The organism is Streptomyces sp. NPDC005761 (genome assembly GCF_040630635.1).
In the GTDB taxonomy this organism is placed as follows: domain Bacteria; phylum Actinomycetota; class Actinomycetes; order Streptomycetales; family Streptomycetaceae; genus Streptomyces.
In genome coordinates this window covers 1-52,367 of the sequence record NZ_JBEXXX010000054.1, presented here as the reverse complement: position 1 = coordinate 52,367, position 52,367 = coordinate 1, and the positions used below count along the sequence as shown (strand labels likewise).

The following is a 52,367-nucleotide window of genomic DNA, read 5'->3' as shown; positions in this document are numbered from 1 at the left end:
CACAAGCCCCCACCTAACCAGCTACGTGGCGGGGGCGAAGTCGGTCACCCCGCACCAGCCCGACCCCGCGCTTCCGGTTCGTCGTCAGCCCGCCGTCGACGGTCTCCTGCCCAGGGCGGGAGACCGTCAGCAGCCGACCGGAGAGGAGCCGACGACCACGTCGTCGAACCAGAGGGTGTCGTCGCCGGTTCCGTAACTCTCCCAGCCCAGCCGCAGGGCGGTGGGCCGCGGCGGAGTCGTCCGGGAGAGCCACTGCGCGTCGACGTCCTGGGTCGGTACGCCGTCGGCGTGCAGCCCCGGCACCTGCTCGTCGTCGAGCCAGGTGTCGAGTCCCGGCGCCGAGGTGTCGACCGCGAACCGCAGGCATTGCCAGGTGTCAGTCGGCAGGGGCCTGCTCAGGCCCACCCCGACCGGGCTCTGCGCCGGAAGCGTGGCGTCGTCGCTTTCGCGGTTCCACTGCAGGGCGCCGTTCTGTCCGCCGATCCGCAGCGCCCGGCCGCCCTGGGAGCTGTCCGGCATCGACACGAAGGTGACGTGTGCGGCCGGGAGGGCGGTGGTGTGCCGCACCCACATGCGGACGTGCATCACCGGGCCGATCGACGACAGGTCAGCGGTGGCGGCGACGAAGGCGTGATTGCAGTACCCGGCCCGTCCGTCCAACCGCAGCGATCGCGTTCCGCTGTGCGCGACCGCCGTATCGACGGCGGCCGTGCCCGTGCCCTGGCAGTCGGGCGCGGTGAACCGCCAGTTCCCGGACGGGGTCGGGCCGGCCTGGTCCTCGAAGTCCTCACAGACGGCAGCGTCACCGCACTCCGCGGAGGGCGGTGTGGTGGGGGGTGGTGTCGTGGGGGGCGTGGTCGGCGGTGAGGTGCCGTCACCGCCGCAGGACACACCGTTGAGGGTGAAGTCGGTGGGCACCGAGTCGACAGACTGTCCGGTCCCCTGCAGACCGAAGCCGACGGCACCGCCGCCGGGCAGCGCCCCGTTCCAGGCTGTGTTCACGGCGGTCACGGAGTGGCCGGTCTGCGTGACGGTCGCGTTCCAGGCGGAGGTGACGTGCTGGTCGCCGCCGTACGTCCAGGCCAGTCGCCAACCGCTGAGCGCTTCACCGGTATTGGTGATGCGCACCTCGGCGGTGTAGCCGCCGCTCCACGCGTTCAGGGTGTAGTCGACGCGGCATCCGGACGCCATGCCGGAGCCGCTGGCGGGCACCACGGCAAAGAGGGACAGGGCCAGCGCGAGAGCGGCCACGGCGGCTGTCCAGGGTCTGCGCAGTAATCGCACGGGAAGATTCGGCATGTGCGCCTCCTCGGGGTGGGGAACCGTAGGAAAGTTCAGGAGTGGGAGCGCTCCCATACATCACATCGACATGACGGCGTACTGTCAATACGGCAGCCCGGGTCGGCGTCGGCCACTGCCGGCCGAACCACCCTCCTCGACATCTCGTGGAGGCGGCTCAGCTGCATGTCGGTGAGCCGCCAGGGTCTCCGCATCCGTACGCGAAGCCCTCGGCGCTCAACCTGATGCGCACCCGCCTCGAGGGAATTGCCCGCGGCCCGTGGCGGAGCCTTCCCCGCCCCGGCAGGGGCAGGCAGCGCATTTCACCGCGCGCGGTACGTCCTCATCGACGGTGGACGCTGACGGCATAGCCACCGCCGTCGTAAGGCTCGGCATCCCAGGTGGCGAAGCGGTCGACGAGGGCAAGGCCGGACGCTGCGCAGCCGTCGTCGTATTCCGGCAGTGTGAGACCGGGCGGCACAGGCAGGTGGGCCTCGTCCAGGCCGAACCCGGAGACCAGCAGGCCGCCCGGGCACAGGGCCGCGGACAAGCGCTTGATCACCTCGGTTTCGGTGCCGGGGGCGAGCAGCGGGAAAATATTGCCCGCAGCAACGACAAGGTCGAAGCCCACCGCGATGCCGAGCCGTTCCGGCTCGAACTCCGCCAGGTCGTGCTGGAACCACGGCAGCTCCGGCGCCTGCTTCCGCGCCACCGCAAGCATCGACGCGTCGAGGTCCACCCCGACGCAGTCGTACCCGAGTTCAGCAAGCCGGATCATGACCCGCCCCGTGCCGCACCCGGCGTCCAGCACCCGCGCTCCGGGAGGCACAAGAGCTGCGCAGAACCGCGCCTCACCGTGCATGTCCTTGCCACTACGGGCCAGCGTCGCGAATCGTGCGGCGTAGTCCTCCCCGGATGCCTTCCCGGTCAACTCCGTCCAGCGATTCATGAGGTCAACTATAGGCCGCCGGTGTTGCCGCGCCCGGAATCGGGCGGACTCGCACCCGGGGGCCGAGGCGAGGCGGGGCAGCACGGACCCCCGGAGCGCAGGGACGCCGGCCCTCCGAGGTGTCCCGTGATCGCACGTTGCCGTCCCGCGTCCGCGCGATGCGCGGAGGGAAACCCCAGCCGACGCGCGGCTGGGGTTTCTCCGTACAACGGGTGCTGGTCAGCGGCCGGCGCTGCCACCGCCCTGAACCACTCGTCCACGCACCGGCGGACCGCACCGCATCGCGATCGCGTGAAGCGGCAGGATCACCGCTGCAGGGTGAGAACGCCCGGCCGCCACGGCAGTTGGTCGTAGCTGCCGCCCGCGGTGGGGGACTTCCCCTGGTAGAGGAACTGCAGGTTGCAGGGGTCGATGGTCATGGTCTGGTCGGGGTTGTTGCGGACCAGGTCACCATGGCTGATGTCGTTGGTCCAGGTCGCACCGCTGTTGGCCTTGCCCGCGAAGGGGCTGCTCTCGCTGCCGGCCTGCGGTGTCCAGGAACCGCCCAGGCTGGATGCCGTGAAGGAGCGGAAGTAGCGCCCATTCGCACCCATCGCCTCAACGATCATGAGGTACTGGCTCTGGCCCTGAACCTTGTAGACCTGCACCCCCTCGAACAGGTTGTTCGTCGAGTCGCTCATGACCGTCGTGTACGACGAGCCGAAGTTTCCCGGGAAGTTGCCGATCGGCATGCTCGCCCGGTAGATCTTGCCGTTGTCGCCCGCGAAGAACAGGTACATGTTCTGGCCGTCACCGATCAGGGTCTGGTCGATCGGGCCGGTGCCGGAGCCGGAGATGCTGCCGGTGAACAGCGACTGCGGCGAGGACCAGCCGTTGGGGTTGGTGGGGTCGCTCGACGTGCGGTAGACGAAGGGCGACGCACCCCACTGGTACGCCAGCACCCAGATGTTCTTGGGCGCGAAGTAGAAGAGCGTGGGCGCCACTGCGGCCTGGCTCATCCCGGTCTGGCCGGCCGACGCCATGTCCGACCAGTTCGTGAAGGGGCTGAACGCCATCGAGCCGTACGACGATCCCGACACGTTCGACGCGTAGACGAGGTGCTTGCCGTTGTACACCACGTCGGTGAAGTCCTTCAGCGCGACCCACCCGTTCGCGGGCTGCGCCAGGACGCCCGTCGACGACCACCGGTACGTCGACGGAAGCGCACACGTACCGCCCGTCGGCGGGGTCGTCCCGGACAGACCGGTCCACTTCTGGTTACCGCCGCCGTTGCACGTCCAGATCTCCACCGCCGTGCCGTTGGCCGTACCGGTGCCCGTCACCTCCAGACACAGTCCGGACTCCACTCCCACAACCGTCCCGTCGGAGTTCACCTTCCACTGCTGGTTCGCACCGCCGGAGCAGGTCCAGATCTGCACCCTGGTACCCGCCGCGGTGGCATGGCCCGGAACGTCCAGGCACTTGTTGCCGTACACGGTCAGCTGGTTGCTGTCCGTCGACGTCCACTGCTGATTGGCCCCGCCCGAGCAGTCCCAGATCTGCAGGTAGGAACCATCGGCCTGACTGGCGTTCGGCACATCAAGACACCGGCCGGAACCGACACCGCGCAAGGCGCCGCTGGTGGCCGCCTGAGCCGGGCCGGCAACGAGCATCGCCGCTATCGTGACCAGGGCCGCAACCGCGGCCGCGAGCATCGCAGACAGGTGTCTGCGGCTGAGACTTCCTTTGCGCATCGAGGCTTCCTCATCCTTGAGTAGGTGGTTCTGGTGGGGTGACCGGAGACCGTCCGGACGGCGGGCGCCGGGTGTCGTGTTGCGCCCCCGCCGCTCGGTGCCCCTGCGCACTCCGCGGGCCGTCACCGTGTCCCGCACCGGCCTCGGGGGCGCCCGTCGGCGGGCGGATGCCACCGGCGGCTGCCGACGCGCGACGGCAGGTGATTGACGAAGCCATGACACATACATGCGTGGCGCACTCCTTGATATTCGGCTGTTCCGATGGGCGGGCCCCGGGGGTGTCCTGCCGTACGAGCGAGCTTTGTTCGTGATATCGAACGAAGGTCGAGATGTCGAGCACCCTGGATCATAGGGACCTGGCGAACAGCGTCAATACCTTGCGCATGATTCGCCCGACTGACCGAAACATTCGAAGAGTTCTGGAATGAAAGACCGCAGGTCAAGGCCACCACATAGCCGGAATGGGCCGAGGCCATCCACTTTGACCGCACAGTGAGGATGAAGTCCGGGAGGGCGCCGCCCCTACGGCCGCCTCTGCCCTATCAGCGAGACATCAAATTTACGAACCATGGCCGAAATTTCGGACCTCCTCCGCAGGCACGCGTCGCCGCGCCCCGCCCCGTCCCACGGCCGCCCGAGAACGCGCATTCTCTTGCGGCGGAGCTGCACGGGGGGCTCGCGCACCGCATAGGCTCACGGCGCGCGTCGACCAGCCCGCGCGTGTCGGGCCCTGTGCCCGAGCAATCGGATGAAGGAGACTCCCCTGTGACGGATGCACATGACGAAGAAGTGCTCGCCCGGATCGCCGAGGGGCTTGTCTACACCGAGTCGGAAGCGGCCTTCCTGGCTCCCCGGCGCCGCACAGAGCAGATCTTCGAGTACAACCACACGCCGCCGAGCGAGGCGGAAAGGCGTCGGTCGCTGCTCGTCGCGATCCTCGGCTCCGTCGGTGAACGCACGGTGCTGCTGCCGCCGTTCCACGCCGCGTTCGGCAGCAATGTCCACATCGGCGACGACTTCTTCGGAAACGTGAACCTGACGTTGGTCGATGACGTGGACATCCGCATAGGCAATGACGTCATGATCGCTCCCAGCGTGACGCTGACCACGACGGGGCACCCTGTGCACCCAGCGCGCCGAGACGACTTCGGGCGCTTCTCCGAGCCGATAGTGATCGAGGACAAGGTCTGGATCGGCAGCAATGTGGTGATCCTGCCCGGCGTCCGCATCGGGTACGGCTCGGTGATCGGCGCCGGCAGTGTCGTCAGCCGCACCATTCCTCCGATGACCGTGGCTCTCGGAACACCTTGCCGAGTGGTCCGCCGCATCACGGACGAGGACCTCACCACGCGCACTGCCGGACACTAGGGCGACGGTCCGCCGGCGGCGAGGTCCCCCGCAGTCACCGGTCCCGTCCGGTACGTGTGGCACCCAGGCGGTGAACACTCCGAGTGCCGTTGCCGACCCCATCCGTATCCGCCGTTGTTGACGTCGTGTGTCCTTGGCTTGTTGCATGATCGGGCGGCCGTTCGGCGACAGGACCACCGAGCGGCAGTGGCACCACACCATTCAGCGGCTGGAACAGGGGCGTCGTGACCGGGATCGAGCAGGAGGAGAGGCGGATCTCGGACGGTCTGTCCATCATGCACGCGCTGGCCCGCACTCTCGGTCACACATTCTCCGAGAAGACTCCGCGGTGGGCAGATCTCGGCTTTCCCGTCATCGACCGGGGCACGTATGCGATCTTCCCCCTCATGGTGGCCCGTGCGCAGGAGGACGGCGACTCCGGCAGGGCCGGGCGCCTGTCGGACACGAGGCACAGCCTGCAGCGCAGCTGTGTCCACTTCTTCGGAGGTGACGACTTCCATGCGGAGATGGAGCTCGACGCCGAGGAGGGGTACGGCCGGAGGCTCGCTGCCGCCGGAGCCGTCGTCACCGGACCGCCCTGGCAGTGCTTGTGGTGTATCCAGCGCTTCGCCGTAGTGCTCGCGCACTCGGTCGATCAGCCACGGGCGTCGGAAACCCTCGCCCTCCACGTCGTCCCGATGGACTGGGTACGGTACCGCCCGCTCAACCCGGGAACGAAACGCGAGGCATCGCGCCACCGACGGATCATCAAGGAACGGGACGCCGCCGATGTGGTCTGGTCGTGGCCGCTTCCGGTTCCGGTTCCGGTTCCGGAGGAATGAGACATCACGGATGCGGGTCGGTAGCCCTCCGTCCTGAGCGGCGGGGCCGCGCTCGACCGGGCGGGGGGCGCAGTGCCCGCGGACCCACTGCCGCCTCGTCACCGCCCGCCGGACCCAGCTCGCCGTTCTCGTCCGTGGGGGCTTCGCCGCACACCCTCACGCCGGCCAGGGGCCTCCTCCGGTGCCCTCCCGGGCACCGTCCCCGCCGGCAGCAGGACCGACGGTGAAACGGAACGGCAACCGGACCCGCCGCTCGACGAGGTCGAAGCCGATCCGCAGGAGGTGGACCATGTCAGGGGCACCCTCGTGGTCGGTGGTGTGCAAGGTCTCGACGCGCGGGACGCAGCCTGCCGGCAGGCCGAGGCGGGCACGTGCCGCGGTTCCGTTCCACACCACAGCGTCCGCGCCGAGTTCCGGCCGCAGCCGGCTGACGAACACCTCCTCCAGCGGCACGGGGTGGTCTGTCTCCACCTCGTCGACCAGCAGCAGTTCCCCGGTGTCGCGGTCCCAGGAGAAGGCGCGACGCAGTGCCGTCAGGCCGTCCACCGCGTAGGCGTCCGTGAGGTCGAGAGTCAGGTCCGCGCCGTGCGTGTGAAGGTGCAGCTTCAGGACCTGGGCCGCGCGGTCGCCACCCGCGGACTGCTCGTGTGTGTCGACGCGGGGCACGGAGTGCGCTCGGGAGGAGGCGTGCAGGAAGGTGTAGCGGGTGGCCTCGTCGAAGTACCCCTTGCGGTACTCGCCGGCGCCCAGGTCGGCGAGGAGCACCTCGCCCCTGGCCGCCAGTACGAACTGGCCGAGGTCGTTGTGGTTGTGGGGCTCCGCGTTGTGGCCGCCCTTGGCCGCGAAGGCCACGTCCTGTCCACGGTCGACCAGCCAGGCGAGGTCGGGGAGATACGCCGTGGCCGGCACGGGTTCCGGCGCGGGGGCGGGGTCCGGGGCGCCCCAGCGCAGGGTCCGGGAAAGATCGGACCAGTCCCGTGGGAGGGCCGTCCCCCTGTCCGTGGTCTCCACCGCCTCGACGGGGAACCGGACCCCGAGTCTCCGCTCCAGTTGCCGGGCGAGACCGGCGGGCACGCGAGGCCGTTCCTCCCCGTCCGAGAAGGCGGGGAAGAGCCCGCCGCCCAGATGCACCGCGCCCGGGAACCGGGCAATGGCCGGCACCTTCGGGTGCGTGAGCAGATCCTCCCCCGTGCACTCGCGCAGCCCCTCGGCGAAGTAGACGAAGTGCGCGAACCCGAACACCCAGTAGCCCACGCCTTCCGCACAGCCCCCGTCGTCGCCGAAGCCACTGAGGTACGTGAGCTGGGCACGTCGGCACCGGTCGAGGACGCGGGTCAGGCGCGGCCCGGGATCCCACAGGGCCAGTGCCGCGAGACCAGCGCAACCACCGCACACGGCTGCCCAGTTGTGCGCCCAGCCCTCCCATGGAAGAGGGCGTTCGTCGTCGGCGAGGAGGGACAGCACCCGGTGCTCCACCTGGTCGCGCACGCGGGCGGCGACCCGGGGATCGAGCCGGCCGCCGCAGACCTGGACCGTCTCGGCGAGCAGTTGCGCGGTGAGGGCGGCAAACAGGTCGAGGCACTGGTCCATGCCCCGGCCCAGGCTGGTCGCATGCATCTCGTGGGCGGGCAGCGCCCACGTGTACTCGTCGCATACCGACCACAGCGCATCGGCAAGGGCATCGAGTCGTACACCCGGGTCCATCAGCGCCTCGGCCGCGAGGGCCGTCACGAGCGCTCGACGCCGGAAGTACAGCTCCTCGTACGCCAGACGGTCGCCGTCGTCGTCGAAGCGGCGGTAGGCGGAGAACGGAAGGTCCGGCATGTGCGTGCTCCGCGCGGAGTCCGCCGCCGACCGGATGCGGGCGTGCAGCCTGCCCGGCCAGTCAGTGTCCGGCCATTGCCGGGGATTCCCCGCCCCCTCGGATGCCGTCGGTGCCATCACACCTCCCCTCTCGTACGACAGGATCGTCCGCCGCGACCGGATCGCCGAGGGCCACCATGACGCGGCAGTTGCGCCACACCACGAACAGCGCGCACCCGGGCAACACCGCGAGCCCCAACAAAGGCGCCTGATTGACGAGCAGCAGGACCACGAATCCCAGCACGAGGTTCATCAGGGCCAGCCGCCCGTGCCGGACCACGGCGTACGGTGCCATCAGGAAGATCCGGCGCCCGACGCTCCCGCCCCCGGCCACGTGCGCGAGCGCGACCGGCCACGCGGCGGCAGCCACCAGGACGACCACCAGTGTCATCGGCACGACCGCAGCCCCCAGCGCGCGTGTCCGCAGGGTCACGACATCCACGGCCGCCGCGATCACGAGCAGCACGAAGGGCGCCGAGACCAGCACCGCTCGCCGGAACACCTGCCGGTACGCCCGGACGAACAGCCTCACCGACGCCTGCTCGTCGCCGGTCGTCGCGCCGAGACAGACGAACGCGGCGGCGAGGGAAGGCCCCGGCAGCGTCAACAGCAACACGCCGAAGAACACGGGGTGCCGCCAGGGCTGATGGGTCACTTGCAGCGCGACGAGCAGGGGCAGATTCGAGACGGCGATCCCGAGGTTGACGACCAGGACACGGTGCACGTGTGCCCAGATCAACTCCCATGAGTCATGAGTGACGTTGAGGCGCGAACGCCGGCTCGCCTCCGTACTCTCCACCCCTCAGCCCTTCACACCGGTCGTCGCGATGCCGCGCACGAAGTAGCGCTGGCCGAGCAGGAACACCGCCAGGACCGGTACCATGGAGAGCACCGAACCCGTCATGATCATGGCTGACTCCGCGTCGTACTGCCCGATGAAGGCCCGCAGCCCCAGCTGAACGGTCCACAGGCGGTTGTCGGTGAGGTAGATGAAGGGGCCCATGTAGTCGTTCCAGGTGTTCACGAAGGTCAGCAGCGCGAGGCTGGCGAGGGCCGGCTTGGACAGCGGAAGCACGATCCGCGCCCAGATGCCGTACTCGGTCAGGCCGTCGAGCCGGGCCGCCTCGCTGATCTCGTCCGGGATCGTCAGATAGAACTGCCGCATCAGGAAGACGCCGAACGCGCCGAACGCCTGCAGCAGGATGAGTGACGTGTACGAGTTCACCAGGCCGAGCTTCTGCATGATCACGTACTGCGGCACCATGTACGCCTGCCACGGCACTGCGATCGTCGCGATGTAGCCGGTGAACAGCACGTCCCGGCCCGGGAAGCGCATCTTGGCGAAGCCGTACGCCGCGAAGCTGCCGGTGAGCACCTGCAGAAACGTGATCACGATGCTCAGGAAGAACGAGTTGCCCAGGTAGGCGGCGAAGGGCACCCGCGTCCAGATGCTGGTGAAGTTGTCCCACTTGAACTCTTCGGGGATCCACTGGATCGGCACCGTGAACACGTCGCGGTCGCTCTTGACCGACGAGATCAGCATCCAGATGAACGGCAGCAGGACCGCCAGGGCGACCGCGGCGAGCAGCACGTACAGGGCGACCTGCCCGGCGGCGGCCGGCGCGCCCCTGCGCACGCGGGGCTCCGTCTGACGGCCTGCGGGAACTCGGTCCGCGGGCGCGCGGGTGTCCTTGCGCAGGACGGTGGTGTTCATCGCTCGCTCCTTCGCTGCATCCGGAACTGGATCACCGTGATCACCAGGCAGATCAGGAACAGCGCGAGGGAGACCGCCGAGGCGTAGCCGAAGCGGCCCTGCGTGATGCCCTCACGGAAGATCAGCTGGGACAGAACGAGGGTGGAACGGCCCGGCCCGCCCTCGGTCATGACCTGCACCAGGTCGAAGACCTTGAAGCTGGAGACCGTGATCATGACGGTGACGAAGAAGGTCGTGGGGCGCAGCCCAGGCAGGGTGACGTGCCAGAACCGCTGCCAGGGGCCCGCGCCGTCCATGCGCGCCGCCTCGTACAGCTCGGCCGGGACGGTCTGCAGCCCGGCCAGGAACAGCACCATGTAGTAGCCCATGTCCCGCCACACGCTCGTGATGATCAGCGCGGGCATCGCCCAGTCCTGGGAGCTGGTCCAGCCCGGCGGGTGGTCGACGCCGAGGAACGTCAGGAACTGGTTGACCGGCCCCGATTCGGGGCTCAGCAGCATGTTCCACACCACGGCGACGGCGACGAGCGAGGTGATGTACGGGAAGAAGAAGGCGGTCCGCAGGACGTGCACGCCGCGCAGTTTCTGGTTGAGCAGGACGGCGAGGCCGAGCGAGACCACGAGGGTGAGCGGGATGTGTCCTGCCGCGTAGTACAGGGTGTTCTGCAGCGCGGCCCAGAAGTTGGAGTCGTTCCACAGCCGCTGGAAGTTGTCCAGGCCCGCCCACTTCGGGGTGGAGTAGGAGTCCCAGTCGGTGAAGGAGATCGCGAGCGCGCCGATCACCGGTACGAGGGTCAGGGCGGCGAATCCGAGGAAGTTCGGCAGGATGAACGACCAGCCGACCAGGAGGTTGCGGCGCCGTCGGCGCTTCGCGGCGGCCCGGTGGGCCGGGGAAGCGCCGTCGGACGCGTGCGGGGTGGCGCGCGGTGCGAGGACACTCACTGGACTTCGTCCTTCACACGGCCGTCCATCTCCTTGATGCCCTCGGCGACGGACTTCTCACCGCTCATGATCATTTCGTGCTCCTCCTTGAGGATCTGGTCGATGTCGGAGGTCTTGTCGCTGACCGGCATCTCCAGCTGCACCGTGGTCGGCTGCATCGCCTTGCGGGACAGGGCGTCGCTCGGCATGCCCTCGACGGAGAAGAAGGTGTCGAGGATCTTGTCGCTGGTGTACGCGGGCGTGACACCGATCTTCGCGACAGCGGCGGCACCCTCCGGGCCCGAGGCCCAGGTGACGAACTTCTTCGCTGCGTCCGCGTGGTGAGCCTTCTTGTTGACGGCGAACGCGGTGGGCGAACCGAAGGTGACCGTCCTGCCGTCGTTCTTGACCTGCGGCATCGGTGCCATGCCCCAGTTGATGTCGTTCTTGCCCTGCGCCTTCTCGGCGAGCAGCGCGGCCGCCCACCACGAGCCCATCGGGACCATGGCGGCCTTGCCGGTGGTCAGCTGGGAGTCGTAGGTGATCTGGTTGCTGGAGGCTGTGGAGAAGGGCAGGGTGGCCTTCTCCTTCTGCAGGCCGAGGGCCATCTCGTACTGGTCCTTGAAGAACGCGTAGTCGCCGCCGAGCTGGTCGCCGCCGGTCTGTGCGGAGGAGATCGCCTGGACGACCGAGCGCCAGATGTGGAGGTAGGTGCCGTAGACCTTGTCGGAGCCGGAGCCCTTGGTGAACTTCTTCGCCAGCTCCGCGTAGTCATCCCAGGTCAGCTTGGACAGGTCTTCCTTGCCGGCCATGTCCTTGTTGTAGAAGAGGACCCAGAAGTCCGAGCGGTAGGGCAGCGCGTAGTACTTGCCCTTGAGGTCGTAGTCGTCGAGACCGGAATACGACGCCTTGTCCAGCGCGGTCGCCTCGCCGGTCAGTGGCAGGAGCTGGCCGCGGGTGGCGTAGCGGGCGTAGTCCGTCACGTTCTTCATGGTCAGGACGTCGGTGGTGTCACCGCCCGCAAGCATGGTGGTGACCTTCTCCGGGTAGTTGTCGGCGAGGATGTCGACCGGCTGGACGTCGATGCCGGGGTTCTTCGCCTCGAAGCCGTCGATCAGGGCCTTGAACTCGGGCGTGGTCTTGTAGTTCCACAACGCGATCTTCACGACGGTCCTGCCGTCGGACGACGAGGCGTTGTCCGTGCCGCTGGCGTCGCAGGCGGTGGCCGTGAGTGTCGCGGCGACGGCCAGAGGCGCGATGCGGGCGAGCTTCTTCGTCAACTTCATTGCGGCGGCTCTCCTTCGAGCGGTTGGGGACGGTGGAGCGAGCGGGTCGGGTCAGGCGCTCAGGCCCAGGGCCCAGCTCTCCGCGGTGATCTCGGTCTGCAGCGGTCTGCCGGCGACCAGGCGGGCGAGTTCGTCGAGTACGTGGTCGGTCAGCCGGCCGGTCTCGGTGCCCAGGGACCCGGCGATGTGCGGCGTGATCATCACGCGGGCCAGGCGGCGCAGGGGCGAGTCGGACGGCAGCGGTTCCGGATCGGTGACGTCGAGGATCGCGAAGAGCCTGCGGGCGGCGCACTCGGCGGCCAGCGCGTCGGGGTCGACGAGCGAGCCGCGCGCGGTGTTGATGACGGTCGCGAAGTCGGGGAGCAGGCGCAGCTGTTCCGCGCCGATGAGGTGGTGGGTCTCGGGCAGCTCGGGGGCGTGCACGGACAGCACGTGGACCCGCGGCAGCATCTCCTCCAGCGGGACGAGCCTCGCGCCGGCCCGCGCCACCTCCTCCGGGTCGGCGTAGGGGTCGGCCACCAGGCAGGTGGTGCCGCGCAGCACCTGCAGCAGCTCGACGACCTGACGACCGATCCTCGAGAAGCCGACGATGCCGACGGTCCTCCGGAAGTTCGACAGGTCGCCGTAGCCGGTGACCGAGCCCCAGCCCCCGTACGCGCGCTGCTCGTCGGCGGCGAGGAACGGGACCTTCTTCCCGGCGAAGATGACCGCGGCGAGGGTGTATTCCGCCACCGGCACGGCGTTGGCCCCGGCGGCGCTGGTCACCCGGATCCCTCGGCGCCACACCTCCTGCCCGACCAGCTCCCGCACGCTGCCCGCGCCGTGCAGCACGGCCCGCAGGCGGGGTGCCGCGGCGAGACGCTGCGGTGTGAGAGCGGGCGCTCCCCACGACGTGAGCAGCACTTCGGCGCGGGCCAGGCGTTCGCGCGACCGTGCGCTGTCGAGGTCGTCCGTCCAGCAGGGCTCGTCCAGGGTCACGAGGTCGGCGAGGCGGCGCAGCCGGTCCTGGTCGAAGTGCGCCTCGAAGCTGGACCTGCTCATCACGACCAGAGCGCGGGCCTTGGTCTGCATGCGGTGCGGGCTCCTCTTCGTAGGGGCGCCCGCTCAAACAGCAGGTGCCATCCGTGTTTCCGGCGAGTTCCAGCCAGAAGACGCTGAGTCAGAGATAGTGGTCAGCCACACAGAGCCACCAGAGCTCGATCACAGACGAAACGATCCGAACAGACTCGAACATCGCCCGGGATCAGCACCGGACGGGAGGGGATGCGCCATGACGTCGACACGGCCGACCGGGCCCCAGGGGCCCACGGATTCTTCCGCGAGGGCGGACCAGTTGTTCGCACTGCAACGCCGCGAACGGCTGATGGACCGGCTGAGGCTGCACGGCGCTGTTCGCGTACGCGATCTCGCGCAGGACCTCTCGGTCAGCGAGCTGACGATCCGGCGCGACATCGCGGCACTGGCCGAGCGCGGCCTGCTGACCCGGGTGCACGGCGGGGCCACGCTGCCCTCGCCGCTGGAGCAGGAGCCGGTGCGCCGGAGGCGGCTCGCGATGCCGGCGTTCACGATCGGGATGGTGGTCCCCTCGCTGGACTTCTACTGGCCGCACATCGTCAGTGGCGTCCGCAACGCCGCGGCGGCCCATGGCGTCAATGTTCAGCTACGGGGCTCCAGCTACGACCAGGCGGAGGACCGCAGGCAGATTGTCCGGCTGACCGAATCCGGGCAGGTGCAGGGGTTGCTCCTCGCGCCGAACCTGGAGGGCCCGGGCATGCACGAGATGATCGACTGGATCGGCAAGCTGCCGGTTCCCGTGGTCTTCGTGGAGCGCAACACGCCCGCCTGGACCCCGACGCCGCACCAGCTCGAATGGGTGCGCAGCGATCACGCGACCGGGCTGGAGATGGCGGTCCGGCATCTGCACACGCTCGGCCATCGCCACATCGGGCTCGTGCTGTCCAAGGGCAGCCCCACCTCGGCGCACCTCGCCGTGGGGTGGAACCGGGCCTGCGCCGAGCTCGGGCTGTCGGCCGACTTCCTGATACGCGAGAGCGTTGCCCTCGACGTTCCGGGACACCGCCGGATCATCGGCGACATCGTGGAGGGCTGCCGTCGCTCCCGCATCACCGCGCTGATCGTGCACAGCGACCCCGACGCACTCTCGGTGGTCCAGTACCTGACCGAGCAGGGCATCCGCGTCCCCGACGACCTGGCGATCGTCAGCTACGACGACGAGGTCGCCCATCTCGCCGACCCGGCCATCACAGCCGTACGGCCACCCAAGGCACTGGTGGGCCGTACGGCTGTCGAGGTCATGCTGGCCCGCCTGCTCGAAGGCGTTCGGCGTCCGGCCCAACGGGTGCTCGTTCTCCCGGAGTTGATGATCCGCGCCTCGTCGCTACCGGCCGCGCCGCAGTCCGTGCCGGCGCCCACGACGCGGCGCCGCGAGCCGGCCTGAGCGGTCCCGGTGAGACCTTCACCGGGACCGCCCGCCCTGTGGACGAGCGCTGTCTACCGACCGGCGTCCACGTGGGGCGCCAACTGGTCGTACGCCGTTCGCAGCCTGCTCGCGAGCTGCTCGACGCCGACGGTGTCGAGGCCGGCCTGCCCTGCCGCGGCGGACTTCGCGGCGGCGAGGGCGTGCGCGAACACGCGCCACGACGCCGCCGTGTACGCCCCCTGTTCCGGCGTCGCGAGCTCCGCGAGGGCCCGGCGGACCGGCGCCGTGTCGACCTTGCCGTCCGCCTCGTGAGAGGCGGAGAAGGTGTTGAGTGCGTCGAGCACGAGCGTTCCCGACTTCAGGACGAACCGCACCCGGTGCTTTCCGTCCGGCAGGCCCCGTAGCGCGTACGTCGCCAGGCGCTTGTCGGTGACCGCGGTCTTCGCGTTCCTGGCGACGAGTTCGCCGTCGGCATAGACGTCGAGGACGGCGCTGCCGTCGTTGCCGCCGATGACGTCGACCCCCGTTCCGCGGAACGGGACGGTGAAGGACGCGCCGGCCGTCGTGCCGGTCGACGTCGAGCGGTACCAGTCCATCGCGTCGCCGAGCGAGGCCTTCCGGCTCCAGGTGCCCTCGTACGTGACCGCACTGTCCATGTTGTCCAACTGTGCGTCGGCGTACGGCGTGTAGCCGTCGATCCTCTCGACCTTCAGGTTGTCGAAGCCCGTCCGCTGGAAGCCGCTCCCGAGTTTGACGCGGCCCTCCGTCTGCGGGGTCGGGTCGTCGTAGGCCGCGACCGCCCTGCCGTCGACGAAGGCGGTGACCTTCGCCCCCTTCGCCTCGACGGCGAGACGGTAACCGCCGGCCGCGGGGACCCTGCCCTGCGCGCGGACCGCGCCGTACTCGTAGAACGTCCAGGCGCCGTCGGAACCGATACGCAGGTTGTAGGCGGCGTCGCTGATCGCCATGCCCTTCTGCTGGCGCACACCCAGGGCCGCGAGACCGCCGTCCGGATCGGGGAAGGAGACGTCGACGGACGCCTTGTAGTTCTCCCAGCGGAAGTCCCCGACCGTGGTGTTGGGGGTGTTCCTGTTCCAGGCGGCGGTGTCCTTCATGGACTGGTCCATGTACTGGTACAGCACGCCGTCGCCGCCCACCTCCCATGCTCCGGTCTGGTCGACCATGTAGCGGGGCTGGTTACCGCGCGAGGCGAGGTACGGCTGGAACCTCCTGCCGACCTTGACCTTTCCCTCTTCGTCGTACGCGAAGTCGTCGGCGTACAGGTACCCGTCGTGGGTGTCGCCGCGCTTGCCGCTCTCGTCACTGTCGAGGACGGCTCGCTCCCCGGACTCGGGCAGGCGCTGCTTCGTGGACGCGTCGGCGCTCTTGTCGAGCGTGGTCAGGGTGGTGATGGACCGCGGCTTCACGGTGTACGTGTATGCGCCATCGGCATCCGGCCGGATCTCGTCGGCCAATTGCTTGAAGCCGGCGTCGTAGCGCTGCCCCGCATCGGCCGCCCGGGTCTCCCACACCTCCATCGTGGGGTCGCTGCCGAGCCGTAGGTCCTCCGCCCTGATCCGGTACGTCTTCGGCTGGTCACTGTCGTTGACGACGACGGTCGAGAAGTTCCTCTTCTCGGGGTCGGCGAGCGTCAGGTAGCTGGGGGCGCCGTTGGAGCCGTCGAGATTCTCCGTTCCGCTCACTCCGCTGTAACTGGCTTCCGGAACCGTGCGCCAGATGCCCGCCGTGTTCGTGTCGTTCTCCCAGCCCGTCTTCGCGAACCCGGTGAAGTGCTGCATCACGTACAACGCCGCGTCGTAGTGGAGATGGCCCGACCACGGGTCACGTGCGCTGACCAGTTCCTTGTGGCTGTACTGGGCGCCCTCGTAGAAGGAACCGATGGCCGGCTGGAAGATGTAGTGGGTGCGCCTGGAGTTCGCGTAACTCTTGACGAGGCGGTTGGCGACGTCGAGAGCGCTCTGCACGCCGCCGATTCCGGTGCCGGCCCCGTACGGCCCCTCGTTGTTGTTGACGCGGTAGTCGGTGTAGCCGAACGAGGCGGTTCCCTCGCTGTACCAGATCTCCTTGTCCTGGCCGTATGCGTTGTCGCCGGTCGCCAGCCTCGTGTACGGCAGATAGGTCGGGCTGTCCGCGGCGCCCTCGCGCCGGTCCTCCGTGGTGTAGTGGTATCCCGCGGCGTCGACGATCCCGAAGAGCTCGGCGTCGCTGAGCATCGCCGGGCCCATGTTGAGGGTGTTGTTCTCGTCGGAGGCGACGATTTTGATGCGGTGATAGGCCTTGGCGACCGCTTCCCGCTCGCCGGGCGGAATTCCGTAGCGCTCGCTTGCGAAGTCCGTGTCGTTCACGACCGCGTTCTTGTACCATTTGATGAACGAGATGTCCGGCGAGCGGGTCTCGTTCTTGTCCGGGTCGACATAATTGATCATGTACCCGTACTTCTGGTAGACGTCGAGGATGGTCTCCTTGTACCAGCGGTACATCTCGTCGGTACCGGTGCCCTTGTTCCATTCCAGCTGGACCCACTGGGGCATTTCCCAGCGCAGGATCGAGACCTTGAGCCTCGGGTTGACCGTCCTGGCGTCGGCGGCCAGCTGGAAACCCGGGGAGCGGGAGGCGTCGGCGAGCTCGTCCCGGGTGCGCATGGTCGCGGGGTCGGCGCCGGTCGAGGTGTTCGTGTCCGACCCCATCTCGACCTTGACGTGATTGACGAGAGGATTCCCACCGCCGAACAGCACGCGGATGAGCTGCCAGTACCGCTCGGGATGCTCTGCCTTGTAGTCCATCAGCAGATTGCTCGTGCTGTTGCAGCTGAGCACGCCGAGACCCTTGTACGTCAGGCCGTTCACGTTGTCGGCGCGCACGTCGTCACCGTCGACCACGACCTCGACCGGGTCGTCCGCCGCGTGCGTGGCAGGCGCGGCCGCCAGGCCCGCCCCCAGCGTCACGGCGGCTGCAGAGGCGAGCGACACCCATCTCAGCCTTCTCTGCGCACGCCTCGTCGTCTGCGTGCGCGTCTTCTGTGTACGCATCCAGTGTGTACGCATCCAGCTTCGTTCCTTTGCCTCGTCCGTCTCGTCCTGACTCGGGCGCGGGAACATGACACCGCGAAGCCGTTCCGGCCCTCTACGGATCACCCGGACACGACCACACTCATTCGCACTCGAACATCGGGGATCGCGCCCCGTCATTCGGCAGACAGGGCGCGATCCCGGATGTCACCACGTCTCTCCGGCGCCCCAGGGGGCGCCGGCTGTCACTTCCCGTAGGAGACGTGCACTTCCTTGAAGCCGAGGGAGTGCAGGAGGCCCTCCAGCATGCTGGTGGTGTTGGACTCGGCCCTCGTGGTCAGTCCACTGCCCTTGGCCGCCTCGCCGATGTGCGAGACCGCGAGCTTCTGCACGGCGTGTTCGCCATTGGGGTTGTCCGAGAACAGGTCTCCGAGGCGGTCGAGCAGCCCGCGTTGCTTGGAGACGGCGTAGGAGTGTTCGACATCCAGGGCGGGCCTGCCGAGCTGCGCGTGCGGGAGCCGCAGCGTGGCCGAGGTCCGGTCGTCGTTCACCGTCACGTCGTTCCTGCCGACCTTGCCGAGGTCGACGTACGCCTCCACGGTGCCCGCGCCCACATAGAGCGTCCGGGAGCCGCGAACGGCGTCCGGCAGATACTTGGCGTCCTTCTCGAGGTCGACGACCACCTGGAAGTTTCCTGAGGCGGCGTCGAAGCGGCTCATGTCCTTGATGGACTTGAGAAGAGCGGGGCCCGAGCGGTCGGTCGTCTCGGTTCCCAGCAGATCCTTGATACCCGGCAGTACGGCCAGCCTGATTCCGGCGAACAGCACCGCGAGCACCAGCACGAAGGCGGTCACCACCTTCGCCCAGCCGGGCATGCGTCCGGGCAGGTGCCTGAGGGGAGTCGTCATCCGGCGGTCCTCCTTTCCTCTACTCCGGATGCCCCCAGAAACCCTTACGAGACGCCCGAGTTGAGGAACGGGCGAAGGCCGCAGCGGTGCGTGCTCCGTCCTGGCGGCGTCCGACTCCGGCCCGCACGGCGCTTCGGCGAGTCGTCCGGACCGCCGGGGCGCGCTACCGGGCTGGCGATGACGAGGACTCCGGCTGCGGTGTCAGCCTGCTGACGTATCGTTCCCGCCACCACACACCGACGCGGAGGACCAAGAGAGTTGACTGGCCTGTCTCCCTTCCCGCTGCCCTTTCATGCTTCCCGTTCCCTGTCGTTCGCGACACCCCGAACGCTGCGGGAAATCCAGATGATGCGGTGCAGCGCACACATCCGGGCGAAGCCCGGGTGGTTCGACAAGATGAACGATGCCGACATCGTCGCCAGGTGGACGCAGGAAGCGGTCGCCCAAGGGCTCACCGAAGCGCAGGTTCGTTACGTGTTCGCCGAACTCGTTCATTACGCGACGTTGCGGGACGGCCGGACCGGAATCGAGGTGTCCGCCGTCGACGGGGTGTGGCAGTCGGACACACTGGTCGACGACAAGCTCAGGTCCCGGCTGCGCGAGGCGGTCCGGGTTCTGGAGCAGGTCCCTGACGCAGAATTGGACTGGCACCCCGGATCCGAGGGCCAGGTGCTGGATCTGGTACATCCCTCACTGTTCTGTCTGGTGAGAGCGGTGAGCGGGGCGCCCGATCGGGCTTGGCGGAATCCGACGGACCGCTACTCCACATACGAGTTCTCGGAGAGATTCCAGTGGCTTCCCACGGATGTCGACGTCAGTTCCGACGGCGGCGTCGCCTTCCGTTCGTACGTCAACAACGTCCATCCCGAGACTCATCACGAACTCGCATCCGTCCTTCCGGACATGTTCGCGCGCATGCGCCCCCTGTTCGAGAACGTACTCGGCGATCTGCGCCATCCGCGGCCCTTGCGCATCGAGGCCGATCCTTATGCGTGGTACGACTCGGAGCCGGAGCATCCGGACAAATCCTCCTACGGGGATGAGGAGGCATACGAAGAAGCCATTCGCGCATGGGAGGCGGCTCAGGACGACTGGTGGGAGAACCGCCGCCCGGTCATCCCTGACGCCCCGGCCTTCACCCCGCCCGCGCTGCCCGACGATTCCGCCCGAATCGACCTGCGCGGCCGCCCTCTCCAGGTCATCGTCAAGCTCGCCACCATTCATCTCACCCCGGACAAGCCCGAGTACTCCGGCGGTTCCTGGCATGTCGAGGGAATGCTGAACGAGCGGATCGTTTCGACCGGAATCTACTACTGGGACAGCGAGAACATCACCGAAAGCCGTCTGAGCTTCCGAACGGCACTCGACGACCCGAACTACGAACAGAACGACGACAACGGTCTGCGTGAGGTCTACGGCCTGGAGGACGAGGACGCCCTGAACCAGCCGCTGGGATCGACATCGACCCCAGCGGGGCGCTGCCTGGCGTTCCCGAATATCCTGCAGCACCGCGTCGGCTCATTCCGCCTCACGCACCCCACCCGTCCGGGATATCGCAAAATACTCGCGTTCTTCCTGGTCGACCCGTCGGAAAAGATCGTCTCGACGTCCGATGTGCCACCGCAGCAGCCGTGGTCCGATACCTCGACGATGACGCTCGAACAGGCCAGGACCTACCGGGAAGAACTCATGCAGGAACGCAGGTTCTTCGTCAATGAGCACAATGAACAGCTCTACGAGCGGGAATTCTCCCTCTGCGAGCACTGAGTGCCGCCCCCTTATATGCGCGTATCCCAGGTCTGCAGCGCGCGGCGCCGCGGGTGAGAGGGTCGGACATCGGCCGGCTGCCTGAGAACGGCGTAGACGCCGCCTCCCCCACGCCGACGACCGCGAACACCCCTCGCAGAGGACCGGTGACGACAGCGAGCGCGCCGCCGGGGCCGGGGACGCCGGGCGTGCACTGGTAAACTGGGGGCACGCTTGAGAATCGTTGGGGCCCGTACCGAGGGGTACGGGCCCCGGCGCGTTTTGGGCGCCGGACCGAGAAGGGTTGCCCCATGAACGCGAAGCCGCCGGCCCCGAAGGGCGAACTGACAACACCGGACACGGCTGCCCCTGGCCTGCCGCCGGGCGAGTCCTTCGACGGACTCGGGCTTCCGTCGGAGCTGACCGCGACGATGACCGGCCTGGGAGTGACGGAGCCCTTCCCGATCCAGGCGGCGACCCTGCCCAGCGCGATGGCCGGCCGTGATGTCCTCGGGCGGGCGCGGACCGGCTCCGGCAAGACGCTTGCCTTCGGGCTCGCGCTGCTGGCGCGGACGGCAGGCGAGCGAGCGGAGTCGAAGCGGCCCGTAGCCCTCGTGCTGGTGCCGACCCGGGAGCTCGCGCAGCAGGTGAGCGATGCGCTGGCCCCGTACGCGCAGGCACTGAACCTACGGCTGGCGACGGTGGTCGGCGGGCTGGCGATCAACCGGCAGGCAGCGATGCTGCGGGCCGGCGCCGAAGTGGTCGTCGCGACGCCGGGGCGGCTCGCCGACCTCGTATCACGTCGTTTCTGTGACCTGCAGCAGGTGCGGATCACCGTGCTGGACGAGGCGGACCAGATGTGCGACCTGGGGTTCCTGCCGCAAGTCTCGGAGATCCTGGACCAGGTCCGCCCCGACGGACAGCGACTGCTGTTCTCGGCCACGCTCGACCGCAATGTGGACCAGCTGGTGCAGAAGTATCTGCACGACCCGGCAGTGGCCTCGGTCGACCATGTGGCGGGCTCGGTCGCCACGATGGAACACCATGTACTGAACGTCCACCCCGCCGACAAGTACGCGACCGCGACCGAGATCGCCGCGCGGGACGGCCGGGTCCTGATGTTCCTGGACACCAAGGCCGGCGTGGACCAGTTCACCCGCCACCTGCGGGCCAGTGGCGTACGGGCCGGGGCCCTGCACAGCGGGAAGTCGCAGCCGCAGCGCACTCACACACTCGCGCAGTTCAAGAGCGGCGAGATCACCGTGCTGGTCGCCACCAATGTCGCGGCGCGAGGCATTCACATCGAGGCGCTCGACCTCGTGGTCAACGTCGACCCGCCGGCCGACGCGAAGGACTACCTGCACCGTGGCGGCCGTACGGCTCGCGCCGGGGAGTCCGGCAGCGTGGTCACGCTGGCCACTCCGAACCAGCGGCGCGACGTGAACCAGATCATGGCTGCCGCCCGGATCCGGCCGACTGTCACCCAGGTGCGCTCCGGCGAGGAGAAGCTGACCGCCATCACCGGGGCGAAGCGCCCGCCCGTCGAGGGGAAGGGCAGCGGCAACGCCCCGTTCCGCGGCATGGGGACCCGGCCGGGCCGCCCCAAGGAATCCCGCAGAACGGCCGATGCCCGCAGGACGGCGGAAGCACGCGCAGCAGCGCGGGTACGCAAGGGGCGCTGAACCGGCCGCCCTTCCTCCGGCGACCGCCCTGCCTCGCACGATCCTCAGGACGGCCGCCCGCTCAGGGCGCAGATCCGGCTTCCGCAAGCCGCGTGATGTCGCGCACGGCCCGCGGCCCGAACCCTCGCCGCGCGTCGTGGGAGTCGCGCGGGCGCGACGGTTCGGGGGCCTGCCTGAGGGGACGCGCGCCCGCACCGTGCGCGGTTGCTGATGCCCGGGGAGTGCGGCGGAGACCTTGATCGGATCCGGACGGCCGGCCGGCTGGCGCACCGCACAGCCTCGGCACCTTCCGCGCAGAGCAACGCACCGCGACGCCGGCCGGGCCCCTCCCACGCCGGCAGTCGGCTCTCCGGGCAGCCCGGCCGCGGGCGGCCCGCCGGTGCCGTCCCGTCGGCGTCCGCTCCCCCGCACGGGAGGCGTCGACTCCCGGTGACCGCTCCCCGACGCGGCCGCCGCCGGGGCCGACCGCCGTTGATGCGCACGCACCTCCTCCACATATCCGAAGGCAAAGTGACGGAATGAACACGGGGCCATCGGAAATCGCTCCATAAACCCGCCGTCCATACGCATATCACGCACATGAGCGTGCGAGTCCCGCTCATTTTCACACCGCCGTAATACGGAAGCTTTGCGTACTCCTCCGGCAGCTCACCTCGTCGACTGTCCGGAATTGCAGAGTCGGACGGATCGGAGAATCCTGCACACGGTGTACGCACACCGGTCACTGTTCCGGTCACAGGACACCAGGTCGGGGCGGTCTCAGGGGACGATTGGGACAGTAGCGCCCCACGCGAGGTGTGAAGTTGCGAGGACGGCGAATTCATCCCGTGAAGCTCATGGAGAATCTGCCCCCATGGCATGAATGCCTCTGCACGTGATTCGATTCCAGCGAGGCAATGACCGCGGTTACATCGCCGTTCGATTGGCTGTACGAGGTGCGGGCGTGCTTTGATCCTGGGCCATACGGGGGCCGCACGACGGGCTCCCGTACATAAGCAATTCCCATACGAAGGGCGCTCATCATGAACTACACCCCCCAGGTCGAGACCGCCGAGATCTCCGACAGCGACCTCGACAACATCTCGGGCGGCCTCGTCGGCGGTCTCGTGGGCAACGTCACGGGCACCGTCGAGGGCATCGTCCCGGTCGCCGGCATCGTCGGCTCGGTCACCGGTCTCGTCGAGGGCGTCACCGGCGTGAACACGGGCGCGGTCACCGGCCTGGCCACCGGCCTGACCGCCGGTCTCTGAGACACGGCAGTACCCGCCGAGCCCCGGAACCCGATGGTTCCGGGGCTCGGCGCCGATCGCTGACAGGTGAGGGAAGAGTTCCGTGCAGTTCCGCCAACAGGCCCTTTCCAAGCTGCAGTCGCCAGGACAACTCGATCTTCCGGTGCGCTTCGCCCGCCCTCAGGGGCTGCTCGTCCTCTGCGTCACCGTGGTCGTGATGGCCGCCGTCTGCTTCTGGGCCGTGACGGGCTCCGTCGCCGGCACCCTCGACGCCCCCGGCATCCTCACCCACGCGCGCGGCAGTTACCTCCTGCAGAGCCCCGTCGCCGGCCAGATCACCGAGGTGCTCGCCGACGAGGGCGAGACCCTGCCCAGGAACTCCCCCCTGCTCAAGGTCCGTACGGAGCAGGGTGAACGCGTCGTCCGCACGATCGACGCGGGCCGGCTCACCTCCGTGACGGCGACGATCGGGGCGGTCGTCACCACGGGCGCGGACGTGGCGAGCGTCGAGCGGATCGACGGCCCCGACGACCCGCTGGTCGTTCTGCTCTACACATCGGGCAGCAGTGCCGCGTCGGTCCCCGTGGGCGCCTCCGTCGACCTCACGGTCCAGTCCGTGCCCGCCCAGCAGTACGGGGTGCTGCGCGGGAAGGTGGCCGCGGTCGGCAGGGCCGCGCAGACACAGCAGCAGATCACCCGCTTCCTCGGAGACGCTCAGCTCGGCGAACAGTTCTCCCGGCACGGGCGGCCGTTGGCCGTCCTGGTGAGGATCGAACCTTCGGACTCCACGAAGTCCGGCTACCGCTGGTCCTCGGCCGATGGCCCTCCGTACGCGATCGGCTCCATGACCCTGGCCACCGGCTCCATCCGTCTCACCGACCGGCGCCCGATCGATTGGCTGCTCCCGTGACCGCTCCCCACCCCTCCCCCACCACCCAGCAGTTGCCGCCGCCCGGCCGCGGCAGGCACCGCCCGGAGGGGGCCACGGGCAGCAGGCGACGGTCACGTCAGGCACCGAAGCCCGGGCGAACCAAGTCCGTGCGCACCCCCACCGTGCTCCAGATGGAGGCCTTGGAGTGCGGTGCCGCCTCGTTGGCGATGGTGCTCGGGCATTACGGCCGGCACGTGCCACTGGAGGAGCTGCGGATCGCCTGCGGCGTCTCACGTGACGGCTCGCGCGCCAGCAACGTACTCAAAGCCGCCCGTAGTTACGGTCTCCGGGCCAAGGGCATGCAGATGGAGCCCGCGGCCCTCGCAGAGGTCCGGGCGCCCGCGATCCTGTTCTGGGAGTTCAACCACTACGTCGTCTACGACGGCGTGGGGCGCCGTCCGGGACGGCGGGGCGTGCACATCAACGACCCCGACAAGGGGCGCCGGTTCGTGCCCGCCGAGGATTTCGACAACAGCTTCACCGGGGTCGTCCTGGTGCTCGAACCCGGTGACGACTTCGAGCGCGGCGGGCGGAAGCCCGGTGTCATGGCGGCGCTTCCCGCCCGGCTGCGCGGCACGACGGGCACGATGCTGGTCGCCCTGCTCGCCAGCCTGCTGCTGGTGGCGGTCGGGGCGGCACTCCCGGCCCTGAGCCGTACCTATATCGACATGTTCATGATTGGTGAACAGACCTCGCTGCTGGGCGTGCTGTTCACCGCCATGGGCACCATGGTCGCCCTCACCGTCGTACTGACCTGGCTCCAACAGGCGAATCTGCTGCGTGGACGCATCATCGCGTCCACGCTCGGCAGCGCGCACTTCTTCCGGCATCTGCTCCGCTTGCCCGTCACCTTCTTCTCGCAGCGCAGCCCCGCCGATCTCGTCCAGCGCCTCCAGTCCAATGACGCCGTCGCCGAGACGCTCGCCCGGGACCTCACCGCTGCGGGCGTGGACGGCGTCGTCGTCCTCCTCTACGCGTTCCTGCTCTGGACCTACGACCCCCAGCTGACCGTGATCGGAGTGGGGATCGCGTTGCTCAACGTGGTCGCCATGCGCATCGTCGTACGGATGCGGGCCGTCGGCACACAGAAGCTGCGGGCCGACAGCGCCCGGCTCACGAACACCTCGTACACCGGGCTCCAACTGATCGAGACGATGAAGGCCACAGGAGGTGAGAACGGGTACTTCCGGCGGTGGGCCGGGCAGCACGCGACGACGCTGGAGGAGCAGCAGCGCCTCGGGGTCCCGAGCGCCTGGCTGGGCATCGTCGCCCCTCTCCTCGCGACGCTCAACAGCGCGCTGATCCTCTGGATCGGCGGCCTGCGGGCCGTCGAGGGGCACCTCTCGATCGGCCTGCTCGTCGCCTTCCAGGCTCTGGTGACCCGCTTCACCGCGCCGGTCGCCCGGCTCAACGGGGTGGCGAGCAGGGTCCAGGACTTCGCGGCCGACGTGGCCCGGCTCAAGGATGTGGAGAATTTTCCGGTCGACCCGCTGTACTCGCGCCGTGAGCCGGCCGCGAGCACCCGCCGCCTCAAGGGCCATGTGACGCTGGAGGACATCACCTTCGGCTACAGCCCGCTCGACAAGCCGCTGCTCACCGGATTCTCGCTGTCCGTGGGACCCGGGCAGCAGGTGGCGCTCGTCGGCGGTTCGGGCAGCGGCAAGTCGACGGTCTCGCGACTCATCTCGGGTCTCTACAGCCCGTGGGAGGGCACGATCCGCATCGACGGGCAGCGTCTGGAGGACATACCGCGGGGCGCACTTGCCGCGTCCGTGTCTTTCGTCGACCAGGACGTCTTCCTCTTCGAGGGGACGGTCAGGGACAACGTGGCGCTGTGGGATCCCTCGGTCACGGACGACGCCGTGACCGAAGCTCTGCGGGACGCCGCCCTGTACGACGTCGTCGCCCGCCGCCCCCGCGGCATCCACAGCCGGGTGGAGCAGGACGGCCGGAACTTCTCCGGCGGGCAGCGTCAGCGACTGGAGATCGCCCGGGCGCTCGTGCGGCGCCCCAGCATCCTGGTCCTGGACGAGGTCACCAGCGCGCTGGACGCCGAGACGGAGCGGATCATCATCGACAACCTGCGGCGGCGCGGCTGTGCCTGCGTCGTGATCGCGCACCGGCTGAGCACCGTGCGCGACAGCGACGAGATCGTGGTCCTGGACCACGGGACCGTCGTGGAGCGCGGCCGGCACGAGAACCTGGTGGCCGCCGGGGGCCCGTACGCCGATCTGGTCAGGGAGCACTGACATGGCATCCGTACATCCCCTCGCGAGTACGGAGGCTCCCGGGCAGGACCCGGTCATCGGCGCACTGGGGGCTCTCGGAGAAGCGGTCGACTGCGCCGGGCTGCGTAGCCTGTCGCTGGAGGGCCCGCAGGTACTGTGGCTCGTCGTGGGCGGCGCCCTCGACCTGTTCGCGGTGGACGCGGTGGGGCAGGGGCACTGGCACTTCCTGGGCCGGCTCGAACCGGGAACCCTCGTACTGGGACCGGTCGAGGGGCCGCAGCACACCCTGGTGGGCCGGCCGCTCCAGGGATGCGCGCTGCGCCGGATACCGCTGCGTGAGCTCTACCGGCCGGAGTACGCCGACCAGGGGGCGTACGAGGGGCAGTACAGCAGCAGTTACGACACCGGGGACGCCACGCTGAGCCTGCTGGAGCACGCCTTCTCGCTCGGTGTCGGCCGCGGCCGGCGCGTGCTGTTCGAGGCCCCGCTGGACGGGCGGACCACCGTCGACGAGGCAGTGGGCGACGACGACATCCTGTGGCTGCCGGTGTCGCCGGGGAGTGTGCAGTACGGCGCCGCGTTCAGCGCCGAGGCCGCGGGTGACCTGCTCGTCGACGCGGCGATGTGGCAGGGGATGGTCAATCAGCAGTACCGTCTGCTGTCTGCGCTGGACCGCTGGATCGAACAGCTGGAGCGCGCGCACGAGGACCGTACCGCGGCGGGCATGAAGGCGGGCGAGGCCGTCCGCAAGGAGGCCGACCAGGCGCTGCTCACGTCGATCGGCCCGTCCCGGAGGGGCTCCTCACCTGCGACGGGGGCCTCGGACGACGCCGTCCACGCGGCCTGCCGCCTGGTGGCCCGGGACAGCGGGATCGTCCTCGGTGAGCCCGCGACGGGCGGGCCGGTGAGCGACCGGACCGACCCGGTGGAGCGGGTCGCGGCCGCCTCGCACGTCCGCACCCGGGCGGTGCGGCTCGACGGACGTTGGTGGCGGGAGAACTCCGGTCCGCTGGTGGGCCGTCGGGCCGCGTCGGGAGCACCGGTCGCCCTGCTCTGGCGCCGCGGCCGCTACGAAGCGGTCACCCCGCTGACGGGGCGCCGCAGTCGCGTCGACGGCTCCACCGCGCAGGAGTTCGACGAGCGCGCCGTGATGTTCTACCGGCCGCTGCCGGAACAGCCCTTGGGCAAGTGGCAGTTGCTGAGGTTCGGTCTGTTCGGCACGCGGGGCGACCTGCGCAGACTGGTGCTGGCAGGGCTGGTGACAGTGGCGCTGGGGTCACTGGTGCCGATCGCGACCGGCAAGGTGCTCGGCGTGTACGTGCCCCACGCCCAGAACGCCCTCATCGTGCAGGTGTCACTGGCCGTCATCATCTCCGGCGTGGTCTCGGCGGCGTTCATGCTGCTGCAGAACCTCACGATCCTGCGGATGGAGGGGCGGATCGAAAGCACGCTCCAGCCCGCCGTCTGGGACCGGCTCCTGCGGCTGCCGGCCAAGTTCTTCACCGAGCGCTCCACGGGAGAACTGGCGAGCGCGGCGATGGGGGTGAGCTCCATCCGCAGGGTGCTGTCCGGCACCGGACCCGTCGTGGTGCAGGCGGGCACGCTCGGGGCGATGAACCTGGGCCTGCTGCTCTGGTTCAGTGTGCCGCTGGCTCTCGCGGCCGTCGCGATGCTGGTGGTCATCGCCGGGGTGTTCCTCACCATGGGCATGTGGGAGCTCCGTTGGCAGCGCCGTCTGGTGGTGCTGGGCAACAAGCTCAACAACCAGGCGTTCCAGACGCTGCGGGGACTGCCCAAGCTGCGGGTCGCCGCGGCGGAGAGCTTCGCGTACGGGGCGTGGGCGGCGGAGTTCGCCCGGAGCCGCGAGCTGCAGAAGCGGGCGGGCCGGATCAGGAATGCGACGACGGTCCTGAACGCGGTCTATCTGCCTGTGTGTTCGCTGGTCATGTTCGTTCTGCTGGCGGGCCCGGCGCGCGGCGCCCTGACGGCCGCCGAGTTCCTGACCTTCAACACGTCCGTGACGATGCTGCTGACGGCCGTCACCCAGCTCACCGGGGCGTTCGTGTCCGCCGCGGCCGTGCTGCCGATGTTCGAGCAGATCAAGCCGGTGCTCGACGAGGCTCCCGAGGTACGCGGCGCCGGCAGCCGGCCGGGCGCGCTGTCCGGCGGGATCGAGGCCAGGGGCGTGTCCTTCCGCTACTCCGACGACGGCCCCGTCGTCCTCGACGACGTGTCGCTGACCGTGCGCCCGGGTGAGTTCGTCGCGGTCGTGGGACCGAGCGGATGTGGCAAGTCCACCCTGCTGCGGCTCCTCATCGGCTTCGACAAGCCGGTCTCGGGCAACGTCCTGTACGACGGTCAGGATCTGACCGCGCTCGACCAGGCTGCCGTGCGCCGTCAGTGCGGGGTCGTCCTGCAGAACGCCCAGCCGCTGTCCGGATCGATCCTGGACTGCATCTGCGGAGCCGAGGCCTTCACCCAGGAGGAGGCGTGGGAGGCCGCCGCGATGGCGGGGCTGGCCGAGGACATCAAGCGTATGCCGATGGGACTGCACACGATGATCTCCGGCGGCGGCGCGATCTCCGGCGGGCAGCGCCAGCGCCTGATGATCGCCCAGGCCCTCGTCCGGCGCCCCCGCATCCTGTTCCTCGACGAGGCCACGAGCGCGCTGGACAACGAGACCCAGCGCACCGTGATCGAGAGCACCAGGTCCCTGCGCGCCACCCGGATCGTCATCGCGCACCGGCTGTCCACGGTCATGGACGCCGATCGCGTGATCGTCATGGCGGAGGGCCGGGTCGTCCAGGAGGGGCCGCCCGCCGAACTCCTCGCGGACACGGAGGGGCAGCTCCATGACCTCGTGCGGCGTCAGATGAACTGAGTCGACGGCCCACGACAGCGGGAGGGGTCGCGGGTATCCCACCGCGCTCGGCGGTACGAGCACAAGGAGCAGCTCCACGAACGAGAATGCTCCCTGTACGCGCACTGGATCAGGCCCTCTCCGAGGCGTATGCCCAAGGCAGCTGAAGGCGTACCACCTGCCCGGCAGTGACATGAGTGGAATGAGTCCATGACGGCAGTGATCGCCATGCTGGAAGAGCTCAGGGGCGTCGCCCCGCTGAACGCCGGGGTTGCGGCGGCGCAGTTCTCGGCCCAGGGGTGGAAGCCCGGGGGCAAGCCCCGTGACGGCGTGGAGACGTCGTGGGACAGGAACGGCGTCGGGGGCTGGATCCAGACGTTCGTGGGTGGGTCGGTCGTCGTCTCGTTCGCCGTCTGGATCCGTGACGTCGACGAGTCGGGCTACTTCGACGACGTGGACGCCGCCTACGAGCAGGGGGAGCAGGCGCTGGCCGACTTCCTCCCCGCGATCGAGCAGTCCTCTCTCGCCGCCCACCTCGTCGAGGCCGGACAGACGGAGGCGGACAGGGACGAGTTCATCGCGGTGCGGAAGTGGACCCTCGACGGCCGGATCCTGACCGCAGGCGTGATCCAGCAGGACACCGACCTCCCGGTGATGGTCGTGGTGGCGTTGGAGGAGCCCGCACCCGCTTGACCCTCGCGTGCACAGGGTGTCCGCGCGCCCCGCCGGGAACCGCGCGGTGCTCGGGGCTGCGCACGTGTCGATGCCCCCTGCGTGGAATGCGCGGGCCCGGGAATGACGGCTTGGCCGGGCCTCGGGCCGCGGTCGTAGCCGACTGCGCCGACGGCGGACCGCTGCTGCGGCACGCCCGCCGTGGGCCGGAGGCGAGCGGCCACCGGGATCCTCATGTGTCAGGAACGGGCCATGAGAGCGGCGAGAGCCGCCCGGGTGGTGACGTCCGCCTTGCGGAACACCCGGTACAGGTGGGTCTCGACGGTACGCGGACTGAGATAGAGCCTGGTGGCGATCGCCTGGTTGGTGAGGCCCTCGGCCACCAATTGGGCGACCTCTCGTTCGCGTCCCGTCAAGGAGGCCAACCACGGCGGTGAGGTGGCGGACGTGGGCTGCACGGCCGCCCGCGTCATCGCTGCCAGGCCGACCAGCAGTCCTGCGCCTCCGCCGGTGGCCAGCCCGTGGCCCCTCTCCCACATGGCCGCACCACGCGCTCCGAAGCCGGCAGCCACCATCGCCGGCGCCGCGAGCAGCAGTGACCGCGCCTCCCAGAACACCGCACCGGACCGTGCGCACTCCGCCACGGCCCCGGAGAGCAGCGTCGCCGCCCTGGCGGGGTCGCCGTGGTGCAGTGCGAGCTGTGCCGCGCTCCGCATCGCGGAGGCGCGCTGCACGGGCAGACCGAGTTGTTCGGCTTCCTCGCAGGCCCGCTCGGACCATGCGGACGCGGACTCGACGTCTCCCATGGCGAGGGCCGCCGTGACGAGAAGCTCTGACAGGAGGGGGCGCATGGAGGGCTGCAGGCCACGCAGGTCCTCGCCTCCGGCCCGGAGGAGGGCGTCCCGGGCGCGATGCGGATCGCCGCCGGTGAGCGCCGCGTAGCCGAGCATGCACCAGGCCATGGACGCCCGCCAGTTGTCGCTCGGCCCCATGGAGGCAACGGCCTCCTCGGCGGCCGCCAGGGCGTCCGGGTCGCCGGGCGCGGACGCGGCGACGCGCACCTGGGCCTTGTTGGCCAGGACGAAGGCGAGCAGTTCGCCACCACCGATGCCGCGGGCGATGTCCTCGGCCTCGTCCGCCAGTTCCCGGGCCGTCTGCAGCCGGCAGGTCTGGATCCGTACGTGTGCCTTGCACAGCAACAGGAGCGGCAGGAGGTAGATCTGGCCGCTGCGCCGGGCGATACCGAGGCCCCGGTCGGCATGGCGTTCGGCGTCGGCGAAGCGGCCCAGGAAGGCTTCCGCCCATGCCAGCCTGCCCAGTGGTTCGCACAGCGCGATGAGATCGTCGTCGGGCAGACCGTCCATCAGTCCGGCCGCCTGTCCGGCGAACGCACCCGCCGTGGTCACCTCGCCCTCGTAGGCCTCACCGAAGGCGGCGACGGCGAGCGCCCCCGCCTCGCCGAGTTCGTCCCCCAGGGAGCGGGCTTCCGCGAGAGTGCGCGCGACCTCGCCCCGCATCTGCGGATAAGGGGCGTTGTGCGGTGCGGACGAGCTCAGTTCGAGCCCGATGGCCACCCTGTCGGACGGCGAAGGCTGCGGCTGCCGGTTCAGCTCGCGGCGCAGCAGCGCGAGCGCCTCGGGGTATCTTCCGAGGTGCCGCTCCATCAGGGCACAGAGCACCACCACCGATGTTCTGTGGCGCCCGTCCGGGGATGCCGTGCCGATGATCTGGTGCAGCAGGTCCCGGCTTTGCCGCAGCCCGCCCGCAACACCGAGCGCGCGTGCGCGGCGCAGCATCAGATCGCGTCGCTCGGCCTCGTGTTCGGCCGTGTCCGGCAGCAGCCGGAGAGCGACCTGGAGCCAGTGCGCGCAGCTCGTCGGTGCCGTCGACGCGGTCTGCTCGGCGGCTTGCGTCAGTATCGCGACCGCTCGCGGGTCCCACGCAGTCACGGACCGTTCGATGTGCTGGGCCTGATCGACGGCCGCGGCGCCTGCCCGGGCCAGCTCGGCGGCAGCGGCGCGATGGATCTCGACGCGCCGCCGGGGGGCCGTCGACTCGTGCACCAGGCTCCGGAGCACCGGGTGGCGCATCGCCAGCCGCCCGCCCGGTCCCGGTCGCACGAGGTCGCGCCGGACCAGGACGTCGATGGCCTCGTCGAGTTCGGCGTCGGGACGGCCGCACGAGGCGCCGATCACCGGGGGGACGGCGTGTTCGCCGAGAACGGCGACCGCCTCCAGGATCCGGCGCTGCGACGGGGTCAGCGGGGTCAGCTCGTCCAGCAGGAGGGATCCGAGGCCGCTCGGCAGCGTGCCGAGGGCGTGCCCGCTGAGGGCCGAGGAGAGGTTCCCGCCGTGCGCGGCGCCCTCGCGGTGCGCGTGCACGAGGGAGAGGAAGTACAGGGGGTTGCCCTCGCCGGCGGTGTAGAGCTGCGCGGCCCGGCCCGGCGGCAGGTCGGGGGCCAGCCCTTCGACGCATTCCTTTTCCGCGAGCGGCGCCAGACCGATCCGGATCACCGCTTCGGAATCGACTCCGCGGGTGAGTACGGCGGTGAGCGGGGGCGGCGTCTGCCGGTCGCGGCGAGCGAGGACGAGGGCGACCGGGCCGGGTACGGGGTGCCGGACGAGGTGGTCCAGGAGTTCCAGTGACGCGGGGTCCGCCCAGTGCACGTCGTCGAGCGCAACCACCAGGCCGCCCTCCTGGCCGAGCCGGGCCAACAGCCGTGCCGAAGCCCGGTGGAGACCGAAGCGGTCGGTGGTGGAGGTTCCCGGCCGGGGGACCGGTCCGCTCCCCCGGCCGCCGAGCATCGGCGCGACTGCGTCGAGCAGTGCCGGTGCCACTCCGAGCGGACGGTGGTCCAGATCGGCGAACGCATCGGAGAACGGCTGGAACGGGAGGTGCCGCTCGTACTCCGTGGCCCGGCCGCGCAGCACCGTCATCCCGCGCTGCCGGGCGCGCTTGCAGAACTCCCCCATCAGCCGGCTCTTGCCGATCCCTGCCGCGCCGGTGATGTCGACGAGGGGTGGGCCCCCTTGGCCCAGCCGGTCGAGCATGGCGTCGAACAGGCCCAGTTCGGCCGTGCGGCCGACGAACGGACTCCCGGCATCGTGGCGCACGGGAGCGCCGTACGGCGCTCCCACCTGTGTGATCTCTCTGCCGAACTCCACGACAGTGTCTACCACGCCCAACGTCACCAGGTTCGAAGTTCGCACATACGCCGCCCCCTTGCGCGCCCGCCGAAGGCGGCTGGCCAAGTGGCACCCCGCCTCGTCAGCCGTCAGGGCAACACGCTCCAAGGGCCACACGGAGGTGCCCACCAGGTCCCCGATAACGGGGCCCGGAGATCTCAGCGGCGGCGGAGAGCAGCACGGGTGCGGCTCACGGACCGTCCACGGCTCTCGATGCCGGGTCTGCCCGTCGACTGATTCCACGTCATGACCATCCGCTCCCCGTCGAAATCCCGGGAAGCACGCGTATCACCGGTAGCGTGATCGCCTGCCGCATGGAGCGTCCATGTATCCGGCCGGCCGTGGGTCGCTCCGGTGGCGAGCGAGGGGACCGTGATGAGTGAACTGACGAAGCCCAGGATCGAGGTTCCGGAGGGTGACGCGCCCACGGAGCTGACGATCCGGGACCTCGTGGTGGGGGACGGGCCCGAGGCGCAGCCGGGCAGGGTCGTCCAGGTTCACTACGTAGGGGTCACGTTCGCGTCCGGTAAGGAGTTCGACTCCTCCTGGGAGCGGGACCAGCCGTTCAAGTTCGCCGTGGGCGGGGGCAGGGCAATCAAGGGCTGGGACCGGGGCGTGAGGGGAATGAGGGCCGGCGGCCGGCGCGAGATCATCGTTCCCCCGCGTCTCGGCTACGGCAAGCAGTCGCCCTCTCCGCTGATCCCGGCGGGCTCGACGCTGATCTTCGTCGTGGACCTGCTCACGGTCGTGGGCGGGCCCGCCGGAGCGAAGGCCGGCTCGACCGGGCCGGCCTGAACCTGACGCCACGCCGATGCCCTCCGCCCGGCCTCGCGCAGCGCGGGCGGCACCGCCTGGAGGCGGTGACGGCCCCGTGCTGCGGAAGTTCGTCTCGGCCTCCACAAGGGACGGGGGCCGTGCTCACGGCCAATGCGGTGAAGGTGGCGGAAGCGAGGAACTCTCGTCTGTTCACAGCGGCTCTCCGATGCGTATGGGCGGCTGCTCGACGCACCGCCGCGGGGGGTAAGGGGACGGCCAGGAGGTCAGGTTCCTGACCGGCCCCGGCTGAGGGGAAAGGCAAGTCCGGCCGGGTCGAGGACGTGTTCACCCGCGACCAGGGTGATCGGCTCGCAGCCGGGCAGTTCGGCAATGGCCCGGCAGCCCGCGGGAACTGTGCAGCGGGCGGTCAGGCCGGCGGCCGTCACCTCCCAGGAAAGGGAAGCGGTTCCGTAAGGGGTTTCGTGACGGGTGCGGGCCCAGGTGATGCCCCCTCCGGGCCTCGGCCGGAAGGTGATCTCCCGGTAACCGGGAGCCGTGGCCGTGATGCCGCCCACGACCCGGTGGAGCCAGTCGGCGACGGCGCCCAGCGCGTAGTGGTTGAAGGAGGTCATTCCGCCGGGATTGAGGCTGCCGTCGGGCCGCAGGCTGTCCCAGCGCTCCCATACGGTGGTCGCGCCCTGGGTCACGGGGTAGAGCCATGAGGGGCATTCGGTCTGCAGCAACAGTCGGTAGGCGATGTCCAGATGACCGGTGTCGGTGAGCGCGTCGCAGATCAGCGGGGTTCCGACGAAGCCGGTGGCGATGCGGGCGTCGTCGGCCAGGACGAGTTCGGCGAGCCGGTCCCCGGCGCTCTGCCTCTGCCGGGGGGTGAGCAGGTCGAAGGCGATGCCCAGGGCGTAGGCGGTGGGACTGTCGCTGGTCATCCGGCCGGACGGCAGGACGTACCGCCCACGGAATGCTTCCTTCACCTCGTCGGCCAGAGCGGCGTAGCTCTTGGCGTTCGCGTCGTCTCCCAGGTGCGCGGCTGCGCGTCCCAGGTGGCGCGCGGAGTGGGCGAAGTAGGCGGTGGCGACGAGGTGACGGTCCGTGATGCCGGCCGCCGGGTCCTCGGGCGGGGCGGCGGGGTCGAGCCAGTCGCCCAGTTGGAAGCCGGTGTCCCACAGCCGGTCCGGCCCTGAGAGGCGTTCCATGAGGTCGACCCATCTCTTGGCCATCGGGTAGTGCCGGCGGAGGAGATCGATGTCGCCGAATCGCTGGTGGAGGGCCCACGGGGTGAGCGTGGCGACGTCCCCCCAGGCGGCTCCGGGCTGGATCGGCGTCCACATCGGCTTGCCGGGGATGACGGGCACGTACCAGGGGACGGTTCCGTCGGGGAGTTGCTCGAGACCGACGTCGGTGAGCCAGGAGTCGAGCATGCCGACGCAGTCGTAGAGGTAGCTCGCGGTAGGGGCGAAGACCTGGATGTCGCCTGTCCAGCCCAGGCGCTCGTCACGCTGTGGGCAGTCGGTGGGGATGTCGACGAAGTTGCCGCGCATGCTCCAGACGACGTTCTCGTGCAGGCGGTTGACGAGAGCGTCGCTGCACTCGAACCAGCCGGTGCGGCGCATGTCCGTGTGGTGGACGCGGGCGGTCACCATGTCCGGGGTCAGTTCGCCGGGCCAGCCGGTGATGTCCGCGTAACGGAAGCCGTGGAGAGTGAAGCGGGGCTCCCAGGTGAGCGGGCCCCGCCCGGCGAGGATCAGGGTGTCGGTGGCGTACGCCTCGCGCAGGGGGCCGGTGGCCAGTCCGCCGTCCTGGAGCACCTCGGCGTGGCGGAGGGTGATGACCGTGCCGGCCGCGCCGTCCACGGTGAGGCGCAGGCGGCCCACGAGGTTCTGCCCGAAGTCGAGCAGGTGGCGGCCGTCCGTGGTGCGGGTGACGGAGGCGGGGACGATCTCCTCGGTGCAGCGCACCGGCGGGCCCATCGGTGCGACGAGGGTGGCGGGGTCGCGGCGGCCGGTGCGCACAGGCGTCCAGTCTGCGGCTGCCCCGCGGTGCGGGGCGGACCAGTCGGGGTCGTGCAGACGGGCGTCGAAGGTCTCGCCCTCGTACAGGCCGCTGGTGAGGATCGGGCCGGTCGCGGCGGTCCATGTCCGGTCCGTCGCTATGACGGTGGTGGTTCCGTCGTCGTACGTCACCTCCAGTTGGGCGAAGAGGGCCTGGTCGGTGCCGTAGATGTTGCGGGTGCCGCCGTCGAAGCCGTACTTGCCGCGGTACCAGCCGTCGCCGAGCCATGCGCCGATGGTGTTGGCGCCCGCGGCGAGGTGGGCGGTGACGTCGTGGGTGCGGTAGCGAAGGCGGTGAGGGTAGACGGTCCAGCCGGGCGCCAGGGTTTCGTCGCCGACCCGGCGACCGTTGATCTCCGCCTCGTACAGGCCGTGGGCCGAGACGTAGAGGCGGGCTCGCGCCGGGGGGCGGTCGAGGCGGAAGTCCTTGCGGACGCGGGCCGGGCGGCGTTTCGCTTCCGGATCCTCGTCCCACGCGGCGCCCACGGGCACGGCCTGCCAGTCGGCAGGGTCCAGGAGTCCGGCTTCGACGACGCGCGGCTCGCTCCAGGGTGACGGCTCACCGGCGTCCGGAGTCCAGACGCGGACGCGGACCCCGGCGCGTTCGCGGGAGGTCAGTGGTGCGCCGGGCCACGACACCAGCACCTGGTCGGGACTGTCGATGCGACCGGTGCGGTGCGGGCCGCCGGAGCGGACGAGTTCCACCTCGTACGCCTCCTGGTGGCCGGATCCCGGGGGCAGGGTCCAGGTCAGGCGCGGTGCCGGGACACCGACGCCCAGGCCGTCGGGGAGGTGTTCGAAGGTCACCGGGGCAGGCTGAAGGGACATCGGGGGGAGGAGACCTTCCGTGGGGGTGCTGGTGTACTGGGGGAAGCCGGGGCGTCAGCCCTTGACGGCTCCTCCGGTCAGGCCCTTCATGACCTTCTGGTTCAGGAAGAGGTAGATCAGGAGCGTGCCGAAGACGTTGATGCAGATGGCCGCGAACAGCGGTCCGTACTGTGTGGCGCCGAAGTCGCCGGTGAAGTTGAGCAGGCCGACCTGGATGGTGCGCAGGTCCTGGTTGTTGGTGAAGGTCAGCGCGATGAGCAGGTCGTTCCAGATGAAGAAGAACTGGACCAGGCCGACGGTGAGGATGGCGTTGCGGACCATCGGGATGCTGATGGTCCAGAAGGCGCGCAGGATGCCGGCGCCGTCGAGGGCCGCCGCTTCGAACATCTCGCGGGGCACTGTTTTGTAGTAGGTGGCCATCATGAAGACGGTCAGCGGAAGGCCGGTGCCGGTGTAGGTGAGGATCAGCGGCCACAGCGTGCCCGACAGGCCCGCTTGGAAGTAGACGGTGAACAGGGGCAGCAGGATCATCTGGGACGGCACCATGATGCCCGCCAGGAAGATCAGCAGGGTCAGGCTGCGGCCTTTCCACACCATGATCTGCAGGGCGAAGCCGGCCGCGGTGCCGAGCAGCAGGACCAGTGCGAGGGACGGCAGTACGGCGAGCAGACTGTTCTGGATGTACAGGCCGATGTTGCCCGTGGTCCACGCCTCGGTGTAGTTGCCCCACTCCCAGGTCGACGGCAGGCTCCACGTGGAGCTGTTCAGGTAGTCGTCGTTCGATTTGAGGGAGGTCAGGAACATCCACAGCAGTGGGTAGATCTCGACGACCAGCAGCAGCGCGATGACGACTCTGCCCCCTGTGCGACCCGGGAAACGGCGCCCGGGGCCAACTCGGTGCGGGACGTCGCCAGCCCTGTGGCGGGCGGGGGCGGGCAGGGGGTGCGTGTCGAGGGACATTGGTTTCAGCCCTTCGTGAGGTCGTGTCGCGAGAGGCGGAAGACGACGAGGGTCACCAGGAGGCAGACGACCGTCAGCAGCAGGGCGATGGTGCTGCCGTAGCCGTAGTCGCTGTAGGTGAACGATGTCTGGAACATGGAGAGGGTCAGCGGGGTGGTGCCGCTGCCGGGGCCGCCGTTGGTCAGCGCGACGATCGAGTCGAAGACTTTCAGGGTTCCGTTGATGCTGAAGATGAGGGACGACATGAGGACGGGGAAGGACAGGGGCAGCACGATGTGGCGTACGAGCCGCAGGCCGGAGGCACCGTCCATGCGCGCGGATTCCAGGAGCTCGTCGGGTATGTCGACCAAGCCGGCGAAGAGCAGGACCGCGTAGAAGCCCATGGAGCGCCAGACGTCCATGAGGACCAGCACCCAGAAGGCACTCCCGGCGCTCGCGAACCAGTCGACCGACTCGATGCCGAACATGTTCAGCAGCGAGTTGACGGGTCCGGTCTGCGGCGCGACCTGGAACAGTTTCTGGAACAGCAGGCCGACCGCCACGGTGGGCAGGACGACGGGGAAGAAGGCCAGGGTGCGTACGAGCGCGGAGGCGCGCTTGAGGAAGAAGACGTAGAGCAGGGCGAGCAGGTAGCCGGCGACAACCTGCCCGGCGGTCACGACGAAGGCGTACTTGAGGGTGAACCAGAGGGCGTCCCGGACGGCTTCGTCGGTGAACAGGTGCTTGAAGTTGTCCAGTCCGTTGCCTGTGAATCCGTCGACGGTGTTGCCCGTGGTGAAGGAGTAACCGAGCGACCACGCCATCGGGACGAGCATGATCAGGGAGTAGACGAGGAGAGCGGGACCGAGCAGGATCAGGACGGCCCTGCGGTCACCGAGGACGCGGTGCATGGGTGGTATCCACTTCGTTTCCGTTGAAGAGACCTGCCGGACGGGACCGGGGGCGGCTCACGCGGGTGAGGGCGTGCGAGGAGGCCCGGTGGGCCGCCCCCGGCCGGTCACTTGGCGGCCAGGGCGTCCTGCACGGTCTGCATGAACTTCTGAGGGCTCATGCTGCCGCTGACCAGCGATGCAGCGTTGGTCTGACTGACCGTGGTGGCCTTGGTGCTGAACAGGGCCTCGAACCACAGCACGCTCTGCGTGGATGCCTCGATGGTCTCCCTGACGTCCGCGGTCACCTTGTTGGCGTCCTCGAACTCCTCGTTCACCTTGAAGCCGGAGATCGCGCCCTGGCCCTTGAGGACGGTGGCGCCGTAGTTCTTCGCGATGCAGGCGGTCCAGTCACCGGTCCTGTCGTCGAAGGACTTCTTGGCCAGGGTGATACCCAGCCCGACGTTGGAGGGGTACTGGTCGATCTTGCCCTTGCCGCCGGTGACGGCGGGGAAGGGCATGAACCCGACGTTCTCGACGCCCACCTTGTTCTGCTCGGCGTCGGAGATGTTGCTCAGCGCCCAGCTGCCCATGTAGAACATGGCGGCCTTGCCGTTGAGGAACTGGTTCATCGCCGTGTCGTAGTCGATGGAGCCGAGGCCCTTGCCGAAGTAGCCCTTCCTGCCGAGCGCGGCTATTTCCTCGGCGGCCTTGACGTACTCGGGGTCGGTCAGCTTGGCCTTCCCCTCAGCGACCTTCTTGAGGGCGTCCGGGCCCAGGCTGCGGTAGAGGTAGCCGCTGATGAGGCGGGTGAGGGGCCAGCCCTGCTGTCCGGAGGCGGAGAAGGGCTGTACGCCCTTGCTCCGGAGCTTCGCGGAAGCGGCGACGAGATCGTCCCAGGTAGCGGGCTGGGAGAGGCCGTTGGCGGTGAACAGCTTCTTGTTGTAGAAGATGCCCTCGATGTTGTACTCGAAGGGCAGGACCGCCAGCTTGCCGTCGTAGAGCGCCTTGACCGTCGACACGGCGGCCGGTTCGATCTGGTCCAGGACTCCACGGTCCCTGAGTTCCTGCTCCAGGTCTGCGATCTTGCCGGACTTGTTCAGCTGGTTCGTGAGCGCGGGTGCGCTGCCGGCGGCGAACTGCACCGGCAGGGCGTCCTGTCCGGCCAGGAGCTGGAGCTTCTGGTCGAGGCTCGCCTGCGGGACCGTCTCCACCTTCAGCGGCAGTGCCTTGTTCTCGGCCTTGCACGCCCCCTCGGACAAGGCGGTCAGCGCTGCCTTGATCGCGGTGTTCTCGGTGACGCTGAGGTAGGTGAAGTTCTTGGGCGCGGACGAGGAACCACCACCGCTGCCGCCACAGGCGGTAGCCAGCAGCGCCAGTGAGGCCGTTGCGGCGGTAAGCAGGCTCAGGCGCGCACGGCGGGCTCGGGGCATACGAGGGGACACGGAAGACTCCCAAGAAGTACGGAGAGGAAGACGAGGGTGAAGAGCGGCACCGAAGGCAACGAAGAAGGCCTGCCGCGAGGAGAGTTCGTAAAACGTTCTCCACTAGGATTGGGCAACACCCTGCACCGCTCCCCCGTTTCCGTCAAGACACGACGGCGTAACACTGGTGTGGAGCGTCAGAGGGCTTGACGCCATCCGGACGCAGTAATGTAGACCGTTATATTCACGATCACGAGACACGGAGCGCTGACGATGGACCAGGCCGCGACACCCGGACTGAACAAACGCGTGACCATCACCGACGTCGCCCGCCATGCCGGCGTGTCCACCGCCGCGGTCTCCAAGGTGATGCGCAGTGCCTACGGCGTGAGCCCGGCGATGCAGGAGAAGGTGAAGGCGGCTATCGCCGAACTCGGCTACCGGCCGCACGCGGCGGCACGCGGCATGCGGGGCCGGACCTACACCATCGGCGTCCTGCTGGACAACGTACGCAACGCGTTCTTCGCCGACATCCTCGACGGCATCCAGGACGAGCTCCGCGACAGCGAGTACACCGTGCTGATCGGCGCGGCAGGATTCTCGCCGGAGGAGCAGGCCAAGACCATTCGCTCGATGGTCGACCGCCAGATGGACGGCCTGATCCTCATCGCACCGGGAACGTCGCGCGACGAAGTGCTGGATATCGCCGCGTCCACGCCCACCGTGGTCCTCGGCCATCATGACGGCTCCGGCACACACGACTCGGTCGTCGACGCGGACGACATCGGAGCAGGCCTGGTCGTGGACCACTTGGTCTCGCTCGGCCACCGCGACATCGCCTTGGTCCCGGCCCCCGGCACCAAGTCCAACCGGTGGAAACGCACCCCCGAGATCGTGCTGACCGCCGGCTACCTCGACGCCATGGAACGGCACGGGCTCTCCGCGCATGCGCAGGTACTGCACGCCGCCTACTCCGACGAAGGCGGCTTCAAGTCCGGAATGACCCTGCTGACGGCCGAACGGCGGCCGACCGCCGTCATGACCGGCGCCGACGTAGCAGCCCTGGGCATCTACCGCGCGGCCCACGAACTCGGCCTGCGCATCCCCGAGGACCTCTCGCTCGTCGGCTACAACAACACCGCTCTCGCGGCTCTGGCCCCGGTTCAGCTCACCAGCGTCGATCAGGCGGGACACACCATGGGCTCCACCGCCGCCCGCATGCTCATCGAGCGCGTGGAAGGCAGGCGGGACCGGGCCATGCAGACGACGATGACCCCGCGCCTCGTGAAACGCGGCACCACCGCAGCCGCGGTGAGCCGTTGAACCATGGCCCGGCAGCTGCCCCCAACCGCTCCCGTCTTCATGCCGCCGGCCACGGCGCGGCGGCAGGTCGTCACCATGGGCCGGGAGGCCGGCCGCCTGCTCATGGATGACACGGCGCACGATGCCGGTCACGGGCTTGTCCACGTCGCACCGCAGCCGGAGGTCGTGCGCCGGTCCGCGTCCCCGGCGCGGTGACCTCGGTGGTCAGGTCTGTTCGGGGACATGGTGCGGCGGGACAGCGCCCGACAGCACACGAACCATGGCGGGGGCGAGCAGAAGCCCGATTCCGTACATCCGGAACGGCGCCTGCCGACCGGCCCGTCCACGAGCTCCACCGAGCACGGTGGCGGATGCAACGGACATGGCGGCACTCCAGAGGCTGAGGCGGGAGGGAGATGCGCACGGCCAAAGAGCCGTCGGTCAGGACGCCGGCGCACGGGCACAGGGATGTGCCACGACTATGCGGTCCCCGGGAGGGCCTGCCCAGCCCTGCCACGATCCGATTTTCGGATGCCTCGGATCCACCGGGTGGATGTCGTCGTTCCGGTCGGCCGCTCCCGCCACCGGTCAGGAGGGTGCCGCTTCGTCGTGCGCGTCGGCCATGCGCCTGCCGACCCGGGCCGCCGTTTCCCGTAGCCAGATGTGTGCGGCGTCGTGCGTGTGCACCGGGTGCCACCACATCGCCTCTTGCAGCGGCACCGCCTCGTACGGCGGCTCCACCACCCGCACGGCTGCGAGGGGCGCCATCAGGCGGGCGAGGCGGGCCTGGATCAGGGCGATGCGCCGGGTGCCCGCGACCAGCAGCGGCAGCAACTGGAAGCTGTCGACGGAGACTTCCACGCGCGGTTCGACGCCGAGCATTCCGAGTTGCCGTACGGCGGGGGCGTCGTACGTGCGCTGATAGGTGACCCATGGCAGCCGGGCCAGGTCCTGGCGGGTGAGCCGGTCCTCCACACTCGGGTGATCGTTGGCGATGAGATAGACCCACCTGTCCTGGTAGAGGTCGGTGGCGGGGAAGTCGCTGACGACTCCGTGCGGCATCAGCAGTCCGTCGGTCGTGCTCAGCAGTGTGGCCGTGTCGTCGACGACGGTGGTCGGGGGCTGGGTGAAGCGCAGGCGGATGCCGGGAGCCTCCTCGTGCACGACCCGGGCAAGCTCGGTACCGAACACGGCCACGGCGTAGTCGGAGGCGATCAGCTTGAACTCGCGGCTCTCGCTCACCGGGTCGAAGTCGGCCTGACTGGCGAACAGGCGCTCCAGTACGTCGTACGCGGTCGCCGTGCGGTCGAGGAGGACCTGTCCGAGCGCTGTGAGTTCGTAGTGGCCGCCGACCCGGGCGAGCAGGTCGTCGTCGAAGTGACGGCGCAGTCGGGCCAGGGCGGCACTCATGGCCGGCTGGCTGAGCCCGACGCGCTGTCCGGCGCGCGTGACGTTGCGCTCTTCCAGCAGGGAACGCAGCGCGACGACGAGGTTGAGGTCCAGACGGGACAGGTTCACGGGCTTTCCTTTTGCGATACGACGCCGACCAGGGTGAATAAACACCATGGATGACTGTGATCCATAGAATCGATTTCCATGATTGCGGATGGCAGGTTCAGATTAGTCACATCGCAATCAGGAGGACATGTCTGTGAAACCCGCACCCGCGTCCGCGCTCTTCGCCGGACGGTTCGCCCTCGCCACGCTGTCGGCCCCGGACGGACCCTCGTTCCCCGCTCTCGTCACCCCCGACGCCGAGGTGGTCGACCTGCGAGCCGCATTCGGCGACGACAGGCTGGCCGTCCGGAGCCTTCTTGAGAGCTGGGAGGCCGCCCTCCCCCGGCTGGAAGCACTGGCCGAGGAGGGCGGACAGCAGCGAATGCCGCTGGCGGACTTCCGGGTGCACGCTCCTGTCGAGCCCCGCCAGGTCTTCCAGTCGGGGGCGAACTACCGGCAGCACGTCATCGACCTGCACGTCGCGCACCGCGCCCCGGACGACGACCGTTCCGAGGAGGAGCGGCGCGCGGAGGCGGCGGAGATCATGGACCGCCGGGCGGCCGAGGACCTGCCGTACGTGTTCATCGGGCTGCCGAGCGCGATCACCGGCCCGTACGACGACGTGGTGCTGCCCCCGTGGGCCGAGAAGCCGGACTGGGAGCTGGAGTTGGCCGCTGTCATCGGGCGGCCCGCCTACCGGTTGGCCGTCGGGGAGGCCCTGGACTACGTCGCCGGTTACACCATCGCCAACGACCTCACCGATCGCACCACGGTCTTCCGCCGGGACATGCCGCAGATCGGCACGGACTGGCTGCGCAGCAAGAACGCCCCCGGCTTCACCCCGCTCGGCCCCTGGATCGTGCCCGCCGCGTCGGTCGCCGACCCGGACGACCTGCAGGTGACGCTGAAGCTGAACGGCGAGACCATGCAGAACGAGTCCACCAAGGACATGATCTTCGACGTCGCGCGTGTGGTGGCGTACATCTCGCAGACCGCGCGACTCCTCCCCGGCGACGTGGTGCTGACGGGCAGTCCGGCCGGGAACGGCATGCACTGGGGCCGGCTGCTGCGCGACGGGGACGTCATGGAGGGCACGGTCACCGGGCTCGGCGTCCAGCGCACCCGCTGCGTCGCGGAGGAGACATCGTGACACTCGACCGCACCGACCCCGAGGGCGCGATCGCCGAGGCCGCCAAGGCGTACGGCAACTGGGGCCGCTGGGGCGAGGACGATGTGCTCGGCACCCTGAACTTCCTCGACGAGGCCAAGCGCCGCGAAGGCGCCGCCCTGATCAGGCGGGGTGTCAGCTTCTCCCTCTCCCAGCGCTTCGACATGGACGGCCCGCAGAAGGGCTGGCGCCGGCGCACCAACCCCGTGCACACGATGCTCGACACCGGCACCGACGCCGTCCTCACCGGGCAGGGCTTCCCGCACGGCATCGGTGGCGCAGACGACGTCATCGCGATGCCTCTGCAGTGCTCCACCCAGTGGGACGGGCTCGGCCACATCTTCGATCACGGCAAGGCGTGGAACGGACGCCCGGCGGAGAAGGTCGTCACCTCCGAAGGCGACCTGGTCACCGGCATCGAGCACATGGCCCCGCACGTCGCAGGACGCGGAGTGCTCCTCGACGTCGGCCGGGCCGTCGGCGAGAACGGTGAACTGCCCGACGGGTTCGCGATCACCGCTGAGCACCTGACGGCCACGGCAGACGCCCAGGGCGTGAGCGTGGGCCGGGGCGACATCGTGCTGGTTCGTACCGGACAGCTGGCCCGGGTGCGCCGCGACAGCTGGGGCGAGTACGCCGGCGGACCGGCTCCCGGCCTGTCCTTCACCGCGGCCGGCTGGCTGCACCGCACGGAGATCGCCGCGATCGCGACCGACACCTGGGGCTTCGAGGTCCGGCCCAACGAGTTCGACCACGCCTTCCAGCCCCTGCACCAGGTCGCCATCCCCAACATGGGCCTGCTCATCGGCGAGATGTGGGACCCGGACGCGCTCGCCGAGGACTGCGCGACGGACGGCGTGTACGACTTCTGGCTCACCGCCGCACCTTTGCCGATCACCGGTGCCGTCGGCAGCCCGGTCAACCCGATCGCCGTCAAGTAATCAGCGGAACAAGGGAGTTCCCCATGAGAAACGACCGTACGGTCCTGGTGATCGGCGGCGGCGCGGCCGGCAACGCCCTCACCGTCCTGCTGCACCGCGCCGGGCTCGACGTGGACCTGATCGAAGTGAAACACGACTGGAACGCCACGGCGGGTTCCGGCATCACGCTCCAGGGCAACGCCCTGCGTGTGCTGCGTGAACTGGGCGTGTGGGAGCAGGTGCGGGCATCCGGCTTCGGTTTCGGTTCGGTGGGCATCACCGCTCCCGACGGCACCGTCCTGCACGCGCAGGACGACATCCGCAGCGGTGGCGACGACCTGCCGGCCACCGTCGGGATGCAGCGCCCCCAGTTGCAGCAGATCCTCATCGAAGCCGTCCGCGCCAGCGGGGCCGAGGTGCGCCTGGGCGTCACGGCCACCGGCTTCGACCAGGACGACGACGGCGTCACCGTGCGCTTCAGCGACGGCTCCGAGGGCCACTACGGCCTGGTGGTCGCCGCCGACGGCCTCGGTTCCGCCACCCGCGCCGCGATCGGCATCACCGCGAAGCCGGAGCCGACCGGCATGGCCATCTGGCGCATCGCCGCCCCGCGCCCGGCGGGTCTCACCCGCACCGATCTCGCCTACGGCGGCCCGGCCTACATCGCCGGCTACTGCCCCACCAGCGACACCACGCTCTACGCGTACGTCGTCGAGGCCAACCGCGACCGGGCGTCCATCCCGCCGGAGTCCTACGCCGACGAGATGCGCCGCCTGACCTCCGCGTACGGCGGATTCTGGCCGGAGATCACGGAGCACATCACCGACCCCGCGCAGGTCAACTACACCTGGTTCGACCGCATGCTCGTCGAAGGCTCCTGGCACCGCGGCCGCATCGTGGTCATCGGCGACGCCGCGCACTGCTGCCCGCCCACCCTGGCCCAGGGCGCGGCGCTGTCCCTGGAGGACGCCTGGGTGCTCGCCCAGATGCTGACCGGCTCCGACACCTGGGACGACACCCTGCTCCAGGCGTACTACGAGCGACGCATCACCCGCGTCCGGCCGGTCGTGGAGGCGTCCGTGCAGATCGGGCAGTGGCAGCTCGACGGTGTCCGCGACGCCGACGTGCCCGGTCTGATGGGCCGCACCATGACGATGCTCCGGGAGCTGCCGTGACCGCCCCGACCGTGGACGTGCACGCCCACGTCCTGCTCCCCGAAATCGATGCACTCGTCAGCGGTATGCCCGGACACGCCGAGGCCAGGGCGCTCGACGCCCGGCGCAACGGACCCGACGCCCTTGCCGTCAGCGGTCCGATGGTCCGCGCGCGCATCCCGAGAATGACCGACGTCTCCGCACGCCTCGCGGCGATGGAGGCCCAGGGTGTCGACGTCCAGCTGGTCAGCCCCTCCCCCTCGCACTACCACTACTGGGCCGACCGCGACACGGCCGAGAAGGTCTGCCGGCTCGCCAACGAGGCCACCGCCGCACACTGCGCCCAGGCGCCGGGCCGCCTGCGCGGGCTGGGCCTCGTACCCCTCCAGCACCCGGATCTCATGATGCGCGCCCTCGACCATGCCCTCGACCATGGACTGGCCGGCGTGGAGATCTCCAGCCACGCACCGGGGCGGGAGCTGTCCGACCCGGCGTACGAACCGTTCTGGTCACGGGCCCAGGAGACGGGTGCGGTCCTCTTCCTGCATCCCTTCGGGTGCACGCTCGACGAGCGCCTGGACCGGTGGTACCTGTCCAACACGGTCGGGCAGCCCACCGAGAACGCCGTCGCCCTCTCCCACCTGATCTTCTCCGGGGTCCTGGACAGGCACCCCGGCCTGAAGCTGATCGCCGCCCACGGCGGCGGTTACCTCCCCACCCACATCGGCCGCTCCGACCACGCCTGGTCGGCACGCTCCGACGCAGGCGCCGGGTGCGCGCACCTGCCCAGCAGTTACCTCAAGCGGATCCACTTCGACTCCCTCGTCCACGACGCTCGGGTGCTGGGCTCACTGATCGAGGTCGCGGGGGCGGACCGGGTCATGCTCGGTTCGGACTTCCCCTTCGACATGGGGACCGAAGATCCGGTCGGCGCGCTGCGCGCAGCGGGGCTGTCCGAGAGCGACTTCGACGCGGTACGCGGCGGCAACGCCGCCACCCTCCTGCGACTCGCCTGACCTCAACGAGGAGGAACACCATGAACGCACGCCTGCTCACCCATCTGCGGCACGTCGACCTCGCCGTGCCCGACTACGACAAGCAACTCGACTTCTACGCCGGCGTCTGGGGCCTGACCAAGGTCGCCGAGGACGCCGGGATCTCGTTCCTGGCCGCCGAGGGTTCGCCCGAGCAGTACGTCGTACGGCTGCGCCGGGCCGAGGAGAAGCGCCTCGACCTCGTCTCGTACGGCGCCGCGAACCCCGCCGACGTGGACGCCCTCGCCGAACGGCTGCTGGCCGGCGGCGTGGAGCTGATCAGCCGGCCCGGAAAGGTGGACACCCCGGGCGGCGGATACGGATTCCGCTTCTTCGACGTCGACGGGCGCACCATCGAGGTCTCCGCCGACGTCGAGGTCCGGCAGCACAGGAAGATCGAGGAGAAGGAGGCGATCCCGGTCAAGCTGTCCCACGTCGTCCTCAACTCCCCCGACCTCAACCGCACCCGGGAGTGGTACGAGCGCCACCTCGGCTTCGCGCTCTCCGACACGCTCAGTTCCCCGCACATGGGCGAGGTCATGCACTTCATGCGGATCAGCAACCAGCACCACTCCATGGCCATCGCCCAGGGCCCGCACACCGCACTGCACCACGTCTCCTTCGAGATGCGCGGCATCGACGAGTACATGCGCGGCTCCGGCCGGGTCATGCGCGCCGGCTTCAGGAAGATCTGGGGCCCCGGCCGGCACATGGCGGGCGACAACACCTTCACGTACTTCCTCGACCCGCACGGCAACACCGTCGAATACACGACGGAGCTGGAGAACCTCGACGAGGACACCTGGCACCCGCACGTCTACGACTTCTCCCGGCCCGAAGTCACCGATCAATGGGGCACCGCCAACGCGATGAACGAACTCGTCGCCAAGGAGTCCTTCAACGACCCGGACCGCGGCGTCTTCATCGCCCCGCCGGTCTAGGCCGGACGGCCGTCGGACCCGGGGGCGCGGCAGCCGCGTCCACGCCCTGCTCACTGAGCCGCGTCCCCGGCGTTCGCCCGTAGAGCCTCGCGGCATGGTTCGAGAAGCAGGGCATCGCCGCTCCGTCTGTCTCGGGCACGTGTGCCAAGCGCATACCGAGGTGCCCGAGACGGGCGGGTACACACTGCCGCAGGGGCCATCGACCGCTGGGCCCCGGCCGATCCCGCACAGTTCTCGACCCTTCACGTAGACCGGGTCACCGCCCGCCCGCCTGGCCGGCTACGACAGCGCATCACCGTGGACCACGACCCGACGCGCATTCCCCTCGCCCGCCCCGCCCCCTCCAGGAGCCGCACATGCGTTTCGCCAGCTACGAGCACCGACATCGCCACCGAGTAGCCGTGGTGGAGGAGGACGGCACCCTTTTCCCCCTGCCCGGCGTCACCTCGCTCACGGCTCTCCTCAAGGAGGCCGACGGGCTGCCGGGACTGCTCGCCGCCGGTGCGACTGCCCTGGACGTACCGCCCGGGCCACACGTCTCCCAGGTACGGCTGCTTCCTCCTCTGCAGCCCTCATCCATAAGGGACTTCGTGACGTTCGAGGAGCACGTCGAAGGGGTCCGCCGCGCCGTCGACGGCGTCGCCGGCGTTCCCGAGCAGTGGTATGCGGCGCCGACCTTCTACTTCACCAACCCGCACGCCGTCCACGGCCCGCACGACGTGGTTCCGATGCCTCCCGGCTCGTCGGTGCTCGACTTCGAACTCGAGGTGGGCGCAGTGATCGGCCGCGAGGGACGCGACCTCACCCCCGAGCGGGCCCGCGACCACATCGTCGGCTACACCGTCTTCAACGACTGGTCCGCACGCGACCTCCAGTCCGCGGAGATGAAGGTCGGCCTCGGCCCCTGCAAGGGCAAGGACACCGCCACCACGCTCGGCCCCTACCTCGTCACCGCCGACGAACTGGAACCGTACCGGGACGCCGAGGGGCTGCTTCGCCTCGCGCTGACCGCCGAGGTGAACGGGGAGGTGGTCGGCAGGGACCTGCTGTCCAACATGAGCTGGACCTTCGAGGAGATGGCGGCCTACGCCTCGCGCGGCACCCGGGTCGTGCCGGGTGATGTCCTGGGCTCCGGGACGTGCGGCAACGGCGGCTGCCTCGCCGAACTGTGGGGCGTGCGCGGCGAACAGACACCGCCCCCGTTGAAGCCGGGCGACACGGTGAGCCTCACCGTCGAAGGGATCGGCACCCTGACCAGTACGGTCGTGCCCGGCGCGGCGCCCCTCTCCCTGCCGGTCGGCCGGCGTCGCGATCGGCAGCGGCCGTGAACGAGGGGTACCCGAAGAGGCTCGCGGGCAAGGTCGTCGTCGTCACGGGCGCGGCCCGCGGTCAGGGCGCCGCCGAGGCCGCGGCCCTCACCCGGGAGGGCGCCCGCGTGATCGCCACCGATGTGTCGGACGCACCCGGCTGTCGCCGGCTCGACGTCAGCAGTGAGCAGGACTGGGCCGAGCTTGCCGCCGAACTGCGCGAAAGATACGGCCAGGTGCACGGCCTGGTGAACAACGCCGGCATCACCTGGCGGGCCCGTGTCGGCGAGGTGCGGCCCGAGGACATGGCGCGGGTCCTCGCGGTCAACGTCACCGGTCCGCTGCTCGGTATCCAGCACGTGACTCCGCTGATGCCCACCGGCTCCTCCATAGTGAACGTCGGCTCGTCGGCGGCCCTCACCGCCCACTACCCGGTCGCGTACACGACCAGCAAGTGGGCGCTGCGCGGCCTGTCGAAGACGGCTGCCCTGGAACTCGGCCCACGCGGCATCCGCGTCAACACCATCCACCCCGGCTACATCGAGACCGGGATGACCGCATCGGCCGCTCCCGCCTTCCGGGAGGCCAACATCCACGAGACTCCACTCGGCCGCACGGGAAGCGTCGACGAAGTCGCCCCGCTCGTCGTCTTCCTGCTGTCGGACGAGTCGTCCTTCATCAGCGGCGCCGAGATTCCGGTGGACGGCGGCATGACCGCGCACGGCGGCGTGAAGTCCGTCTCCGACGCGCTGCGGCCGGACCGCGGCGCATGAAGGGGCTCGTCGGAAGAAGAAGCTGGCAGGGGGCGGGACGCCCCCTCGGCTGCCGCGGGATTGCCCTCGGGCCGCACAAGGCGTGGCGTGCGGGTCGGTGGGACACGATTGGTCTCGGCGAGATCACCGGTCGCGCGCTGATCGAGCACGAGAACGGTGCCGACAGTGGTGTGACGTCGCAGGGCGTCTCCTACCTGGGTGCGGCGCTTCCGCGGGAACTGTCCGAGCTGGAAACGTCCCCGCAGCAGAGCAGTCGCGGCCGGTGAAGCACCGGACCGGACATCAGGGCCTCAGCAGTCCGCCCACCCACCAGTCATGCGGCTTGCCGTCGTTGGCGATGCTGCGATTGCGCAGTGTCCCCTCGACGGTGAAGCCGAGTTTCTCGGCGACAGCACGCGAGCCGGTGTTCCCCGCCATGGCCCACCACTCGATGCGGTGCACGTCGAGGGTGGCCCAACCCCAGTCGCACAGTGCCCGCGCGGCCTCCACCGAGTACCCGCGTCCGCGCTGTTCCTTGACCGCCCAGTAACCGAGCTCCCAGACGCCGCGGCTGATGAGGGTCAGGCAGTACGAGCCGACCAGGGCGCCGGTGTCCTTGCGGAACGCGCCGAGGGTGTAGTCCCTGTCCTCGGCCCACTGAGCGGGCAGCTTCTCGCCGACGAGCTGCTCCGCGTCCGCACGCCGATACGGCACCGGCACCGGCGTGTAGAACTGAATGTCCTGGTCCTGGCAGGCTTCGTACACCGCATCCACGTCGGCAGGAGTGAAGGCCCGCAGCGCCAGACGTTCGGTCTCGAGAATTACTGGATCCATCGCGGCAGTATGACCACCATCGACAAGCGGCAGCCAGCGAATATCTCCGCCGGGCATCGCGCGTGACCACACTCCGGTCCGGCGCTGCTCGGCGCCGGACCCGACGATGCCGAATTGCTGATCGAGTGCTCCCTCCCCCTGACCAGCGCGCGCCGACGTCATGCTGGTCAACGGTGCGCTGGTACGGACGCCGGGGGCGGACGCCGCAGTGGCGTTCCCCCACCGAGAGGACTTCGGCATCAGCTCCCTGCCCGAGGTCCCGTGCACCGCCGATCCGCAAGGACGGCCGGGACACCGGGCGAAGCTGCTCATGGCCGAGGAGCCGGTAGCTCCATCCTGGTTCCGTCCCCAGGCCACCCAGTCGGGTCGGTACCGGCCGAGACGAGACGAGCCGGCGCTGCTGACGGCGCTACCCCGGTGTGGCGGCGGCCCGGCCTCCGTGGTCGAAGCGGTGCGAGGCGTGCAGGGGGTCCGCGACTTTGGTGGTCGTCCCGTAGTGGGCCCTGGAGCGGGCGTACGCCTCCGGTTCCGCGCCCGATGCGTCGAGCCCCAGCAGCACCGCTCCCAGCACGGGCCGTTCGGCGACCACCCGCACCTCGGCCTGCGGAGCCCGCTGCGCCAGCAAGGTACGGATGCGACCGTCCAACCGTGCGTGGCGGGCCGCCAGGACGCTGCCGCCCAGGAGTACCGGCACCTTCTCCGTGAGCAGGCCGAGGCGGGTGAGGGCGACGGTCGACATCGCCACGACCTCGTCCGCCATCCGGTCCACCACGGCACGCGCGACCCGGTCCCCGTCCGCGGCCGTAGCGAAGAGCACCGGCGTCAGCTCGTGCCTGCGGTGGGGTGCGAGGTGAGCAAGATGCAGGGCTTCGATCAGCGCGTACATGGACGGAAGCCCGAAGTGCGCGGGCAGCGTCCGCATCAGCGCGGTGGGCTCACCGCGGCCGTCCTCGGCACGTGCGGCGAACCACAACGCCTCCTCGGCCAGGCCGCCGCCGCCTCCCCAGTCCCCGGAGAGACGGCCGATGGCGGGGAAGCGCGCGGTCCGGCCGTCGGGCAGCATGCCCGCGCAGTTGATCCCGGCGCCGCACACCACGGCCACACCCCGCGGCTCGGCATCCTCCGTCAGGCCGGCACGCAGCACCGCGAAGGTGTCGTTGCGTACATCGACGCTCCGGGCCCAGCCCCTGCGCTGGATGGCTTCCGCCAACTGCGCCTCCTCGACAGGAAGATCAGCGTTGGCGAGGCACGCGGAGACATGCTCGACGCCGGCGGCGCCCGCCGCCGCGAGTGCCTCCTCGACCGCTTCGGCGAGAACGTCCACTGCCGGTTCGACGCCCACCCGGGGCGGCTGGAAGCCGCCGCCCCGGGCCGCTCCGAGAACTGTGCCGTCAACGGCCACGACGGCGACGTCCGTCTTGCTGTTCCCCGCGTCGATGGCGAGGAGGGAAGCGGTCACGCCCACGCGAGGTGCTCCCGGTTGTGCGCGACCAGCTTGTCGGTGAGTGCTTCGGCGTACTCGAACTGGCCGATCAGGGGGTGTGCGAGCAGCGCCTTGAACACCCGGTCGCGGCCGCCGCGCAGCGCGGCGTCCAGGGCCAGGTCCTCGTACGCCGTTACGTTGGCGATCAGACCGGCGTACAGCGGGTCCAGTTCCGGCACGGCGAGCGGGGTCGCGCCCGTCCTGTCGACCTTGGCCTGTACCTCGATCAC

40 protein-coding genes and 1 pseudogene are annotated in these 52,367 nt (G+C 69.6%); 20 read left to right on the top strand and 21 right to left on the bottom strand.

Annotated features, from left to right (window positions below):
* Positions 1-126: 126 nt before the first annotated feature.
* From ABZ434_RS32545 to ABZ434_RS32535, 3 genes are all read right to left on the bottom strand, one after another.
* Positions 127-1,299 (bottom strand): cellulose-binding domain-containing protein, encoded by a 1,173-nt coding sequence (locus ABZ434_RS32545; RefSeq protein ID WP_359144445.1) that lies wholly within the window; start codon positions 1,297-1,299, stop codon positions 127-129.
* A 322-nt stretch (positions 1,300-1,621) separates the two neighbouring features.
* Positions 1,622-2,227, bottom strand: a complete 606-nt coding sequence (locus ABZ434_RS32540; protein WP_359144442.1) for a class I SAM-dependent methyltransferase — start codon at positions 2,225-2,227, stop codon at positions 1,622-1,624.
* Positions 2,228-2,532: 305 nt separating this feature from the next.
* Complete coding sequence (locus ABZ434_RS32535; protein WP_359144439.1) at positions 2,533-3,960, bottom strand: non-reducing end alpha-L-arabinofuranosidase family hydrolase; 1,428 nt, start codon at positions 3,958-3,960, stop codon at positions 2,533-2,535.
* A 765-nt stretch (positions 3,961-4,725) separates the two neighbouring features.
* Between ABZ434_RS32535 and ABZ434_RS32530 the strand changes: the two genes are divergently transcribed.
* Both ABZ434_RS32530 and ABZ434_RS32525 read left to right on the top strand, forming a co-directional pair.
* Complete coding sequence (locus ABZ434_RS32530; protein ID WP_359144436.1) at positions 4,726-5,328, top strand: sugar O-acetyltransferase; 603 nt, start codon at positions 4,726-4,728, stop codon at positions 5,326-5,328.
* A 224-nt stretch (positions 5,329-5,552) separates the two neighbouring features.
* Positions 5,553-6,149: a hypothetical protein gene (locus ABZ434_RS32525; RefSeq protein ID WP_359144433.1), complete on the top strand. Its 597-nt coding sequence runs from the start codon at positions 5,553-5,555 to the stop codon at positions 6,147-6,149.
* A gap of 156 nt (positions 6,150-6,305) precedes the next feature.
* Here the strand turns inward: ABZ434_RS32525 and ABZ434_RS32520 are convergent, their stop codons facing one another.
* From ABZ434_RS32520 to ABZ434_RS32495, 6 genes are all read right to left on the bottom strand, one after another.
* Positions 6,306-7,973 carry a heparinase II/III family protein gene (locus tag ABZ434_RS32520; RefSeq protein ID WP_359144430.1) on the bottom strand — a complete coding sequence of 556 codons (1,668 nt, stop codon included), beginning with the start codon at positions 7,971-7,973 and terminating at the stop codon, positions 6,306-6,308.
* A 61-nt stretch (positions 7,974-8,034) separates the two neighbouring features.
* Positions 8,035-8,811, bottom strand: coding sequence for a hypothetical protein (locus ABZ434_RS32515; RefSeq protein WP_359144427.1), 777 nt, complete (start codon positions 8,809-8,811; stop codon positions 8,035-8,037).
* A gap of 3 nt (positions 8,812-8,814) precedes the next feature.
* Complete coding sequence (locus tag ABZ434_RS32510; protein WP_359144424.1) at positions 8,815-9,726, bottom strand: carbohydrate ABC transporter permease; 912 nt, start codon at positions 9,724-9,726, stop codon at positions 8,815-8,817.
* Positions 9,723-10,667: a sugar ABC transporter permease gene (locus ABZ434_RS32505; RefSeq protein WP_359144421.1), complete on the bottom strand. Its 945-nt coding sequence runs from the start codon at positions 10,665-10,667 to the stop codon at positions 9,723-9,725. Before ABZ434_RS32505 ends, ABZ434_RS32510 begins: the two co-directional genes overlap by 4 nt.
* Positions 10,664-11,932, bottom strand: coding sequence for a sugar ABC transporter substrate-binding protein (locus tag ABZ434_RS32500; RefSeq protein ID WP_359144419.1), 1,269 nt, complete (start codon positions 11,930-11,932; stop codon positions 10,664-10,666). Before ABZ434_RS32500 ends, ABZ434_RS32505 begins: the two co-directional genes overlap by 4 nt.
* A 51-nt stretch (positions 11,933-11,983) precedes the next feature.
* Positions 11,984-13,003 carry a hydroxyacid dehydrogenase gene (locus tag ABZ434_RS32495; RefSeq protein WP_359144415.1) on the bottom strand — a complete coding sequence of 340 codons (1,020 nt, stop codon included), beginning with the start codon at positions 13,001-13,003 and terminating at the stop codon, positions 11,984-11,986.
* 199 nt (positions 13,004-13,202) lie between these two features.
* On the opposite strand from ABZ434_RS32495, the gene ABZ434_RS32490 reads away from it, so the two are divergent.
* Positions 13,203-14,390: a substrate-binding domain-containing protein gene (locus ABZ434_RS32490; protein WP_359144412.1), complete on the top strand. Its 1,188-nt coding sequence runs from the start codon at positions 13,203-13,205 to the stop codon at positions 14,388-14,390.
* Positions 14,391-14,443: 53 nt separating this feature from the next.
* On the opposite strand, the gene ABZ434_RS32485 is transcribed toward ABZ434_RS32490, so the two are convergent.
* Positions 14,444-17,362 carry a GH59 galactosidase gene (locus ABZ434_RS32485; RefSeq protein WP_359144409.1) on the bottom strand — a complete coding sequence of 973 codons (2,919 nt, stop codon included), beginning with the start codon at positions 17,360-17,362 and terminating at the stop codon, positions 14,444-14,446.
* Between the two features lie 284 nt (positions 17,363-17,646).
* Positions 17,647-18,309, bottom strand: coding sequence for a DUF4230 domain-containing protein (locus ABZ434_RS32480; RefSeq protein ID WP_359144406.1), 663 nt, complete (start codon positions 18,307-18,309; stop codon positions 17,647-17,649).
* A gap of 258 nt (positions 18,310-18,567) precedes the next feature.
* Between ABZ434_RS32480 and ABZ434_RS32475 the strand changes: the two genes are divergently transcribed.
* The 7 genes from ABZ434_RS32475 (at position 18,568) to ABZ434_RS32445 (ending at position 29,678) form a co-directional block, all read left to right on the top strand.
* A complete protein-coding gene (locus ABZ434_RS32475; RefSeq protein WP_359144403.1) occupies positions 18,568-20,076 on the top strand; it encodes a DUF4246 domain-containing protein in 1,509 nt (502 codons plus the stop codon).
* Between the two features lie 290 nt (positions 20,077-20,366).
* Complete coding sequence (locus ABZ434_RS32470) at positions 20,367-21,737, top strand: DEAD/DEAH box helicase (protein ID WP_359144400.1); 1,371 nt, start codon at positions 20,367-20,369, stop codon at positions 21,735-21,737.
* 1,022 nt (positions 21,738-22,759) lie between these two features.
* Positions 22,760-22,987 (top strand): type A2 lantipeptide, encoded by a 228-nt coding sequence (locus ABZ434_RS32465; RefSeq protein WP_359144397.1) that lies wholly within the window; start codon positions 22,760-22,762, stop codon positions 22,985-22,987.
* Positions 22,988-23,069: 82 nt separating this feature from the next.
* Positions 23,070-23,876: an HlyD family efflux transporter periplasmic adaptor subunit gene (locus ABZ434_RS32460; protein WP_359144394.1), complete on the top strand. Its 807-nt coding sequence runs from the start codon at positions 23,070-23,072 to the stop codon at positions 23,874-23,876.
* Positions 23,873-26,146 carry an NHLP family bacteriocin export ABC transporter peptidase/permease/ATPase subunit gene (locus ABZ434_RS32455; RefSeq protein ID WP_359144391.1) on the top strand — a complete coding sequence of 758 codons (2,274 nt, stop codon included), beginning with the start codon at positions 23,873-23,875 and terminating at the stop codon, positions 26,144-26,146. Before ABZ434_RS32460 ends, ABZ434_RS32455 begins: the two co-directional genes overlap by 4 nt.
* Position 26,147: 1 nt before the next feature.
* Positions 26,148-29,006, top strand: coding sequence for an NHLP bacteriocin export ABC transporter permease/ATPase subunit (locus tag ABZ434_RS32450; protein WP_359144388.1), 2,859 nt, complete (start codon positions 26,148-26,150; stop codon positions 29,004-29,006).
* A 189-nt stretch (positions 29,007-29,195) separates the two neighbouring features.
* On the top strand, positions 29,196-29,678 hold the full coding sequence (locus ABZ434_RS32445) for a hypothetical protein (protein WP_359144385.1): 483 nt from the start codon (positions 29,196-29,198) through the stop codon (positions 29,676-29,678).
* Positions 29,679-29,896: 218 nt separating this feature from the next.
* Here ABZ434_RS32445 and ABZ434_RS32440 read toward each other — a convergent pair whose 3' ends face one another.
* Positions 29,897-32,821 carry an AAA family ATPase gene (locus ABZ434_RS32440; protein ID WP_359144382.1) on the bottom strand — a complete coding sequence of 975 codons (2,925 nt, stop codon included), beginning with the start codon at positions 32,819-32,821 and terminating at the stop codon, positions 29,897-29,899.
* Positions 32,822-33,217: 396 nt separating this feature from the next.
* Here ABZ434_RS32440 and ABZ434_RS32435 point away from each other — a divergent pair, with 396 nt between their 5' ends.
* Complete coding sequence (locus ABZ434_RS32435; RefSeq protein WP_359144379.1) at positions 33,218-33,637, top strand: FKBP-type peptidyl-prolyl cis-trans isomerase; 420 nt, start codon at positions 33,218-33,220, stop codon at positions 33,635-33,637.
* Between the two features lie 245 nt (positions 33,638-33,882).
* On the opposite strand, the gene ABZ434_RS32430 is transcribed toward ABZ434_RS32435, so the two are convergent.
* From ABZ434_RS32430 to ABZ434_RS32415, 4 genes are all read right to left on the bottom strand, one after another.
* On the bottom strand, positions 33,883-36,471 hold the full coding sequence (locus tag ABZ434_RS32430; protein WP_359144376.1) for a family 78 glycoside hydrolase catalytic domain: 2,589 nt from the start codon (positions 36,469-36,471) through the stop codon (positions 33,883-33,885).
* Positions 36,472-36,546: 75 nt separating this feature from the next.
* Positions 36,547-37,452 carry a carbohydrate ABC transporter permease gene (locus ABZ434_RS32425; RefSeq protein WP_359144373.1) on the bottom strand — a complete coding sequence of 302 codons (906 nt, stop codon included), beginning with the start codon at positions 37,450-37,452 and terminating at the stop codon, positions 36,547-36,549.
* A gap of 5 nt (positions 37,453-37,457) precedes the next feature.
* Complete coding sequence (locus tag ABZ434_RS32420) at positions 37,458-38,342, bottom strand: sugar ABC transporter permease (RefSeq protein ID WP_359144370.1); 885 nt, start codon at positions 38,340-38,342, stop codon at positions 37,458-37,460.
* Positions 38,343-38,449: 107 nt separating this feature from the next.
* A complete protein-coding gene (locus ABZ434_RS32415) occupies positions 38,450-39,766 on the bottom strand; it encodes an extracellular solute-binding protein (RefSeq protein WP_359144367.1) in 1,317 nt (438 codons plus the stop codon).
* A 252-nt stretch (positions 39,767-40,018) separates the two neighbouring features.
* Here ABZ434_RS32415 and ABZ434_RS32410 point away from each other — a divergent pair, with 252 nt between their 5' ends.
* Positions 40,019-41,068, top strand: coding sequence for a LacI family DNA-binding transcriptional regulator (locus ABZ434_RS32410; RefSeq protein WP_359144364.1), 1,050 nt, complete (start codon positions 40,019-40,021; stop codon positions 41,066-41,068).
* 204 nt (positions 41,069-41,272) lie between these two features.
* Here ABZ434_RS32410 and ABZ434_RS32405 read toward each other — a convergent pair whose 3' ends face one another.
* Both ABZ434_RS32405 and ABZ434_RS32400 read right to left on the bottom strand, forming a co-directional pair.
* Positions 41,273-41,431 carry a hypothetical protein gene (locus tag ABZ434_RS32405; protein ID WP_359144361.1) on the bottom strand — a complete coding sequence of 53 codons (159 nt, stop codon included), beginning with the start codon at positions 41,429-41,431 and terminating at the stop codon, positions 41,273-41,275.
* Between the two features lie 204 nt (positions 41,432-41,635).
* The gene (locus tag ABZ434_RS32400) at positions 41,636-42,565 is read right to left on the bottom strand and encodes a LysR family transcriptional regulator (RefSeq protein WP_359144358.1); all 930 of its coding nucleotides are present in this window, start codon (positions 42,563-42,565) and stop codon (positions 41,636-41,638) included.
* A gap of 127 nt (positions 42,566-42,692) precedes the next feature.
* Here ABZ434_RS32400 and ABZ434_RS32395 point away from each other — a divergent pair, with 127 nt between their 5' ends.
* The 8 genes from ABZ434_RS32395 to ABZ434_RS32360 all read left to right on the top strand — a co-directional run bounded on the left by ABZ434_RS32395 (position 42,693) and on the right by ABZ434_RS32360 (position 50,107).
* Positions 42,693-43,694 (top strand): fumarylacetoacetate hydrolase family protein, encoded by a 1,002-nt coding sequence (locus ABZ434_RS32395; RefSeq protein WP_359144355.1) that lies wholly within the window; start codon positions 42,693-42,695, stop codon positions 43,692-43,694.
* Positions 43,691-44,653, top strand: a complete 963-nt coding sequence (locus tag ABZ434_RS32390; protein ID WP_359144352.1) for a cyclase family protein — start codon at positions 43,691-43,693, stop codon at positions 44,651-44,653. Before ABZ434_RS32395 ends, ABZ434_RS32390 begins: the two co-directional genes overlap by 4 nt.
* Positions 44,654-44,676: 23 nt before the next feature.
* On the top strand, positions 44,677-45,807 hold the full coding sequence (locus tag ABZ434_RS32385) for an FAD-dependent oxidoreductase (RefSeq protein WP_359144349.1): 1,131 nt from the start codon (positions 44,677-44,679) through the stop codon (positions 45,805-45,807).
* Positions 45,804-46,802 carry an amidohydrolase family protein gene (locus ABZ434_RS32380; RefSeq protein ID WP_359144346.1) on the top strand — a complete coding sequence of 333 codons (999 nt, stop codon included), beginning with the start codon at positions 45,804-45,806 and terminating at the stop codon, positions 46,800-46,802. The genes ABZ434_RS32385 and ABZ434_RS32380 overlap by 4 nt, the downstream gene beginning before the upstream one ends.
* 20 nt (positions 46,803-46,822) lie before the next feature.
* The gene (locus tag ABZ434_RS32375; RefSeq protein ID WP_359144343.1) at positions 46,823-47,761 is read left to right on the top strand and encodes a VOC family protein; all 939 of its coding nucleotides are present in this window, start codon (positions 46,823-46,825) and stop codon (positions 47,759-47,761) included.
* Between the two features lie 356 nt (positions 47,762-48,117).
* The gene (locus tag ABZ434_RS32370; protein ID WP_359144340.1) at positions 48,118-49,089 is read left to right on the top strand and encodes a fumarylacetoacetate hydrolase family protein; all 972 of its coding nucleotides are present in this window, start codon (positions 48,118-48,120) and stop codon (positions 49,087-49,089) included.
* Complete coding sequence (locus tag ABZ434_RS32365; protein WP_359144338.1) at positions 49,086-49,841, top strand: SDR family oxidoreductase; 756 nt, start codon at positions 49,086-49,088, stop codon at positions 49,839-49,841. Before ABZ434_RS32370 ends, ABZ434_RS32365 begins: the two co-directional genes overlap by 4 nt.
* Entirely contained in the window at positions 49,838-50,107 is a 270-nt protein-coding gene (locus ABZ434_RS32360) for a hypothetical protein (protein ID WP_359144335.1), read from the top strand. The genes ABZ434_RS32365 and ABZ434_RS32360 overlap by 4 nt, the downstream gene beginning before the upstream one ends.
* A 16-nt stretch (positions 50,108-50,123) precedes the next feature.
* Here ABZ434_RS32360 and ABZ434_RS32355 read toward each other — a convergent pair whose 3' ends face one another.
* The 3 genes and pseudogenes from ABZ434_RS32355 to ABZ434_RS32345 form a co-directional block, all read right to left on the bottom strand.
* Positions 50,124-50,654 carry a GNAT family N-acetyltransferase gene (locus ABZ434_RS32355; RefSeq protein ID WP_359144332.1) on the bottom strand — a complete coding sequence of 177 codons (531 nt, stop codon included), beginning with the start codon at positions 50,652-50,654 and terminating at the stop codon, positions 50,124-50,126.
* A gap of 409 nt (positions 50,655-51,063) precedes the next feature.
* Complete coding sequence (locus tag ABZ434_RS32350) at positions 51,064-52,119, bottom strand: BadF/BadG/BcrA/BcrD ATPase family protein (protein ID WP_359144329.1); 1,056 nt, start codon at positions 52,117-52,119, stop codon at positions 51,064-51,066.
* Positions 52,110-52,367: pseudogene (locus ABZ434_RS32345) on the bottom strand (6-phospho-beta-glucosidase); the annotation flags it as partial. The gene ABZ434_RS32350 and the pseudogene ABZ434_RS32345, both read right to left, overlap by 10 nt.

Bases quoted from the DNA above. Each gene is read 5' to 3' on its own strand.
- ABZ434_RS32545 (WP_359144445.1), bottom strand. From the start codon at position 1,299: ATGCCGAATCTTCCCGTGCGATTACTGCGCAGACCCTGGACAGCCGCC.
- ABZ434_RS32540 (WP_359144442.1), bottom strand. From the start codon at position 2,227: ATGAATCGCTGGACGGAGTTGACCGGGAAGGCATCCGGGGAGGACTAC.
- ABZ434_RS32535 (WP_359144439.1), bottom strand. From the start codon at position 3,960: ATGCGCAAAGGAAGTCTCAGCCGCAGACACCTGTCTGCGATGCTCGCG.
- ABZ434_RS32520 (WP_359144430.1), bottom strand. From the start codon at position 7,973: ATGCCGGACCTTCCGTTCTCCGCCTACCGCCGCTTCGACGACGACGGC.
- ABZ434_RS32510 (WP_359144424.1), bottom strand. From the start codon at position 9,726: ATGAACACCACCGTCCTGCGCAAGGACACCCGCGCGCCCGCGGACCGA.
- ABZ434_RS32500 (WP_359144419.1), bottom strand. From the start codon at position 11,932: ATGAAGTTGACGAAGAAGCTCGCCCGCATCGCGCCTCTGGCCGTCGCC.
- ABZ434_RS32495 (WP_359144415.1), bottom strand. From the start codon at position 13,003: ATGCAGACCAAGGCCCGCGCTCTGGTCGTGATGAGCAGGTCCAGCTTC.
- ABZ434_RS32490 (WP_359144412.1), top strand. From the start codon at position 13,203: ATGACGTCGACACGGCCGACCGGGCCCCAGGGGCCCACGGATTCTTCC.
- ABZ434_RS32480 (WP_359144406.1), bottom strand. From the start codon at position 18,309: ATGACGACTCCCCTCAGGCACCTGCCCGGACGCATGCCCGGCTGGGCG.
- ABZ434_RS32470 (WP_359144400.1), top strand. From the start codon at position 20,367: ATGAACGCGAAGCCGCCGGCCCCGAAGGGCGAACTGACAACACCGGAC.
- ABZ434_RS32465 (WP_359144397.1), top strand. From the start codon at position 22,760: ATGAACTACACCCCCCAGGTCGAGACCGCCGAGATCTCCGACAGCGAC.
- ABZ434_RS32450 (WP_359144388.1), top strand. From the start codon at position 26,148: ATGGCATCCGTACATCCCCTCGCGAGTACGGAGGCTCCCGGGCAGGAC.
- ABZ434_RS32445 (WP_359144385.1), top strand. From the start codon at position 29,196: ATGACGGCAGTGATCGCCATGCTGGAAGAGCTCAGGGGCGTCGCCCCG.
- ABZ434_RS32435 (WP_359144379.1), top strand. From the start codon at position 33,218: ATGAGTGAACTGACGAAGCCCAGGATCGAGGTTCCGGAGGGTGACGCG.
- ABZ434_RS32425 (WP_359144373.1), bottom strand. From the start codon at position 37,452: ATGTCCCTCGACACGCACCCCCTGCCCGCCCCCGCCCGCCACAGGGCT.
- ABZ434_RS32420 (WP_359144370.1), bottom strand. From the start codon at position 38,342: ATGCACCGCGTCCTCGGTGACCGCAGGGCCGTCCTGATCCTGCTCGGT.
- ABZ434_RS32410 (WP_359144364.1), top strand. From the start codon at position 40,019: ATGGACCAGGCCGCGACACCCGGACTGAACAAACGCGTGACCATCACC.
- ABZ434_RS32405 (WP_359144361.1), bottom strand. From the start codon at position 41,431: ATGTCCGTTGCATCCGCCACCGTGCTCGGTGGAGCTCGTGGACGGGCC.
- ABZ434_RS32395 (WP_359144355.1), top strand. From the start codon at position 42,693: ATGTCTGTGAAACCCGCACCCGCGTCCGCGCTCTTCGCCGGACGGTTC.
- ABZ434_RS32385 (WP_359144349.1), top strand. From the start codon at position 44,677: ATGAGAAACGACCGTACGGTCCTGGTGATCGGCGGCGGCGCGGCCGGC.
- ABZ434_RS32375 (WP_359144343.1), top strand. From the start codon at position 46,823: ATGAACGCACGCCTGCTCACCCATCTGCGGCACGTCGACCTCGCCGTG.
- ABZ434_RS32370 (WP_359144340.1), top strand. From the start codon at position 48,118: ATGCGTTTCGCCAGCTACGAGCACCGACATCGCCACCGAGTAGCCGTG.
- ABZ434_RS32360 (WP_359144335.1), top strand. From the start codon at position 49,838: ATGAAGGGGCTCGTCGGAAGAAGAAGCTGGCAGGGGGCGGGACGCCCC.
- ABZ434_RS32355 (WP_359144332.1), bottom strand. From the start codon at position 50,654: ATGGATCCAGTAATTCTCGAGACCGAACGTCTGGCGCTGCGGGCCTTC.